The sequence below is a fragment of the Streptomyces sp. bgisy027 genome, assembly GCF_057710365.1.
This window is the reverse complement of sequence record NZ_JBYIVZ010000050.1, coordinates 1-54,883: the sequence shown is the minus strand read 5'-3', so window position 1 is coordinate 54,883 and position 54,883 is coordinate 1. Positions and strand designations below refer to the sequence as shown.

The following is a 54,883-nucleotide window of genomic DNA, read 5'->3' as shown; positions in this document are numbered from 1 at the left end:
CACAAGGTGTGAAGTGTTGGCCCAGACTGTGGGAATGGAGTTCTTCTGCCACCACCGTGACCGGCCCGACTCCCTGCCACTGCGTGAGCAACTGGTGGAGGAGCACTGGTCGTACATGGACCTGTTCGCCGAGCGGCTGATCGCGCGAGGTCCGACCTTCGCCTCGGACGGTGAGACGCCGACCGGCAGCGTGCACATCGTCGACCTGCCCGACCCCGCCGCCGCCCGCGCGTTCGCCCTCGACGAGCCCAACCACCAGGCCGGCGTGTACCGGGACGTGCTGCTGCGCCGGTGGCGCAACATGCTGGGCCGCACCATGTGGGACTTCCCCGGCGGCCGCAGCGGAGGCAACCGGTACCTGGTGCTGGGCCTCGGCCCGGACCGCGCGGCCGACCCGTCCGAACCGCCCGGGAACGACGAACTCATCGCGTACGGACCGCTGCTGTCCGACGACGGCACCGCCTGGCTCGGCACGGCGGCGCTGGTGCGCGCACCGGACGCGGAGACGGCGCGCACCGTACTGAAGACCGACCTGTACGCCGATGTGGAGGTCCACGACTGGGAGTTCGGCGGGCGCCGCTGATTCAGAGCACCGGCGGTCGGAGTGTCGCGGGCGTGGGGCCGTCGGGGCGGACTGTGAAGCCGTACTTCGCCTTCGCCGGGGTGGCGGAGAACGCCACGACGTGGGCCGGCAGCAGATGTTCGAGCAGGACGGTCGACTCGCGGAGCGCGAACTGCATGCCCAGGCAGGCGCGGGGGCCGATGCCGAAGGGGAAGTAGGCGCCGGTGTCGGTGGGGCGGCCGCCGGGAGTGAGGAAGCGCCGAGGGTCGAAGCGCTCGGGGTCCGGCCACAGTTCGGGATCGCGATGGGTGAGATACGGGCAGACCAGGAGGTCGGTGCCCGCCTCGACCCGGTAGCCGTCGAGGGTGTCGTCCTCGGCGGCGTGGCGGGGCATGAGCCATGCGGACGGGTACAGCCGGAGCGTCTCGTGGACCAGCGCCTGGATGGCCTGGCGGCGTTCCCCGGAGTTCTCCTCGCCGGCGGTGAGCGCCTCTTCGCGGGCCGCGGGGTACTGGTCGAGAAGCAGGTACAGCCAGGTCAGGGTGCTGGCCGTGGTCTCGTGCCCGGCCGCGAGCAGCGTCACCAGCTCGTCGCGGATCAGCCGGTCGGTGTACTCGGCCCGCTCGGCGCCGGCTTCCGTCAGCACATGCAGCAGGCCCGGCCCGTCCGGGCCGACCTCCCCGGCGCGGGCGGCCTCGATCGCGCGCCGGGCCACCGCGTCGATCCGGGCGAGATCGGCGGCGACCGCCGCCCGTCCCTCTGCCACGTCCGCGGGCAGCGTCGGCAGGGCCGCCCCCACGGCTTCGACAGCCTCCAGTTCCTGCTGGGTCGCGTCGTCGAGAGGGTGGCCGGTGAGGGAGCGCCAGATGGCGTCCAGGGCGAACCGGTGCATCTCCCGCCCGACGTCCAGGGTCCTGCCGGTGCGGGCGTACTCGGCCCATCGCTCGGCTGCCGTCCGGGCCGCCGCGGTGATCCGCTGCTCGTAGCGGCGCATCCCGGTGCCGGTGAACTGGGACTGGAGCAACCGGCGTTGCCGCTTCCACGCCTCGCCCTCGGCGGACAGGACACCGTCGCCGACCAGCAGCCGGGCGCGGTGGGAGCGCTTGACGTACTGCTCCGGGTGCCGGGCCAGCACGTGCTGGACGGCTTGCGGCTCGGTGACGAGAACAGTGCGGGCCGGCCCGATACGGAACGCCGCGACCCCGCCGACGCGCTCGCGCACCTGCGTCAGCAGCTCGACCAGTTCCCCACTCTGTGAACGCCATCGCGCCACGAGCTCCGGTTCGGCTTCGGGCACCGGCCGGACCGTGCCGGACGGGTGCGGGAGGGAGCCGGGGCCGGCTTCGGTGTCCATGTTCCATCTCCTGGGTGAGCCGCTGGAGCCGGCCGCGACAGCGCGTGCCGACGCCACGGACTGTACGGGAGCCGACTCGCTCGATGGGGGTACGTCCGGGGCGGTCGGTTGTGCGGCCCTGTCAAACGCCGACCGCCGCGCCTTTCTCCGGTGCCTCCGGGGGAGGCTGGCCGATGTCGCCGTCGATCACGCGGCGGGCGAAGTCCCGGGCCTCGTCGAACAACTGGGCGTGGCGCGTGGCATGTTCGGTGCGGAAGTCGTGGTCGTCGAGATCGCTTTCCTCGGCCAGGTCGGTGTCTTCGGTGTCTTCCTCGTCCTCCTCGAACCCGTCGGTTTCGAGGTGGGTGAGGAAGGCGACCAGCTCAGGGCGTGTGGCGGGCGCAGACACGATCTCCTCGCGGACGTGAGTCGGGAAGCCGCAGGAGTAGCGACTGCCGTGGTACTCGTCGACCATGCCGAGGAAGATCGCGTCGAGGCTGGGGAACGACGCCGGGTCGACGACCTCGGCCGGCAGCGGCTTCCTGTCGTCGCGTGCCCTGGGGTTCCAGCAGTCCTGTTCCAGGTCGAGTTCGAGCAGGCGTCGAGCCGCTCCGGACTTGGCCAGGTCGGTCAGGCCGTCGTCCGCGATGACGTTGTCGTGCAGGTCCAGTGCCCAGAGCTGTGGCAGCAGCGCCCAGGCCGCGAGGGCTCGCGCGCCTTGCGTTCCGACGCTGTTGTAGGCCAGCGAGACGCTGTGGAGGCGGGGAGCGGACGCGGGAGAGACCGGTGGCCGCGAGGCTCGCTCGCGTACCACCCGAGGTCGAGACGGGTGACCCCGCGCACCTCCGCGCAGGAGCGTGGGTCCGGCAGGGCCGGGTCGACCGTGCCGTTGCGCGCCGACTGCGGGGAAAGGGAGCGTACGAGCCGCCATGTCGGTTTCGCGTGACCGGCCTTGAGCGCGGCGAGCCAGGACCACGACGCCTCTCGCACCTCATCGGGCCAGGCAGCGAGCCGCTCCTCACAGCGGGACAGCAGATGCTCGGGACAGCCCGCACGCAGCAGAGCGGCACACACCGCACGAAACGCGAGCCTGCTCGGCGGGCCGTCCAGGATCTGCTCGATCTCCGCGTCAAAGTCGATCACGGGCGTAACTTACTGCCAAGCCCTGCCCCGTGCCCCAGGACGAGACCTTCTCGAACCTGCGCAGCCCTGACCCGCGCTCATGCGTCCACGCTTATGCGTCCGCCTCATGCGACCGCGGATCGGACCGCGAAGCCGCTCGCTGGTCCGGGCTCTTCTCGTACACCCCTCCCGGCTCCGTCTCCGCCCTCGGTGTCACCGCGCGACCGCCCGGGTGGCGGATCGCGCACAGGAAGCCGATGCCGAGGGCGATGGCCATGCCGTAGAACACCCATTGGTTGGCCTCGGCGAAGTCCATACGGATCGCGTTCATCGCGTTCCGGGCAGCCGTCGCGGCGGGCCCCGTCCCCGTGGGCGTACTGGAGTCGCCGTTGCCCGTGATGGACTCGGTGATGCTGTGGGCCACGTTGTCGGCGACGTTCGCGGGCAGGCCGCGGGATTCCAGGGTGTTCACGACGTTGTTGTTGGTGGCGTGGGTCAGGATCGTGCCGAAGACCGCCATGCCCACGCTGGCCGCGAAGTTGCGTACGGTCTGGGTGATTCCGGTGACCTCGCCGTAGGAGGGGCCGATGGCCCGGTTCACGGCGTCCGTGGAGGCGGGGGCCAGGATGAAGCCGATGCCCGCGCCGGCCAGAGCGGCGTACGGCCACTGGTCGTGCATCGAGAGGTCGGTGAGCTTGCCGGCCCACAGGGCGAACCCGACGGCGCCCACGATCGTGCCCGTCTTCAACGCCGGGCGCGCACCCTGCTTGTCGAGGATCCGGCCGCCCCACTGCGAGGCGATGGCGAATCCCGCGAAGAAGTACAGCAGGAACAGCGCCGCCTGGTTCGGCGAGGCGCTCAGCGACACCTGGGCGTACACGGAGGCGAAGAAGAACAGCGGCACGAAGGCGAGCATCGAGAAGAAGAGCACCGCCGCGTCCACGGTGAACGCCTTGTCACGGAACACCCGCAGATCGATCAACGGGTGCCGCACGCCTCGTTCGTACCGGACGAACGCGACGAGGATCACCAGGCCGCCCGCGATGCAGCCCCAGGTCGCCGCACTGTCCCAGCCCCACGCCCACGCCTGTTGGAAGCCCAGCACGCACAGGCCCATACCGGCGGCCATCAGCACCGCACCGGGTACGTCGAGGGCGCCGGGGCGCCGCCGGTCCGAGATACGGGCCCAGGCGGTCAGAGCGAGCGCCACGATCGCCACGGGGACGTTGACCCAGAACACCGCGCGCCAGGTCCACCCCGTCAGCCAGCCGCCCAGCAGCGGGCCGAGGGCGGTCAACGCGCCGGACAGCCCGAAGAACAGGGCCAGCGCACGGCCGCGCCGCTCGGGCGGGAACACCGCCACCACCACGGCCAGTGCCGCGGGGAAGAGCAGGGCCGCGCCGAATCCCTGAAGCGCACGGAAGGCGATCAGCCAGGCCTGGGCCGCGTCGCCCTTGGGGACGCAGCCGCACAGCACCGACGAGATGACGAACACCACCGTGCCGACCACTACGACCCGGCGCGGCCCGTACAGGTCCGCGAGCCGGCCGCCCAACGCGAAGAACGCGGCCAGGGACAGCAGATAGGCGTTCACCACCCACTGCATCCCGGGAGCCGACAGTCCCAGTTCGCGGACGATGTCGGGGGCGGCGATCGAGACGATGGTCTGATCGATGAACGTCATCGCCACGGCGAACATCATCGCCGCCAGCGCCACGGTCTGTCGTGGTCCCGACCGGGAAAGGGACGCGGTCCCGCCACGTCCTTGAGACGTGCCACTCACCCGTCCAGTCTGCGGCAGACCGGCCGACGCCGCATCACCAGCGACAGTCGTGGAGGCCGTGACACCCGGCCCGCTGCGGTGCGCGCGGGCTCGTCGCGAACCGACGTACCGTCACTGCCCCGCAGCGAAGGGCTCCCTGGCCGTGAGGTTCCGAACGCGCGTGGTCAACCCGCCCTGCTCGCCGCGGCGTCGAGCACCGGGCCGAGTTCCCGGGACACGGTCGTGAGCGCCCGTACGTCCCGCTCGGCCCGTGCCATCAGGATCGCGCCCTCCAAGGCGCTGATCATCAAGGTGGCGAGCCCCGCGGCCCGTTCCTCGGGTACGCCCATCTCCACCAGGGCGCGGCCCACCGGCCCGGTCCAGGTGGCGAACGCGGCGGCCACCGCCTCCCGGGTCGAATCCGTGGACTCCGCGCAGTCCACCGTGGCCGCCGCCACGGGGCAGCCGCCGCCGAACCCGACGGCCTCGTACTCGTCGGTCCACTGGCGCACCATCTGCGCGAACAGCCCGCTCGGCGTCGGCTCGGGCAGCGCGGCCAGGAGGTGGGCGACCCGGTTTCCGGCGTACCGGCCCGCCCACCCGACGGCCTCGTTGACCAACTGTTCCTTGCCGCCGGGGAAGTAGTGCTGGAGCGAGCCGCGCGGTGCCGAGGCGTGTGCGGCGACCTCGCGCATTCCCGTGGCGGCCACGCCGTCCCGCCGGATGAGCTGGGCCGCGCTGAAGACCATCCGCTCGCGTGGCCCGCGTTCGGACACCGCCATCCCGACCTCCGTCCCCGCTGCATCCGCGCGCTCGAAGCTGCAGGCTCCCATTCTATGACAGTGGTCATATCGACCGGTACTATGACCGCTGTCATAGCGGCGGTGGCCGTGCCGGCGCCCAGGTCTCGACGTGCGAGCGCGCAACGAGCGGACCGCGGGCGTGCGACAGCGGAAACGGAAGCGGAAACGGCGGTGCATCGTGTACGTGGGTTTCATCGGCCTCGGTGTCATGGGACAGCCCATGGCGCTCAACCTCGTCCGTGCGGGCACGCCCCTCGTCGTGTGGAACCGCAGCAGTGACCGCTGCACACCCCTGCGCGCCGCCGGGGCAGAGATCGCCGCGAGCCCCGCCGACGTCTTCGAGCGGGCGGAGACCGTCGTCCTCATGCTGGCCGACGAGACCGCCCTGGACACGGTTCTCGGGCGCGGCACCCCCGACTTCGCCGCCCACCTCGCCGGCCGCACCGTCGTCCACATGGGTACGACCGCGGCCGAGTACTCGGCAGCACTCCAGGACGCCGTACGGTCCGTGGGCGGCCGCTATGTCGAGGCCCCGGTCTCCGGCTCCCGGGTCCCCGCCGAACGGGGCGAACTCGTGGCGATGCTCGCAGGCGACGACGACGCCGTCGCGGCCGTACGCCCGCTGCTCGCGCCCATGTGCCGCGAGACGTTCGAGTGCGGCGGCGTACCGGGCGCCCTGCTGATGAAGTTCTCGGTGAACCTGTTCCTGATCACCCTGGTCACCGGCCTGACCGAGGCGTTCCACTTCGCCGACCGGTACGGGCTCGACCAGCGCCTGCTCCAGGACGTCCTGGACGCCGGGCCCATGGCGAGCGCGGTCTCCCGGACGAAGGCGCCCAAGCTGCTGGGCCGCGACTTCGCCGTCCAGGCGGCGGCCGCCGACGTCCTGAAGAACAACCGGCTGATCGCCGAGGCCGCCCGCAGGGCCGACATGGCGTCCCCGCTGCTCGACGTCTGCCACGCCCTGTTCGGCGAGACCGTCGACCAGGGACACGGCGGCGAGGACATGGTGGCCGTACTCCATGCCCTGGAGACCCGGACCGCGGGCGGTCAGGCACCGGCGATCGACTCCACGGGGGCCGGTTTTCCCACCGGATGACGGCAGGGACCGGTTGCCATGCGGGATGACGGACGATCAGGCAGCAGCTCACGGGGACGCACGCCCCAGCATGTCGAAGAGCGCCACGATCCGCTCCCCGTCGGTGCCCTCAAGCGAGCGCGCCTTCAGGGCAGCAGTCGCCGTTCGTTCGCCACGGCCACCGCGCCCGCGCGGGTGTCCACGCCGAGTTTGTCGTAGATGCGGCGCAGATGGGTCTTGACCGTGGCCTCGCTGATGAACAGGGCGCGGGCGATGTCACGGTTGCCGATGCCGCGGGCGAGCTGGGCCAGGATGTCGCGCTCGCGGTCCGTGAGGGTGGGCCGGGGCCGGCGCAGGCCGGCCATGACGCGGCCGGCGACCGGGGCCGACAGGGCGGTCCGTCCCTCGGCGGCCGCGTGGATCGCGGCGAAGAGCTCGTCGGGGCGCTCGGCCTTGAGCAGATAGCCCGTCGCCCCCGCCTCGACGGCCCGGGTGACGTCGGCGTCCGTGTCGTACGTGGTGAGGACCAGGACATGGGTGCGGGCGCCGGGAGAGGAGGTGAGCCGGCGGGTGGTCTCCACGCCGTCGATGCCCTCGCCCAGTCGCAGGTCCATCAGCACCACGTCCGGCGAGAGCTTCGCGGCCAGCGCGAGCGCCTCCTGACCGGTGCCCGCCTCGCCGACGACCTCGATGTCCGGGGCACTGTCGAGCAGGGCCAGCAGTCCGGCCCGTACGACGGCGTGGTCGTCGCAGACCAGGATGCGCACGGGAGCGCGGTCGGGGCTCATCGGGGCGCCTCCAGGGGGACGGCTGCGGACAGGACGGTGCCCTCGCCGGGCGTGGACTCGACGGTCAGTGTGCCGCCGAGCGCGCGCAGCCGGGCCCGCATGGCGGGCAGCCCGTGCCCGCGTCCGCCGCCGGGGGAGTCGGGCAGGGCGGCGGGATCGAATCCGTGGCCGTCGTCGGCGACGTCCAGGACGACCTCGTCGTCGAGGACGGTGAGGGTCAGGGCGGCGCTGCCTGCGCCGGCGTGCTCGCGGACGTTGGCCAGGGCGCCCTGGGCGACCCGCAGCAGGGCCGAGCGGATCCGGTCGGGCAGCTGGGGGAGCCGGCCGTCGCCGTCGATGTGGACGCGTACGGCCAGGTCGGCGCCGGACTCCCGCGCGGCCAGGGCACGCAGCGCCTCGTCGAGGCCCTCGCCGTCGGCGAGGTCGGCGGGCGCAAGGTCGTGCACGAAGCGCCGGGCCTCGGCGAGGTTGTGCTCGGCGACGGACGCGGCGGTGCGGACATGGACGCGGGCCTTGTCCGGTTCGGTCTCCCACACCCGGTCCGCGGCCTGGAGGAGCATCCGCTGGCTCGACAGGCCCTGGGCGAGCGTGTCGTGGATCTCCATGGAGAGCCGCTGCCGTTCGGCGAGGGTGCCCTCGCGGCGTTCTGAGGCGGCGAGTTCGTGACGGGTGCGGATGAGGTCGTCGATCAGGACGCGCTGGCGTGCGGTGTGCCGTTCCATCTGCAGGAAGACGGCGGTGGCCAGGGCGGCGACGGCGGGCGGCGCCAGGACCAGGTTCGGGTCGAAGCGGCCCGAGAGCTTTACCTGCGCGGCCACGACGAACACGGTCAGGACCGCCACGAGAGCGAGGGCCGCGCGCGGCGGCAGCGTGCGCAGGCCGGTGTAGAACAGGGGCACCGCGCACCAGGCGAAGCTGGGCGCGAGCACGACCAGGACCATCCACACCACGACGGTCAGCGCCAGCCACGCCGTGTGCCGCCGGGTGGGCCGCAGGCCCGAGTCGCCCGCCCTGGGCCCCAGCAGGTGCAGCGCGGCGAGCACCACGGACAGCGCGATGATCCACGGCGTACGGGGTTCCCCGGGGTGACGCAGCAGGAAGCGGGCGAGGGCTCCGCCGAGCAGCAGGAAGAACGCCGCGTCCATCACGGCGCCGAGCCACCTGGTGTCCACGGTGCTCGGCTCGTACGACCGGTTCCCCATCCGGGGCCGCCTCCCTCCCTGCTCGTGGGCGCTGAACTGGGCAAACACCTTCATTGTGGCCCGGTGCGGCCCTGGGTGGGTCAACCGATCGGATGACCCCGGTGTCGTCCGTTCCGCGGTCTTGTGGCAGCCGGAACGTCGACCGTCCGGGGCCGTTTCCGGGCCGAGGGTGGAGAGCGGACGAAGCGGGGCGGCAACCGGCCGCCCCGCCCACCGAAGGAGTCGACCGACCCATGAACCCCGTGCACAAGAAGTTCTCCCGCCGTGCCCGCGTCGCCACCGGCGGTGCCGTGCTCGCCGTCGTCGCCCTGGCGGGCTTCGGCGCGGTGAACGCGAACGCCTCGGCGCCGGCCACGACCTCCGCCACCGCCACGTCCGCCGCCGTCCCGGCCCGGGCCACCACCACCTCCACCCACCTGACGATCGACGCCGCCACCGAGGCCGCGCAGGCCGCGCTCCACGCCGCAGAGAAGGAGAACCAGCGCGTCACGGTCGCCGTCGTCGACCGCAACGGCAACACCATCGTCACCCTGCGCGGCGACGGCGCCGGACCGCAGTCCTACGAGTCCGCCGAGCGCAAGGCGTTCACCGCGGTCTCCTGGAACGCCCCGACGTCCCGGCTGACCGAGCGTCTCCAGCAGACCCCGACCCTCAAGGACATCCCCGGCACCCTGTTCCTGGCGGGCGCCGTGCCCGTCACCGCCGGCAACGCCCCGATCGCCGGCATCGGCGTCGCGGGCGCCCCGTCCGGCGCGCTGGACGAGAAGTTCGCGCAGGCGGGCGCACAGGCGGTCGGTCGCTAGCCACCGGACGCGCGCAGCGAGCGCCTCTCCCGGCGGAGGGGGGCCGAGCACCCATCAGCGCTCGGCCCCCGCTACGGCGTCGCAGCCCGTTCACCCCGAGGCATGTGCGCCGGTACGGGCCCGGCAAACGGTGTCGGTGGGGGCCATTAAGCTCCCGCCCATGAGTGAGGGAGACAGAGGTCCCGGCAGACGGGTTGTCGACGGGCGCTTCGAGTTGGAGGCCCGTCTCGGCGGCGGCGGGATGGGGACCGTCTGGCGGGCCAGGGACCTGGTGCTGCACAGGCTGGTGGCGGTCAAGGAAGTCCGGCCGCCCGACCGGGACCTGGCGGAGTACGACCCCGAGGGCGCGCGGATGCTGCGCGAGCGTGTGCTGCGCGAGGCACGGGCGCTGGCCAGGATCGACCATCCGAACGTCGTCACCATCCACCACATCGTCGACGGCGGCGAAGCCACCTACCCATGGATCGTCATGGAGCTGGTCAGCGGCGGTTCGCTGGCCGACCGGCTGGCGCAGGGGCCGATGCCGCCCGCCGACGCCGCCCGGATCGGCCGGGGTGTGCTGGCCGCGCTGGCCGCCGCCCACGACGCCGGCATCCAGCACCGGGACGTGAAACCTGCCAACGTCCTGCTGCGGTCCGACGGTCGGCCCGTCCTCACCGACTTCGGCATCGCCGCGATCCGCGAGACGACGACCAACCTCACCGCGACCGGCTCCATCATCGGCACGCCCGACTTCATGGCCCCGGAGCGCATATCGGGCCACGAGGGCGGTGCCGCCTCCGACCTGTGGTCGCTGGCGATGATGCTGTACACCGCGCTGGAGGGCCACCACCCGCTGCGCCGCGGCACCCCGCTGGCCACGCTCGCCGCGGTCCTCAGCGACGACGTACCGCCTCCCGTGCGAGGCGGCGCCCTGGGCGGCGTCCTCATGAGCGTGCTCGTAAGGGAGCCCTCCGCACGGCCGTCCGCCGCCGAACTGGACCGCAGGCTCACCGAGTTCGAGTCTGCGCCTGCCGGCCCGGCGCCCGTGCCGGACACGCACACCTCCTATCCGCTGAACCCGCCGACGCCCTCCGCCACCGTCTCCCCCTCGTACCCGGGGACTTCGGGCTCGTCGACCACGTCCGTCCCGTTCGACGCCCCCGCCTCCGCGCCGACGGCCGCCCCCGGCGGATTCGGGCCACCGCTCCACCTCGGGCCCTACGCCACGCCCCAGCCGGTCACCGCGCCGGTGCGGGCGGAAGGCCGCCGCAGCCCCAACCTGCCCGTCCTGCTGGGCGTCTCGGGGACCTCGCTCGCCGGAGTGGTGGCCCTGCTGTGGTGGCTGCTGCCGCTCGGCGGCGGCGCGGGCGACTCAGGGGACTCGGGCGCGCGGAGCCCGTCCACCACCTCGGCGTCGCGGCCGACCTCGTCCACCACGGCCCCCTCGGAAGGGTCGTCCGGCGCCCCGGCCGCGCAACGGTCGCAGGACACGGACTCCGCCGGGGTGCTCACCCCAGCCGGCATCCGCGCCGCCATCAAGGCCCTGGAGAAGGAGACCGGCCGGAACAGGTACGGCGACTTCAGCGTCTACGAGGGCTTCGTGTCCGCCGAGGTCATGGTGGACGGCAGCAACACCAAGTACGACTCCTACACCTACTACCCGGGGCGCGGCGTTCAGAAGGGCATCATCAAGAGCACCCTGTCGGGCGGCGACCAGCCTTTCACGCTCGACAAGTACAACTGGGACGCGGTTCCCGCGCTGTTGGCCGAAGCCGACAAGAAGCTCAACGTCAAGAACCCGGAGATGCGTTACATCCTGGTGAAGTCGGACAACAGCGTCTTCGACACGCCGGCCCACCTGGCCGTCTACCTGTCCGACGAGTACGGAGACTCCGGCTACCTGGAGGCCACCCCGGACGGCAAGGTGACCGACGTGACGCCGGCGGAAGGTTCGTAGCGCGAGTCGCCGTTGGCCGAACTTCGCCTTGTGGCGGTCGCCGACACCCCGGCGAGGTCGTGCAGGTGAGGTCCTGCCAGTGGCGGCGGAAGAGAGTGGGGCCGAACCGGCCGGCTCCCGCCACCTCCCGTGCATGGTCCGAGCTGTCGACGCCGGCGGCGGCGGGAGGCCGTAGTCCGGGCGGCGTCGCCGGATCCAAGCGCTCGTAGCAGCCCTGGACCTCGACGAGGAACTCCTCGGTGCCGCCGTTCACATGCTGCGTCCGCACCACGGCCAGGGCTCCGGCCGGACGCAGCGCGTCGGCGGCCTTCGGTACCCGTACCGCCGGGTCGATCCAGTGGAACGCCGTCGCCGACACGACCGCGTCGTACGGCCCGTCCGGCAGCGGCCAGTCCTCGAACCGGGTCGTCACCACGTCCACATCCGGGTACCCGGCGAGATCGCGGCGGGCGACCGCGGCCATCCGCGCCCCCGCCTCGACAGCGGTGATCCGGCAGCCCCGCCGGGCCGGCGGCACCGTCACCTGGCCGGTGCCGCAGCCCACCTCCAGTACACGGCTGCCGGGGACCGTGCCCGCGAGCTCCGCCAGGTCGTCGTACAACCGGGGTCGGCCGGGCCGGCCCGGTCGTACAGCTCCGCGTCCTCGTCGGACGTCCGGCTCGGACGAGCCCGCCGGTACTCCTCGGGACTGTCGTCGCACCGCGTGCGCGTGGGGGGTGCCGGGCATGAGCAGCAGGTTGGCGACACGAGGTCGCGCTCCCGGCGACGGTGCGCGAAACGGCGGCTCGGCGGTACCCGTGGCCCCACCCTTCCGCGACGTCACTGCGCATCGCACCGCATTCGTACGAGTAGCCGCGCTCTGCCTGGGAACCAGCAGCGGTGGAAGGCACAACTAGTCACCACGGCCACGAGCACAGACAGGCCGAAGAGGGTGTGATGGCGACCGATTCGCGTGACGGCGACAAACCGTCGTCCGAGGAGACGCAGAACTGGCAGGCCACATTCGACGGGGGCGTCGGCGATGTGACCAGAGCCCGCCTGAGTGCGGAGCGATTCCTGATGACGCTGGAGCGGGCGTCGCCACCGGCGACGCCCGAGTACCGGGACGACATCGTGCTGGTCGTCACCGAACTCGCCGCCAACGCCATCCAGTACGCGCCGGGGCCCATAGGGCTGACGCTGCGCAGGGCGTTCGACGGTGTGCACGTGACGCTCAGTGACACGAGCACCACCGAACCGGCGCCGCGCCCCTTCCACCCCGGAACCGGCCGCGGCGGCGGTATCGGCTGGTATCTGATCCAGACCCTGTGCGACGAGGTCACCGTGGTGGTGCGGGCGGACGGCAAGGACGTGCACGCCTTCATGCCCTGGTGAGCCACCCGCCCGCCGAACCGGTCGGCTCACCTGAGCGGCACGAACACGCTGACCGTCTTGCCGCCCTCCCGGCGGCGGTCGATCCGGATCTCGCGGGACAGCCGGATGATCAGCGGCCAGCCGTATCCGCTGCCCTCGTGCGTACGGGGGAGGGCCCCGGGCCCGTAGGCGGCCGAGGGGACGGCGTCGCTGTAGTCGTGCACGCTCAGCCGCACCCCGTCGGCGAGCGGGGACACCTCGAACCCCGCCAGGCCGCCGCCGTGCCGGATCGCGTTGGCGACCAGCTCCGACACGACCAGCAGGAGATCCATGACGGCTGTCTCACCGGCCGTGCCGGCCGCAGGCCGCCAGTGCTCCTCGACGACCGAGCGCACATAACTCCGGGCCGCCGCCGCACTGGTGATCGTGACCGGCCGGGTGCGCGCCTCGGCGCTGTCCCGGTCCGGACGGTGCTCCGCCGGTCTCATGGCCGCTCGTCGGTCGCCTGCGGGATGCGCATCAGATGCCGGGCATCCCGGGCGCGTACCAAGTGGACTGCGGTCGCCGTCACTACACCACTCCTCGCTCGCTGTCGTCCGCGCGTCTCGTCGTCCTCGTCCGCACGTGCGCCTGGGGATCCGCTACCCGGGAGCCTGCGAATCATGGGGCAGAGAAGCGTAGTAGCCACCAACGGCAGACAGGTACTCGGGGTCGAGGGTCTCGCGATCGGTCTCGAAACGCGGCGCCGCCTTGGCCTCCGCGCGGGTACAGCGCACCGTCACCACCCGGGTCTCCTCGGCGATGGTGGAGACCAGGCCGGCCGGGATCAGCAGACTCCTGCCGAACACCCAGGCGCCCGTGTCCACGATCAGATGCCGCAAGGGGGTGTCGTCGGCCTGACGGTCCACATGCCCGATGGTCCCGTCACTGGCCTCGACGGAGTATCCGGTGAGCGTCCGCCCTTCGTGATGACCGCTCTCGGGCGCGTAGGCCCAGATTCTGTCGGTGCTCACATCGCATCCTTCTCGGTGTCGTCGTTCTCTTCGCGGTGGCCCGGGCCGGTCAGGCCACGCTCGCCGGCTCTCTCGCCGCGGCGAGCAGCCGGCGGGCCCGCAGCAGAGCCTGCCCCACTTCCCGCGTCCCGGTCGACACGCACAGCGTGTACGCCAGGTCCTGCACGCGCAGCTCGCGCCGCCGGCCGGCGGCGTCCGGCCCGTCGCCCTGCTGGGCCGTGAGCGCCTCGTACTCCTCGACGAGGCCGCGGAGTATCGCCGGATGGGGTATCAGCACAGGTCATCCTTCCTGGGGGTGGTCGTCGCAGCCGGCTCCGAGCACCTCGTCGCGCACCCGGGCGCAGCACCGGCTGATGAGCCGGGAGACATGCATCTGGGAGATGCCGAGTTCGTCGGCTATGCGGCTCTGCGTCATGTCCTCGAAGAAGCGCAGGTACAGGATCGTGCGTTCGCGTTCGGGCAGGCGCCGCAGCCCTTCCTTCGCCGCCTCCCGGTCGACGACGACGTCGTACGCCCCGTCGCACGCGCCGATCGTGTCGGCGAGGCTGAATCCGTCCTCGCTCGACGACATCTCGGCGTCCAGCGACAGGGTGCTGAAGCTGTCGAGCGCTTCGAGGCCCGTGTTGACCTCGTCCTCGGTGAGCCCGGTGTGAGCGGCGATCTGGGCGACCGACGGGTTGGAGCCGTCCGAGGTGGTGAGGTCGCGGCGCGCCACGCGGACCTTGTTGCGCAGGTCCTGGACGCGACGGGGAACCCGCAGGGCCCACATCCGGTCGCGGAAGTGCCGCTTGATCTCACCCGTGATGGTGGGCACGGCATAACTCTCGAAGGCCCCTCGACCGGGCTCGTACCGGTCAATGGCCTTGACCAGACCGAGCGCCGCGACCTGGCGCAGGTCCTCCAGGGACTCGCCGCGGTTGCGGAAGCGGCCGGCGATGCGATGGGCCATGGGCAGCCAGGCCTTGGTCAGTTCGTCGCGTATCGCCTCGCGCTCGGGCCCGTCGGGCAGGGCGGCGAGGCGGACGAAGTCGGATCCGGTGTCGGGAGCGTCGTTGTGGACGCGTCCCCCGGACACACGGGAGCGGGTGGGGTTGTCGGAAACTTGTGCGGACGTCTCGACCAGCATGGGGGAACAACTCCTGAAGCGGCGTTCTCAGGGGGTCTCCGTGGGAAACGGTGCACGGGGCACGAGGCCCCGGAGCGTTCTCAGTTGTGGCACCGGTGCGCCTCCGGTCCGAAGCACGAAGACCCGCATGCCCCACGACCGAGGGCGCAAACAGGGTGCTCCGGATGACAGGGCCGACCGGTCCCGCGAGGGGGTCGGCCTCCCATTTGGGGGGCTTTCGTGTACGACGTGTCCGGATCGGGTGCATCCGAGGGTGAATTCAGGCCAGAACTCATCCCCGTTCCGTGATCCGCGCCACGGTTCAGGAATGAGCGGCGCGAGCGGGGGCACGCGGGCAACTGACAACAGGTTCCGGTTATTGGGAGGGCGTCATGGCAGCCGTGACGGCGGTGCAGGCAACGGCCACGGCACAGGAGGCGGTCACGACGGACGACGCGGCGCTGCCGCTGATCGAGGATCCGACGAAGGTGAGCCCCAAGGACGCACGGGAGTTGTCGCGTCAGTTCTTCGACCGGCTGGTCATGCTCGAAGAGGGCACGCACGAATTCCAGTACGTCCGCAACACCTTGATCGAGATGAACCTGTCCCTGGTGCGGTACGCGGCATCCCGCTTCCGGACCCGCGGGGACTCCCTCGAAGATGTCGTCCAGGTCGGGACCATCGGCCTGATCAAGGCCATCGACCGCTTCGAGGTGTCCCGGGAGGTCGAGTTCACCACGTTCGCCGTCCCGTACATCGTCGGCGAGATCAAGCGGTTCTTCCGTGACACGAGCTGGGCCGTCCATGTGCCGCGCCGGTTGCAGGAGGCGCGCGCCGAGCTGGCCAAGGCGACCGAGGAACTCAGCTCCCGCCTGGGCCGTATGCCCACCACGCGTGAACTGTCGGAGCTGATGTCGCTGTCGGAGGAAGAGGTCATCGAGGCCCGCAAGGCGTCCAACTGCTACCAGTCCGCCTCCCTCGACGCCGCCGTCACCGCTGACGCCGAGAACGGCGAGTCCGTCCTGGCCGACCTGCTCGGCGAGGAGGACCCCTCGCTGGAACTCGTGGAGGACTTCCACTCGTTGGCGCCCCTGATCGCCGGGCTGGACGACCGTGAGCGCCGGATCATCCACCTGCGCTTCGTCGAGGAACTCACCCAGGCGCAGATCGCCGAGCAGATCGGCGTGTCCCAGATGCACGTCTCGCGGCTCATCAGCCGCATCCTCAAGCAACTGCGCGTCGGCCTGCTGGAGCCCGGGGTCGCCTGAGCGACGGCGCCGCACGCACGACGCCGTCCGAGCCGGACCGCGGCCGATCCGGCCGCGGCCCGGCGCCGTCGTCACGCCGTGTGTCGTCGTCACGCCGTGTCGGCATCGCCCGGGTGCCGGCACGGCGCCGCGAGGGGGATCACCGCGGTCACGCGTTTCCCGCCGGCGGGAAGGTCCGACACCAGCACGGTGCGGGACAGCCGGCACACGATGGGCCAGCCGCGGCCGCCGCACCGGTGCCGGCCGTGGCGGTCGACGGGGTCCAGGGCCACCGGGCGCCGTCGCTCCCGGTCGCTCACGGACAGATACAGGTTCTGGCCGACGACCTCGACGTCGAAGCCGGTGATGCCGCCCCCGTGCAGCATCGCGTTGGTCGTCAGTTCGGACGCCACCAGCAGCGCGTCCGAGAGGGTGTCGGGCGCGCAGCCGGCGCCCCGGGTGGGTGTCTGCTCGGACAGGGTCCGCCGTACGACTCCGCGTGCCTCGGCCGGTGAGGCCGGACTCCACGGCTCGTGCCCGCCACGGCCCGCGTCCACCGGGCTCCTGGCGACACCGGTCCGGTAGATCTCACTCATCCTTTCGCTCCCTGACAAAGGCGGGGAGGCGGAGAACCCGCCGAGCGTCCGTGACGACCCCGACCAGGTCCGAGTCCCTTTTCTCCTCCCCATCGCGTGAGGTTCTCTCCCTGTTCGCGTGACCGCTCTGCCGGTTGCCAAACCGCCCCGTCCGCCCCACGGCGTGAAAAGCGGTCAGAAGCTCGAAGGCATACGGCTCATTCGCACGTGCTCTGTGTGCTGGGGAGGTTCGGGGGTAGGCGGGCGAACGCAATCGACGGGCCGTCCCGGGAGATTCCCTCGCACCGGCGAGGCATCGAATCCGGTCGCCGGGGCACCCGTCACCGTCGCCGAGCCTGTGGAGGTACTTGTGTCCGTTGCCCAGAATCCCTTGTCGATCAAGGTGGAAGTGCCCCGTGAGGACGCCGTTCTGCTGACTGTCGAGGGCGACCTGGACATGGATACGGCGACCGAGTTGCAGCACCACCTGGCCAACCAGCTCCACCACGGCCGCAGGCATTTCCTGCTCGACATCGCCGGTGTCCCCTTCATGGACTCGTCCGGCATGAACATCGTCCTGCGGGCGTATCAGGAAGTGCGGGAGATCCCGGGAGGGGTGTACGTCATCTCCCCGACGCCGGCCGTACGGCGGATCATGGATCTCACCGGTGTCAGCATCACGGTCCCGATTGTGGGGAGCATCGAGGAGGCACTCGCCACCGCGGACGCCGGGCCGAGGGACCGGGAGTCCTAGGCCCCGGCGGCCGCCGCCCGCCGCACGGGGGCGAAGACCGCGTCCCGAAGAGGCAGTTCACCGATCGATACCCGCACTCGCATCCAAAACAGTTGCCGTTTGACAACTATGACCATCAGGCAACAGAGTGAGCGAGTCAAGCGCGGGAGGGGTGTGAAACGTGCCGGTCGGCAACGAGTACGGCCCGCGTCGCCGGGCAGCGGTGCGCACGCGGCACCGCCCCGGCGCCGAACCGGGGCGCGGGAGTGTGTCAGGCGCTCCTGGCGTCGGCGGCCTCTTCGGCCTCGTCGCCTTCGTGGATCTCCGCGGACGCCGCGGCGCAGAACGCCTCCAGCCCCTCCAGCAGCGCCGTGCGCTTCGCTACGGGCATCTGCTCCAGCACCGACTGGATCGCGGCCTCGCGCCGCGCGCGCAGTTCCGCCAGAAAGGACCGTCCGCGCCGGCTCAGATGCAGCCGCAGCTCGCGGCGGCTGGACGTGCTGGGCGCGCGCTCCACGAACCCCACCGCCTGGAGGCGGTCGCACAGCCGGCTGGTCGACGGTGGCGTGGAGCCGAGCGCCTCGGCGAGCATGCGCAGGTTGATGCCGTCGCTGTGCTCCAGGATGAACAGCACGCGGATCTGGGAGGCGGACACCGGCGCCGTGGAGGCACGGCCCCACAGGACCTCCAGCAACTCGGCGGCCTCGGAGGTCACACGCGCCACCTCGTCCGGCCGCGGTTGCGAGTACGGGGAAGTCACGGCTCCACTCTTCCAGGCTTCGCGGGCACTGTCAGCCCACCGGTTCGGGCAATACGTACAGAACACTAGATACGGACAAGAAGGACCGACGGACGGCGTCCGCGAACTGCGGGTCCAACGCCGTCACTGTGACAAGAATGGCGTATCCAACATCGTGAACAGATTCGTGGCAGCCGAGCGGGCGCTTCGCTCCGCGGCCCCGCACCAGTTGGTGGACGCGGTCCGCGAAGCTCTGTGCAACGACTATGCGGCGAAGTCCGTCCAGCTCCTCCTGGCCGACTACGGCCTGGCCACGCTCCAGCCGGTACGTCCGGCCGCGAGCGCGCCCCAGTCCGTGCCGGCGCACACCGGCCCGGCCGGACGGGCCTTCGGTTCCCAGGAACCCTTCGTCGAGAAGCTGACCGACGGCGAGGTGCGCCTGCACCTGCCGGTGACCGTGCGCGGTGACCGGCTCGGCGTCCTGGCCGTCACGATGCCCTCCGCCGACCAGGCCCAGGACTGCCTGGACGAGCTCACCGACGTGGCCCAGGTGCTGGCGCACGAGGTGATCGTCGCCGACCGGGACACCGATCTCTACCTGCGGGCGCGCCGCACCGACCGGCTCACCCTGGCCGCGGAGATGCAGTGGCAGCTCCTGCCCGGCCGGGCCTGCGCCAGCACCGAGTACGCGCTGGGCGCCCAGCTGGAACCCGCGTACTCGATCCACGGCGACAACTTCGACTGGTCCGCGTCCGCCGACCGCCTGGTGTTCTACATCACCAACGGCATGGGCGAGGGCATCGAGGCCGCCCTGCTGACCAACCTGGGCATCAACGCCCTGCGCAACGCCCGCCGCGCGGGACTGTCCATCGCGGACCAGGCCGCCCTCGCCGACCAGGCCGTGTACGCCCAGTACCGCGGGGACGCCTACCTCTCCGTGCTCCTGCTCGACCTCGAACTGAGCACCGGCCGGCTCCAGGTCGTCGACGCCGGCTCCCCGCAGATGCTGCGGCTGCGCGCCCGCGGCGTCGACATCCTCGACCTCGAGGCACAGCTCCCGCTGGGCATGTTCGAGGAGACGGACTACGTCGCCCACGAGCTGGCGATCGAGCCCGGCGACCGGCTCCTGTTCGCCAGCGACGGGGTGTACGACGTCGTCGCGCCCGGCGGCGAGCGGTACGGCGATCGCGCGCTGGCCCGAGCCATGGTGTCGACCAGCCTGCTGCCCGCGGCCGAGGTCCCGCGTGCCGTCCTGAGGGAACTGTCCGGTCACCGCGGCACGCCCGTGGCCGACGACGACGCACTGGTCGTCTGCCTCGACTGGTTCGGGCCGCGACAGCCGTCATGAGCGAAACACCCGGCGCTCCCCGCACGGTCGGGCGGCGCGCACCACGAAGAAGGAGGGAAGCAAGTGCCGGAGCAGCAGACGGCAGAAGGCCCGATCGGCCCGGCGGAGGAGGTGGGGGACTTCCTGCGGCTGCGCCGCGAGCAGATCGCCCAGCGCTGGGCCGACGCGGCGGTGTTCCGCACCGTGTTCACCGTCTCCCGGGACGAGGCCGTGGAGGCCGGCCGGGCCGTGGTCGAGGCGCTGGCCGCGGTGGCCTCCTCGGGGCGCGTGGAGGACTCGGAGGCCGACGGGTTCACCGTCGTCCGCGAGCAGCTGGCACGCACCGCGCACTCACGGGCCCGCGCCGGCGCCACCATCGGGCAGATCTCGAGCGAGATGGACGCGCTGCGCCAGCCCGTCACCGAGCTCCTGCTGGAGGAGCTCAGCGGCAAGTCCGCCGAGCACCGGCAGGAGTGCGCCACGGCGCTGGCCGTGCTGATGGGCACCCTGCGCCTGGTCATGCTGGAGACGACCACGATCTCCGGGCAGGAACTCATCAACCGCCAGCGGCTGGAAATGCTCGAGATCGCCACTCCCGTCATCAAGCTGTGGGAAGGTATCGTCGCCGTGCCGCTGATCGGCACGCTCGACAGCGCCCGCAGCCAAGTGGTGATGGAGACGCTCCTGGACGCCGTGGTCGAGCAGCACGCCCGTTTCGCGATCCTGGACATCACCGGAGTGCCGACCGTCGACTCGCTGGTGGCGCAGCATCTGATGAAGACCGTGGCGGCGGCGCGGCTGATGGGGGCGGAGTGCATAGTCTCCGGCATCCGGCCGGCCATCGCGCAGACCATCGTCCACCTCGGCATCGACCTCAGCTCGGTGCTCACCCGCGCCAGCCTCGCCGACGCCCTGGGCTACGCCCTCCAGCAGCAGGGCGCGCACATCGTGGCGAACCCCGCCGCGGCGGAGCCCCGGTGACCGGCGCCGCCACCTACCCGTACGAAGGCCATGTGCCCGTGCTGCGGCTGGGCAGGGTCCTGCTGGTCACCCTCCAGGGCGACCTGTACGACAGCACGGCCGAGCAGCTGCGCCAGGACATCGGCAGGACCGTGTCCGACAGCGCGATCACCGGCGTGGTCATCGACCTCTCCGGCGTCGAGATCGTCGACTCCTTCATGGGGCGTGTGCTCAGCGACGTCGCCGCCATGACCCGGCTGCTGGCCGCGCAGACCGTGGTGGCGGGGATGCGCCCGGCGGTGGCCATCACCTTGGTCGAACTCGGCCTGACCCTGCCGGGGCTGCGCACCGCCCTGCACACCGAGGAGGCCCTGCGCCTGCTCGGCGCCGAGGTCTCGGCCCTGCCTCGCGACGGGCGTGCACGCCGGGAGAGCCCGTGACCCACAGCACCGGCGGCGTCTCGGCCCGCCTGCCGATCCACTCGGACCTGGACCTGGTCCGGGTGCGCCAGCATGTGCGGCAGATGGCGGCCCGACTCGGGTTCGGTCTGGTGGAACAGACCAAGCTCGTCACCGCGGCCAGTGAGTTGGCGCGCAACGCCCTCGTGCACGGCGGCGGGGGCCGCATGGAGTGCATGGAGGTCACCAGCGGCGGGGTACGGGGGCTGCGGCTCGTCTTCAGCGACGAGGGCCCCGGCATCGCCGACCTGGACCAGGCCCTGTCGGACGGCTACACCTCCGGCGAGGGGCTGGGGATGGGCCTGGGCGGCTCTCGCCGACTGGTCCACGAGTTCTCCGTGGAAAGCCGGCGCGGTGCCGGGACCACCGTGACGGTGACGTCCTGGATCTCCGGGCCGCCCCGCCCGCGCGAGGCGCCCTGATGCCGCGCGTCTGGGAGGTGCCCGTCCACGACTCGACCCGGGTGCGTGACGCCCGCGTGGCGGCCCGCGAGGCGGCCCGCCACGCCGGGCTCGCCGACGACCGGGTCGCCACGGCCGAGCTCGTGGCCACCGAACTCGCCACCAACCTGCTCAAGCACGCCGGTGGCGGACGGGTGCTCCTCGACCTCGTGGGCCCGCCCGTGCCGGCCCATGGCGACGAGCGGATCCTCCTGGTCCAGATCATGGCCATCGATCACGGCCCCGGCATGCCCGACACCGCCGCGGCCCTGCGCGACGGGTACTCGACCGCAGCCTCTCTCGGCGCGGGTCTCGGCACCTGTCTGCGCATCGCGGACGACTTCGGTCTGCACAGCACGCCGGGGCGGGGAACGACGGTGATGGCCAGGATCGCCCCCCACCGCGACCATGACTCCGCCGGCCCGCGCTCGGAGCCGCCTCCGGTGCGGGCCGGCGGAGTCAACATGCCGCTTGCGGGAGGGGAGTTCTCCGGTGACGCGTGGGCCTGCGTCCGCGCGGCCGACCGCGTGACGCTCCTGCTGGCCGACGGCCTCGGCCACGGCCCCCAGGCGGCCCGCGCCTCCTCGGCCGCGGTGGCGGTGCTGCGGTCCGTGCCCCACCTGCCGCCGGCCGAGCTGCTGCGGCGCATGCACACCGTCCTGCGCGACACCAGGGGCGCGGCCGTGGGCGTGGCCCAACTCGACCTCGGTGCCGGAAGGCTGCACTTCGCCGGAGTGGGCAATGTCGGAGCCCGGCTGCGTGACGGCGACCACTGGCAGGGGCTGGTCTCCTGCCCCGGCATCGTCGGCGCCCACCTCCCCGCACGCCTGCCCCAGCACCAGGAGCGCTGGACGCGCGACAGCCTCCTCGTCCTGCACAGCGACGGCCTGCCGAGCCGATGGAGCCCCGGTCCGGCCGTGGAGACACCGTCCTCCCTCGACCCCGCCGTGATCGCCGCCTCGATCGTGCGGGACGCCAGCAGCCCCGCCCGGCCGGTACGCGACGACACCGCCGTCGCCGTGCTCGGCCCACGCCCACCGGACCGCCTCTCATGACCCGCACCTTCAACGTCCGCACCGTCACCGACGCCGCGCAGGTCCGCATAGCCACGGCTCGGCTGGCCACCGCATGCGGGGTGACCACCGTCGAGCGCACCCGCCTGGTGACCGCGCTGACCGCACAATTGCGGCAATGCCTCACCAAGGGAGGCCAGTGGCGGGTGGCCGCCGGAGTGTCCCTGTCGCCCCGCGGGGGCGAATTGCACATCGAGGTGGCCCCCGCCAGGCGCCGCCCGGAGGACCGGCAGCCTCCGTGGCGTGCCAGTGTCCCGTGCGCCGAGGACGCGGACGTATCGGGGACCGACCCCGCCGACGACGACCCGACGGCCCTGGCCGAGGCCCTGTTCGGAGCCGACGAGGACGCCGCCCTGCTGCTGGACCGTCTCGACGAGCAGGAGGCGCTCGTCGCCTTCCACCGGGAGGAACTCCACCAGACCAACCAGGGCGTCCTCGCGCTGCACGCCGAACTGGACGCCGCCGGCCGGGCCCAGCGCGAACTCTTCGACGCCGAACAGAAGGCCCGCCGGGAGGCGGAGAACGCCCGCGGCCGGCTGACCTTCCTGGCCGACGCCAGCGCCGCCCTCACCGCCTCCCTGAACCACGAGGCCATCGTGCGGCTGCTCCCCACCCTGCTCGTCCCGCGCTACGCGGGCACCGTGGACGTGTGGCTCTTCGACGACGTCGACGACGCACTGCGCGGCGGCCCCCGCCCCGCAGCCGCCGTCCTGGCCGCCCGCCGTGGCCGCCCGCAGTACGCCGCCGGCCACCCCGGCAACCTGCCCGGCGTCGACGACCAGCCGCCGTCGGCCCTCGGCTCCGGGCAGCCCCTGCTCTGCATCCCCCTGCTCACCCGCCGGGCTCCCCAGGGTGTCCTCACCCTGTCGCCGCCCGACCAGCGCTGGGACGCCGACGACGCCGTCATGCTCATCGAACTCACCCGACGCGCCAGCATCGCCCTGGAGAACGCCCGCCGCTTCGAGCACAACCGGGACATCGCCGAGACCCTGCAACGCGCCCTGCTCACCGAATTGCCGACGACCGACGGCCTGAGCCTGGCCGCGCGCTACCTCCCCGCCACCCGGGGCCTGAACATCGGCGGTGACTGGTACGACGCCATCCGCCAGCCCGACGGCAGCCTGATCACCGTCGTCGGAGACGTCACCGGGCACGGGCTGCACGCCGCGGTGATGATGAGCCAACTGCGCACCGCCCTGCGGGCCTACGCCGTCGACGGCAGCAGCCCCGGGCGGCTCCTGACCCGGCTGCACGAGTTCCTGCACCGCCTGCGGCTCGACCTGTACGCCACCGCTGTCATCGCCCGCATCAACCCGCGGGGGGACACGCTGACCTGGGCCGCGGCCGGCCATCCGCCGCCCGTGCTGCGCGACCCCGACGGCCGGGTGCGCACGCTCGACGACAAACCCGGCGCGATGCTCGGCATCCCGCTGGAACAGGAGATCGACGACCACACCGTGGCCCTCCCGCCCGGATCCACGCTCGCGCTCTACACCGACGGTCTGGTGGAGCGGCGCGCCCAGGGGATCGACCCCGGCATCCAGCGCCTCGCCGACGCACTCGGCGGGTTCGGCGCCGCCGAGCTCGACGACGACCTTCAGGAGTCGGCCGACCGGCTGCTGAACCCGCTGCTGAGCGACTCCGAACACGACGACGACGTATGCCTGTTGCTGTGCCATGTGCACGACCGCACGCCGCGGCAGCGGGCGCCTCAACCCTGAACGGAGCCCTCACCGTCCGCCTCGTGCACGGCACGCAGCGCCTGTTCGAGCCGCAGACGCCGGTCGGGCGGAACGGCGTCCAGGGCGCCGGCCAGGTGCGCGGACAGCCGCTCGGTGACGTCCGTGAGGAGTCTGCGCCCCTGGTCCGTGACCTCCAGGCGCACCTCCCGCCGGTCACCGGGGCGGACGTGCCGCCGCAGCAGCCCCGCCGCTTCGAGCCGGTCGCACAGCCGGCTGGCGGTCGGCAGCCCGACGCCCAGGTGCTCGGCCAGGGCGGTGACATTGAGCGTGGGCCGACGGACGACGGCCTCCAACGCGCGTACCTGCCGCGGTGGAAGGCGCGGACTCACGTCGTCCACGGCCGAGAACCACAGTGCCACCAAGCTCTTCACCGCCTCGGCGAGCTGCCGGCCGGCGACGTGGGAGGGGCTTTCGGGTTCCTGTTCGCGGCACATGGTCCGTCATCCTTCGAAGACCGCGGTCGTCACCGGCCTGGGCTGCATCAGTGCAGGGGCCTACCCGAAGCTGCGGAGACTACACAACAACAGCGGTACGGGGTGTCCGCCGGAGGCCGTGCGCCGCGCCGAAGGCCGAAGGAGCGGGTTCAGCGGGCGATGGCACGCGGATCCACATGGATCTTGGGACCGGGACCGGCGCCGTCCGGCCGCCCACCCGCCAGGACCGGGCCGACTGAGCTGGACAGCCTCGTACGCAAACGCATCCGCGCGCCTCGTCCAGGCTCACCGTCGCCGCCACGAGCGGCCTCGGATCGACCGCTCCGGACGCGTAGGCGCTGATGGTGGTGTCGAGACCCGGCGAGCCGGACAGGACGCCCACCGCCGTCGCCTCCTTCAGCACCGGCGCGCGGGTGGTCGATCCGACTCGGTTCCGCGGCCGGCCCCGCTCACCGAGAGCCTGCTGATCACGCCGTCCATCGGCTGCTCCGGCCCGGTCCACTGCCTGCGGAAGGAAGGCCGGGTGTATGCCGACTGACGGCGAGAGCGGTCAGCCGCGGGTGACCGCGGTGCGTGCCGACTCGTCGACGTGGAGGGTGAAGACGTCGGAACGGGCGTAGTGGCCGGTCGGGTCGAAGTCGAAGCGCGCGCGGGTGAGGTCGTCCAGGTCGAGTTCGGCGGTCAGGATGCCCTCCCCGTCGCGCAGCGGGCCGGCGAGGATCTCGCCCAGCGGGGAGACGATGACGGACCCGCCGCCGATGAGGACGGTGTCGGGCTCGTCGCCCTGCACGGGATGGAGGTCGGCGGGAAGGGCGTCGCGGCGCAGGTACTGGTTGGCGCTCAGTACGAAGCAGCGGCCCTCCAGGGCGATGTGCCGCATCGTGGCCTGCCAGGCGTCGCGGTCGTCCACGGTCGGCGCGCACCACAGGTCGACGCCCTTGGCGTACATCGCCGTACGGAACAACGGCATGTAGTTCTCCCAGCAGATGGCCGCGCCCAGCCGGCCGGCCCCGGTGTCGACGACCGGGAGGGTGGAGCCGTCGCCCTGGCCCCACAGATAGCGTTCGGCGGCCGTCGGCATCAGCTTGCGGTGCAGGCCCAGATAGCCGTCGGGGCCGAAGAAGAGGGCCACGCAGTAGAGGGTCCCGCCCTGCCGCTCGACCGCGCCGACGACGGCGTGGCAGCCCAGTTCCCGGGTGAGCGCGGCCACGGTGTCGACCTCGGGTCCGGGGACGTCGACGGCGGCGTCGTGGTAGCGGCGGAACAGCTCGCGGCCCGCCGGAGTACGGCGGCCCACGCTGATGTCGAAGTCCAGGCCCTTGGGATAGCCGCCGAGGAACGCCTCGGGCAGGACGACCACGTCCGCCCCGCGGTCGGTGACGGCCTCCCGGACGAGCTCCTCCGCACGGCTCAGTGCGGCCTTCGTGTCGAACAGCGGGGCTGCCGCCTGGACCACGGCGGCGGTCACGGTGGAGCGGGACGTGCCGTCCGCGGCGGTGGAGGGGCTCGTTGAGGTCATGACCTCGACCCTAGGAAGCCGATCGATCATCCAGCAAGCAGAACGCGGTATCCCGTCGGGCCTGTCAGAGACTGGCGAGCAGGTCGTCCAGCGGCGCGGGCACGCGGTCGGCGTCGAGGGCCTCGACGAGGACACGACCGTAATGGATCTTGCGGCCCTTCTTGGTGCCGAGGAAGCGCCGCAGCTGCTGCTGTGCGGGACGTCCCTGCTGGGCGGGCTGGTTCAGGAAGGTCCGCAGGGCACGCAGTTCGCCCTGCGCCCGCACCAGTTCGTGCACCCGGCCCACGCCCAGCGCGCGGATGAGTTCGTCCTCCAGATCCGCCGCGCAGACGAAGAAGCTCGGTCGGCCGGCGTCGGCGTCCGCCAGGCCGCGGGTGTAGTAGCTGCGCTCCCGCTCGTCGCACAGCCCAGTCAGACGCAGGCCCAGGCCCGGCGGGCCCAGGAGGCGGGCGTAGCGGCCGATGCTCATCGCTCCGCCCATCGCCAGGACGCAGATTCCCTCGGCCTCCAGGTCGCGGCCGCGTCGCTCGGCGAGCGCGTTGACAGCCGCGACGTCGCTCGGCCCTTCGAGCAGGACGGCCGCCCGCACCGGCAGCCGCGTGGCCAGCTCGCGCGCGGGGCCGTCGGGGCCACCGGCCGCCCACGCGGTGACCGCTTCGCGGAACGCCCCCATGTCAGCCATGAGACGAGTCTCCGCTCTCTTCCGACCCCCACGCCAGGGAATTTCATCTCCGCCATGTGGTGGATGCATTCGAGGTTGGCCCGCAGAGCACGTCGTGGTACGGCTCGCCGGGGTCGGAGCCGTACGGGTACTGGGAGAAGCCGACGATGTCGAGCTGCTCGTCGGTCACGGTGCCGACGCTGTCGCGCCAGCGGTCGATCGCCGCCCGGAACCGCTCCTGCGCCAGGGTGGCGTCGGGGGTGAAGTCGACCAGCAGCTTCGGATCGTACCGGCGTCCGCACAAGGTTCACTCCCATGCGCCGGCGAAGCAGTGGTGCAGGTGCGCCAGCCACCACGCGATCGTCGTCACCGGGGTCACCTCGGGCTCCGGCGGGCCGCTGCGGTGGAGGATCTCCTCGACCTGCTCGACGCCGACGCTCCAGTCCTCGGCGATCCTGGCCACGGACATGCCGTCGGCATCCTGCCACGCGCCCCATGTCCGGCTCCCCTCGCGGTCACCCATGTCGCTCCGCTCAGCCGCAGGCCAGCGGTCAACTCCTGTGAAGCAGCACGGAGTTGGAGTGGGGGCGGTTCGCAGGAACATGGTGCCGCCTGCGAACCGCCCCCGGCTGCCGTCGGATCCGGAACCCCGGTCAGTGTCTCCGCTCACTCAATTCAGAGGATCCAGCGTCAGATACGCCTGCCGCGGGTCGCCGTCGTGGACGAGCGACTCGTGGTTGCCGACGTCGTCGAAGGCGAACGCGTAGGCCTTGCCGTCCTGCATCTGAGCGTGGATGAGCCGTGCGTAGTGGTTGGTCACCCCGTCCTTGTAGAAGTTCGCCGCGGACGTGTCGGGCTGGTTGGCGTTCGACAGCAGCGTCGAACGGTTCAGACCCGCGCACAGCGTGCGGGAGATCGGGCCGCGGACCAGGTCGTTGGGGGCGTCGAGCAGCTTGTGGCAGCCGAAGATGCTGTCCGCGTCGGGCTTCTGGAAGCTCGTGACGACCGTGCCTGCGCTGTTGGTGAAGTTCATGACGTTGCCCGAGACCCGGCCGAAGTACTTGGTGTTCGGCTGGTCGGTGAACGGGGTGACCGTCAGGGTCGTCGTGGCGTACTTCTGCCAGACCCGGTTGACGTAGTCGTTCATCACCGACGCGGGCAGTGCGCCGGTCTCCAGTCCGTGACCGGGGGACAGGGCCCGCAGCACGGTGCCGTCGGAACGCGTCTGGATCAGGCCGGCCCACCCGCCCGACTGGGAGCGCAGCCCGTTGAGGACCGCGTTGTAGCCGCCGGACTTGAGATGGCCGGTGTTCACGGTGGAGCCGTCCGCGCGCTGCACCCCGACGGCGTACGGCGCGGAGAACATGTCGACCTGGGTGCTGTTGAGCCACAGCCCGGCGTCGTTGAGCGTGTACTCCGACCAGTTGAACAGGATGTCGCGGTTGGGGTCGCTCGGGTTCTGCACGGCCGGCTGCACCAGACCGCCGGTGGTGAGGCGGAAGTCCAGCTTGCGGCCGTAGGAGAAGTAGATCCGCCCCGAGAACTTCGGAATCCGGATCGTCGTCGACTGCCCGGGGGCCGGCCCCTGGATCGACGCGTCCGGAGCGGGGGTCGGCGGGTTGCCGCCGGCCGGCCAGGCGTGGAAGGTGCCGCCCGCGTCGGCCCAGCCCTGCCGGCCCGTCGAGAGCTGGGTGCCGAGGTTGTAGACGTACACCGGCTCGTTGCGGCCGGAACTGTTCGTGATCTTCAGCGGAACGGTGTCGGGCACGGCCGCCTGAGCGGGCACGGGCGCGGCGAGCCCGATCACCCCGCCCAGCAGAGCGGATGCCGCGGCCATCGCCGCAAGGCGCTTCCTGAGTCTCCGTAACACTCTCGACCTCCGTGTCAGTGGGGGGACGGAGCTTGGCTGGTGCTGTCCTGGTGCGGATTCTTGAGAGCGCTCTCAGCGTCGCCCCGAGTCAAGGACATGTCAATGAAGTGGGAGCGGTTGGATGAATTCTGTACGGTGTCGGACCGGGACAAACGGGACCAGGCGCGAGACGCTTCCCCCATGGCGAACTCATCCTCCGGCGACACCACGTACCGCTTCGACGACCTGACGGCCCTCTACATCAACTGCACCCTCAAGCCGTCCCCGCAGCGCAGCCACACCCAGGGCCTGATCGACAAGAGCGCTGCGATCATGATGGAGCGCGGGGTCACCACCTCCGAGATCCGGGCCGTCGACCACGACATCGCCCCCGGCGTGTATCCCGACATGACCGAACACGGCTTCGCGTCCGACGAGTGGCCCGCGCTGTACGAGCAGGTGATGGCGGCGGACATCCTGGTGCTCGCCGGCCCCATCTGGCTCGGCGACAACAGCTCCGTCACCAAGAAGGTCATCGAGCGGCTCTACGCCTGCTCGTCCCTGCTCAACTCCCAGGGGCAGTACGCCTACTACGGCCGTGTCGGCGGCTGCCTGATCACCGGCAACGAGGACGGCGTGAAGCACTGCGCGATGAACGTGCTCTACAGCCTCCAGCACCTCGGCTACACGATCCCACCCCAGGCGGACGCCGGCTGGATCGGCGTGGCCGGCCCCGGCCCGTCGTATCTCGACCCGGGTTCGGGCGGCCCCGAGAACGACTTCACCAACCGCAACACCTCGTTCATGACGTGGAACCTCATGCACATCGCCGCCCTGCTGAAACGCTCCGGAGGCATCCCCGCCCACGGCAACCAGCGCTCGGAGTGGGACGCCGGCTGCCGGCCGGGCGCGGAGAACCCCGAGCACCGCTGAGCCCCGTCACACCGTCCGGCTCTGCTCGTCCGGCGTCACCAGTGCCTGGGTGAGCGGGATCCGCGACAGTGCCAGGACCCCGGCGGCGATCAGAACGACCCCGAAGAGCTGAGGGAGCAGCCACCAGCCGGAGCGGATCTCCTCCTCGTACAGGGTGATGCCGAGGGCGAGGCTCACCAGCGCGTCGCCGAGGGTGAGCGCCGGCTGGGAGGCGACCAGGGGTCCGGCCTGCATCGCGTGTTCCAGCAGGAGCAGCGCGCACACGCCGGTCACGGCGAATCCGTACGTCTGCCAGGCGGCGAAGAAGGCCGCCAGGCCTTGGTCGTCGAGGATGTGCGTGGACGCCTTCATCAGTGCCGCGGTCACGGCATAGCTGATCGCTGTCGCGGTGCCCAGGAACGCTGCCCGGGCACGGCCCTCCGGGCGCCGGAAGGCGGCCAGGGCGAGCGCGGCGACGACTCCGGCGCACACCGCGAGTGCGGGGATCCAGCGATCCAGTGCCACGTGGGTGCGATTGCCCGTGGGGGAGGCGGCGGCGAGCGCGACCCCCAGGCCTGCCACCACCACCGCCACGGCCAGCCAGCCGTTGCGCGCCAGATGGCGGCGCATCAGCAGCGACGCCACGATCAGCGTGAGCGGCAGCTCCAGTACGAACAGCGGCTGCACGATCGTCAGCGGTCCGGTCACCAGCGCCAGTGCCTGGCAGACCGCGGCGGCGATCACCGCGAGTATCCCGGCCAGCCAGACGGGCTGGCGCAGCAGATCGAGAACCAGCCCCGCCCGGAACCCCTGGGACTGCGGCACGGTGAGCGCCGCCTTGCGCTGCAGCACCGTCGCGACGGCATTGCTCGACGCGGCGCAGAGCGCGAACACGACGGAGAGCGTGATGTTCAGCGTGGCCACCTCTGAGATCGGCGACGTGCGTGTGACACCGGCTGAGCATGCCGTGAACGCCCGCCGAAGCCCGGCTCATTGACGGGATATCACTCCAGTGGTTCAGTGGCTCAGTCACTGAACCACTCAGGGCCGGGAGCCGGGATGGAAGCACTGCCGCGCGAGACGACCGTCGATGTCCTGGAGAGGCGGCTGCGCGAGGACATTCTCGCCGGACGTCACCCGGCCGGCAGCATGCTGCCGGCCGAGCGTGAACTGGCCGACAGGTTCGGGGTCAACCGCACCACTCTGAAGCATGCCTTCGGCCGACTGGTGCACTCCGGTCTGCTGGAGACACGGCACGGGGTGGGTACCCGCGTACGGGACTTCCTGCGCCTCGGGGGCGCGGACCTGCTGCCGATGCTGGTGCGGCACAGCCCCGACTGGATCGGCGAGGTCTTCGAAGTGCGGCGCAGCATCGGCGCGTTGATCGCGGAGCGCGCCGCTGCCCGCGCCACCGCCGCCCGGATCGCCGAACTGCGCACCCTGATGACGGCCGTCGGGGAGGCGGACGGCGGCGAGGACGTACAGCTCGCGGACGCCGAGGTGCACCGGGCGCTCGCCCGCGCCACGGGCAACCGGGTCTACGTCCTGCTGACCAACACTCTGTTCAACGCCTACCTGCCCGTGCGCGCAGCGCTCGTCGAACCCTTCCTCGACGCCGGGGCCGCACACGACCGCCTCGCCCCGGTCGTCGAGGCCGTTGCCGCCGGCGACGAGGCGGCGGCACGCGTCGCCGCGGGCGCCTACCTGTCGGCGACGGAACGCATCATGCTCGAAGGCCTGGCTGCCTCCCGCGAACGCCGGGACGGTGCCCGGTGACCTCACGAGGGACGGTGTTCCGGGAGACGATGCCGGGCCGCGCCCGGCTGGGCGACGAGGAGCACGAGCGCGCCGTACGACTGGATCTCGTGGTCCGCGCCGACGCCGTGATGCTTCCGCACCGCACGACACAGGCGCGCGTGACCGGGCGGGTGCGGATCGCCGGGCGGGCGGACGACGCCGACGCCGTGGGGGAGATGGAGATCTCGCCCCTGGCCCGCCGCAGGATCCGCTACCGCATCTCCTTCACCCTGGAGGGCCGGCGCCTGGTGCTGGACGGCTGGAAGTCCGTCTCACCCGCACGACCGCTCGCCTCGCTGACAGTGCTGCCCTACACGCTGTACGAGGACGGTGAACGCGTGGGTGAGGGCACCGTGCGATTCCCCGTCACGACCGGCCTGCTGCCCTTCCTCGGGAGCTTCCGCTTCCCGCGTGCGACCGACGCTGCCGCCGATCGGTACCTGGCGCCGCGCTGGGACGGGGAACCGGGGCGCACGGAGGTCTGGTACACCACCCTCACCGACCCGGCGACCGGCAGCGGAGTCTGGCTTCACCACGAGGTCGTCGCCCCCACCGACGGCTCCGGCGCCTACGCGCACGGCTGGGTCGCCGTCTTCCCGAAGGACGGCCCCGCCGAACACGCGCGCTTCGGCCCCGTACCCTGGACGCAGCAGGCGGAGGGCTACGCCGCCGAGGGCATCCACGCCCGTCCCGGCCGACTCGCAGGCTCCGCAGGCTCGTTCACCTGGTCGCTCACCGAGACACCGCGCGGCGAGCCCGTCCACACCTTTCCCCGCTGGTCCTGGCGCCGCCCCTGGCTGCCGGCCAGCCACATGCTGCCCGCGGCGCGTTGCCGCTACGACGGAACCGTCCGGTACGACGACAACGAACTGCGGCTGGACGACGCCGTCGGCGCGAGCGCCCGCATCTACGGCCACGGCAACGCCCGCCGCTGGGCCTGGCTCCACGCCGACCTGGGCGGCGGCGACATCCTGGAGATCGTGGCCGCGGTGTCCATGCGACGCGGCCTCGACAAGCTGCCGCCCCTGGTGTTCCTGCGCCTGCTGCGCAACGGGCGTACCTGGCCGCGCCGCGCCGAGCAAACCGCCGCCGGCTGGGCGGGATTCGGCCGGTTCCGCGCGGACATCGGCCTGCCCGAGTGGCGGGTGTCCGGCCGCGTGGGCCGGCGCCGCATTCGGGTGACGGTGACCCAGCCGCCCGAGCGGACCCTGGCACTCGACTACACCGACCCCGACGGCTCGCCCGCGGTCTGCCGCAACAGCGAGACCGCCGACGCGGTGGTCACTCTGGAGCGTTGGTGGGGCGCCTGGCGGCAGGAGGCCACATGGCGGCTCTCCGGCACGGCCCACGCGGAGGTCGGCGACCGATGAGCCCCTCGACCTCCCCCGGCCTCACCGCGCTTGCCGAAGCGCTGCTCGCGGACGACGGCGCCACCGAGTGGACGCGAGCCGTGCCCCGGCGGGTCGAGACGCTGCTGGACGCGATGCCGGCCCACACCCGCACGGCGATACGCGGCGCGACCACGGCCATCAACGCCTACGCCATGGTCCGCACCGGCCGCCGGCTTCCCGCGCTCGGCGCCGCGGAACGGGAGCACGTCATGGCGTCACTCGCCTCCCACCGGGCGCTGCTGCCCCTCCTGGACGCGGTGAAGGTGCCCGTCCTGCTGGCCGCCGGCACCGCACGCCTCGCACACGACGGCCCCGCACCCGCCGGGCCCGTCCCCGACGATCCGCCGCTCGACTGCACCCCCGCCGACGACTGGCCCACCTGTTCGACCGCCGACGCCGTCATCGTCGGATCCGGCGCGGGCGGCGCGATGGCCGCCCGGACCCTCGCCCGTACGGGCATGCGCGTCGTCGTGCTGGAAGAGGGGGAGCACCACACCACCGCGTCCTTCGCGCACAGGGCTCCGCTCGACCGCTTCACCGACCTCTACCGGGACGGCGGCGCCACGATCGCCCTCGGCAATCCCCCGCTGGTCATGCCCGTCGGCCGCGCGGTCGGCGGCACCACCGTGGTCAACTCCGGCACCTGCTACCGCACCCCGGACCGTGTCGTCACCCGCTGGCTCGACGACCACGGATTCGACGTCGCCGACGGCTTCGGCGCCCACCTCGACGAGGTCGAACGCACCCTGCGCGTGGCACGCCAGCCCCTGGACGTCCTCGGCAACAACGGACGCCTCGCCCTCGCAGGCGCGAAGGAACTCGGCTGGGCCGCCGCGCCCCTGCGCCGCAACGCCCCCGGCTGCCGAGGCTCCTGCCAGTGCGTCGTCGGCTGCCCGACCGGCGCCAAACAGAGCGTCCAGCTGTCCGTGCTGCCCGAGGCCTGCGCGGCCGGCGCCGCGATCGTGACGGGCGCCCGCGTCCTGCGGATCCTCACCGACCGCGACCGGCCGGGCGGTCCACGGGCCGCCGGAGTCGTCGTGAGCCGCCCCGACGGCAGCCGCCTCGAGATCCTCAGCCCGCTGGTCGTGGTCGCCGCCGGCGCCCTGCAGGCACCGCAACTCCTGCGCCGCTCCGGCCTCGGCGGGCACCCGGCCATCGGACGGAACCTCAGCGTCCACCCCGCGATCAGCGTCGCGGGCCGCTTCAGCAGCCCGGTCACCGGCTGGCAGGGCGTCCTGCAGAGCGTAGGAGTGGAGGAGCTGCACGCCGACGGCATACTGATCGAAGCCACCGCCGCGCCCCCGGGCATGAGCTCGTTCGTCCTGCCGGGCGTCGGACGCGAACTGCGCCGCGAGATCGACGGGACGGAACAACTGGCCACACTCGGCGCGATGATCGCCGACCGGCCCTCCGGCCGCGTCCTCGGCCGCGATCGCACGCTGCTCCGCTACGACCTCGCGCCCCACGACGCCGAGCGCCTGCTGCGCGCTCAACGAGCCATGGGCCGCCTGCTGTTCGCCGCCGGAGCGGAGGAGGTTCTGACCGGTGTGCCGCATGCGCCACGCGCCCGCTCCATGGACGAGCTGGAGGCGATGCCCGCCACGGTGACGGTACGTCAGCTGCATGTGTCCGCGTTCCACCCCACGGGCTCGGTCGCCGCGGGGTCAGACCCCGAGCGGTCACCGGCCGACGCGGAGGGACGTCTGCGGGGCGTGCACGGCGTACTGATCGCCGACGGATCCGTACTGCCGAGCTGTCCCGAGGTGAATCCGCAACTCAGCATCATGGCGGCGGCCTTGGCCGTGGCCAGGCGTTTCGCGGGGGAGGTGTGAGGGAGGGCACCTGGCCGTCTCCCGGCCCGTCGGCTACGACCCGGGCGAGTCGGCCAGTTCGGCGATGACCTGGGCGTGGCACGCCTGCGGGACGCACCAGCAGCCGAGCCTGCGGCCGCGCAGCGCGGGCAGCAGGGCGAGCAGGTCGGGACGGCTCAGCAGGTGGGCGCGGTACTTCTCGACCACCTCTTCCCGGGTGCCGTCCCGTCCGGGCCGGAAGGGACTGGCGAGCGGAGAGCCCGCGAGGTTCCAGCCACCGCGGTGCATCGCGCGGCCGACATGGACGACGTCCGCGTAGTCGGGGTCGTCGCGATGCCCCTTCATGTTGACGACCGTGGTGGGGCTCATGCCGTTCATCGGTGAACGTGGTGAACGTGCGGTGCCGGTACCGGGCACCGGCTGTCGTCCGGACACCGAAAAGCTATGCCGCCCCACCGGGTGCGCCCAGTGTCGGAAACGACGCGTCCGATATCGTTTCCGACATGGATGTGGCGGTGCTGGCGTACGACGGCGTGTTCGACTCCGGGCTCTCCGCCCTCCTCGACGTCCTCGACGGGGCGAACGCGATGCGCGCGGAACTGCCGAAGCCGCCGCCCCTCTGGAAGGTCTCCACCATCGGCTTCCGGCGCCGGATCCGCACCGGAGCAGGGCACCTGGTCGAGACGCTCCCGGTGGGCACCGCGAAGGACGCGGACCTGCTGCTGGTGCCCGCACTGGCCGAGCGGCGGCCCGACGCCCTGATCGCCCGCGTCTCCGGCCCGGACGCCGAGCCCGTACGAAGGCTGGTGGCCGCGACGCGTGCCCGCCGTACGCCCGTCGCGTCCGCCTGCACGGGCACGTTCCTGCTGGCCGAGTCGGGGATCCTCGACGGGCGCACGGCCACGACGAGCTGGTGGCTCGCACCGTACTTCCGCAAGCGTTACCCCGCGGTCACGGTCGACGAGAGCCGCATGGTCACCACGTCCGAAGGGGTGACCACGGCCGGGGCGGCGTTCGGACACGTCGACCTCGCGCTCGCGATCGTAAGGATGAGCAGCCCGGCCCTCGCGGACCTGGTCGCGCGTTACCTCGTCGTCGACGAGCGCCCGTCGCAGGCGGCGTACACGATCTCCGCGGCACTCGCGCAGAGCGATCCGACGCTGGCCGCCTTCGAGCGCTGGGCGCGGGTGCACCTGGACCGGCCGATCTCGATCGCCGACGCGGCACGGGCCGTCGGCGTCAGCGAACGCACGCTCCAGCGCGCCGTGCGCCGCACGCTCGGCACCTCACCCGTCCGCTTCGTCCAGGACCTGCGCGTCGAGCAGGCCTCCCACCTGCTGCGCACCACGGATCTGTCCCTGGAGGTCATCGCCCGCAAGGTCGGCTACGAGCACCCCAACACCCTGCGCATCCTGCTCCGCGAGCGCACCGGGGCGACGGCCGGCTCGCTACGGGGCCGATGAACCGAGTGGACGGCGGCCGTGGCCCGACGGCCGGTCAGAAGGCGCCGGCCGAGCCGTTGAAGTAGTGCCCCTTGGCCAGGTCCTCGAGCAGGTCGGGCCGGGTCGGGCGCCAGTCCAGCGACTCCCGTGTCAGAGTGCTCGACGCCGGTGCGTCGAGGCCGAGGAAGGCGCCCAGCCAGCCGAAGTGCTCGGCGGCGGCTTCCGGGGCCACGGACGTGACCGGCACATCGAGGTGACGGCCTATCACCTCGGCGACGTCACGGATGGCGACGCCCTCCTCGGCGGCGCCGTGCAGCACGGCACCGGCGGGAGCCTTCTCCACCGCGAGGCGGAACAGCCGTGCGGCGTCCAGGCGGTGGACGGCCGCCCAGCGGTTGGCGCCGTCGCCGATGTAGCCGGAGACGCCCTGGGCACGGGCGATGCCCACCAGCGTCGCCATGAACCCGTTGTCCCCTTCGCCGTGGCAGGTCGGAGCGAGGCGCACCACGGACGAGCGCACTCCGCGTGAGGCGAGCGCCAGAGCCGCGGTGGAGGTGGCCGCGCGCAGAGATGTGGGCGAGCCGTCGATCGTGGGCAGGTCCCGCTCGGTCGACACCTGACCCGGCTTCAGACCGGCCAGCCCGGAGGCGAGGACGAAGGGGCGGTCGCTGCCGGCCAGTGCGTCGCCGAAGGTGTCGACGGCGCGGCGGTCCGCTTCGGCGGCGCCCTTGTAGTCGCCGGTGAAGGCGACGTCGTGCTTGAAGGCGAGGTGGACCACGCCGTCCGAGGCGGCGGCGGTCGTGCCCAGGAGGTCGAGGTCGTCCACGGTGCCGCGGACCACCTCGGCTCCGGCGGCGGTGAGTGCCTCGGCGGAGGCGGTGGAGCGCGCGAGCCCGAGGACCTGGTGCCCCGCGTCGACGAGTTCGGGAACGAGGGCGGATCCGATCCAGCCGGAAGCGCCGGTGACGAAGATGCGCATGGGAAAGCCCCTCAACGGTTGATGTCAGTGACTGTCATCGACGCTACCACTCGATGTCAGTGACTGTCATCGATGTCGGGCGCCTGATGTCAGCTACTGTCATCGCGTAGGATCCGCGCATGGGCAGATGGGAGCCGAACGCGCGCGAACGCCTGGCGAAAGCGGCGTTGGAGCTCTACAGCGAGCGGGGCTACGAGCAGACGACGGTGGCGGAGATCGCCAAACGGGCGGGCCTCACGGAGCGGACCTACTTCCGGCACTACGCCGACAAGCGCGAGGTGCTGTTCGACGGCTCCGGGGCACTGCAGGAACTGTTCGTCAACGCCGTCGCCGAGGCCCCCGAGTCCGCGGCGCCGCTCGACGCGGTGGCGGCCGGCCTGGAGGCCGTCGGCACGGTGTTCGTCGACCGCCGCGAGCACTCCCGGCGGCGTCGGGCCGTCATCGTGGCGAACGCGGAACTCCAGGAGCGCGAACTCATCAAACTCTCCTCGCTGTCGGCCGCGCTCGCCGACGCCCTGCGCCGACGCGGCGTCGGCGAGCCGGCCGCGAGCCTGACCGCCGAGGCCGGTGTCGCCGTGTTCAAGGTCGGCTTCGAGAGATGGACCGCGGCCCCCGAGGACCGGACCCTGGCGCGGGCGATGCGCGAGTCCCTGGCGGAGCTCAAGGCCGTGACCGCGGGCGGCTAGGGCCTGATGCGGAAGTGGCCTCGCGCGGCAGGCGCCACTTCCGCACCAGGCCCTGGACGGACGTGGGCGCGGTCAGGGCTTGCGGTCGCCGTCCTCGTGCACGCCGGGCGGTGACGTCGGCGTTCCGAGGCGGCGCCTGAGGAACGGGTCCTGGGACAGGACGGCGCCCACGCTGAGGCCCACGGCGACGGCGACACACACCACGATCAGCCAGGACAGCAGAACGAACACCGAACCCGCGGGGCCGTAGTCGGCCAGCGCCCGGTTCAGGGCACGCGGCATGTAGAAGTGCGCGGTCACGGACAGGGCGCTGACCGCGACCGCCGTGATGACGGCACCCGGCAGGAGGGGCGGCCAGCGGACCGCGCCGCCCAGCAACAGATGCTGGGTCCACCACCACAGGGCCATCTGGATGACGAGGACGACCGGAGCGCCCAACGCCGCTCCCTGGCCGAACCCGGTGTGCAGCAGCCCCTGCACGACCAGCGCGCCGAGCCACAGGACGATCCACGCCAGCCACCGCCACGGAGCGACCTTCGCCTCGCCTCGGGACAGCAGCCAGGCCCGTCTGCACAGCCGCTGCACCGCGCGGCTCACCGCCGTGGCCGACAGCAGCACCATCAGCCCGCCCACCAAGCCGGTCGCCTGGCGCAGATCGTCGTTCGGAGGCTGAAGCGCCTGCTCCAACTGGGCCCTCGACTGCCCCGTCAGGCCGAACACGGCCTTCACCGACGCGACGACCTGGTCCTGCATGCCCTCCGGCGCGTACGCGCCCAGCACGAACAGCAAGGGGACGGCGGTGAGAAAACACTGCGCCGCGATGCGGGTGGCGGAGTCGAAGATGTTCACCGACACCAGGCGGTCGACGAGTCCCGTGACCACCGGAAAGCGGGTTTCCAGGCGTGCGTGGAAGGCTTTGAGCCGTGCCGTCAGATGCTGGTTGCGGTCACGCCACCACGACGCACGCAGCAGGGACGGGATCCTTCGTCGGGGGCCGCCTTCGCGCTCTTCGCCCTCGGGCCGGTTCGACGGCGCGTCGGAGCCGGACTCCGCGCCCGTACCCCCGGCGCTCATCAGACACCGGTGCGGGGGGAACCGGGGCAGGGCGCCGGGGCCCCCGCCGCCGACGGCACGCCTGCCGAAGTCTCCATCGAGCCGTTCCTTCCCACCTCAAGAGTGCGCGCGGGGTCAGGCCCCCTCGGGACGGTCGCCCTGCGTGGCCGAGGCGCGGTCGGGTGGTGGCTGGGCCGGCTTCCCCGGCGCGGGTACGGCCCGGCCCGGCGGCAGTATCTGCACGGTCACGAAAGACACGACGGCCGACAGCAGCACCACGGGAGTCATCGCGGCGCTCCCCATGATCAGGACGACCAGCAGTGCGCTGCTCACCGGCAGCCGCAGCGCCGCGGCGGACGCGGCCGCCATGCCCGCCGCCATGCCGGGTACGACGCCCAACCCGGGGAGCGGCGCGAGCAGCACGCCAGCCGCCGCGCCGAGGAAGAGCGCGGGAAAGATGGGGCCACCGCGCAGACTGCCCAGGCACAGGGAGTACGCGGTCGCCTTGAACAGCAGTACGGCGATCAGCGCACCTACGCCCCAGGAGTGCGGGTCCTGGGCCAACTGGCCCAGCGCGGTCTGGCCGGACGACGCGACATCCACCGGTGTCCGGTCGGTGACCAGCGTGTACACCGCCGCGCACGCCCCGGCAGCCAGCGCGCAGACCGTCGTACGGGCGATCGTCCGCTGCGAGACGAACACCGCGGTCAGACGCCCGGTGTTCATGATCAGGTGCAGGGCGAAGCCGATCGCGACGGCCATCACCACGGACCAGAGCACGTCCCCGGCGTCCACCCGGGGCGTCGGCACACCCAGGTCCACCGACAGACTCCCCGTCGACAGACCGGTCCAGCGGCCGAACCCGGTGAACACGAGCGAGCCGATCCCGCTGGCCAGCAGGGCAGGCAGCATGACGGCGAACAGCTGCGGGCCGCCCACTCCGGCCACCTCGATGAGGATCACCGCACCGATCAGCGGATTGCCGAAGATCGCGGGCAGGGCCGAGGCGGCTCCGGCCGCAGCGAGCAGCGGGGTGCTCTGCTGCGTCACCGGGGCACGGGCCAGCTGCGCGAAGAGCAGGGCGAGGCCACTGCCGAGGGCGATCAAGGGGGCCTCGGGGCCGAGCGTGGCGCCGAGCGGCAGGCTGGCGAAGGCCGCGAGAACGACCCCCGGGAGGGCGGACGGGCCCTGCTTGGGAGCGTGCAGACCACCGGCCGGGACATGGCCGCCGGCTCCCGGCAGATACCTGACCACGAGACCGACGGCGACGCCGGCCACCGCCAGCAGCGGCAGCGGCCACCACCAGGGCGGCGTGTCCCACCCCAGCTCGGAGGGCAGGTCGTCCCACAGCGCGCCCTCCAGTTCGTGGACCGCGGCCAGGAACCAGAACGCGATCAGAGAGACCGGGATGCCGATCAGCGCGCAGAAGACGAGCGCCTTCTGATAGGCCGGTCTCCGCAGCAGTTCACGCAACAGGTCGGCCTCTTCCGGCTGTGTACCGGCGGCCGGCGCAGCCGCAGACCCCGCATCAGGCACGACCCCGTTCCTCCCGTGTCCGTCGCCGTCCGAGGAACAGCGTCCTGAGTCATTGCAGCACCGGGCCCTGCCCCCTGCATGTCCGCACAGCTCCGTCCGGCCCCTTCCGCGGCGCGAGCCGATTGAGCGCGTACGGTTATTGGCGGCGCATGCATGTAGAGCGCGTATGCATCTGAGCTCCCGGGTACCCAAGAAGCACATCCACCCGTGCGACCGCACGCGAAAGGGGCTGCGAGGCATGCAGATCGATCTGAAGGGGCGCACCGCGCTGGTCACCGGATCCACCCAGGGCATCGGCGCGGCGATCGCCGCCGGCCTCGCCCGCGCGGGTGCCCGCGTGGGCGTGAACGGCCGCAGTCCCGAGCGGGTGGAGCAGAGCGTCGCCGAACTGGCCAAGCAGGTGCCGGGCGCCGAGTGGGTCCCCGTGGCCGCGGACGTGACCACGCAGGAGGGCACGGACCAGGTCGCCGGGATGCTCCCGGACGTCGACATCCTCGTGAACAACCTCGGCGTCTTCGGCGCCGCCGACCCGCTGGAGATCACCGACGAGGAGTGGCGCCGCTACTTCGAGGTGAACGTGCTCTCCGCCGTACGGCTGACTCGGCTGTACCTTCCCGGCATGACCGAGCGGGGCTGGGGCCGGGTTCAGTACATCGCGAGCGACTCGGCGATCGTCACCCCGGCCGAGATGATCCACTACGGCATGTCCAAGACCGCACTCCTCGCGGTCAGCCGGGGCTTCGCCAAGCAGGCCGCCGGCACGGGCGTGACGGTGAACTCGGTCATCGCCGGGCCCACCCACACGGGCGGCGTCGAGGACTTCGTCCACGAACTGGTGGACCGCAACCTGCCCTGGGACGAGGCCCAGCGCGTCTTCATGCGCAAGCACCGCCCGCAGAGCCTGCTGCAACGCCTGATCGAACCGGAGGAGATCGCGAACATGGTGGTCTACGTCAGCTCCGACCAGGCCTCGGCCACCACGGGCGGCGCGCTGCGCGTGGACGGCGGATACGTCGACTCGATCCTGCCGTGACCTCGGCGATGCTCAGGCCGGGCCGCCACCGGTGAACCCGTGGACGGTCACCGGTGAACCCGTGGACGGTCACGACTCCGCGAGCCGATTGGGCCGGAGCAGCAGCAGGGCGATGTCGTCGATGGGCTGGTTGGAGCGGCGGGTGCGCCGGACGAGGCCGTCCGCGAGCTGGTGCAGCGGGAGGTCGCCCGCCTCGCCGAGGTGGCGGGCCAGGTCGGCGATGGTCCGGGTGATGTCGGTGCCGGGGTCCTCGACGAGGCCGTCGGTGTAGAGCGCGAGGAGTGTCTCCGGGACCAGGGGCAGCGTGCTGACCGGGTACGAGGGAGCGCCCGCTCCGACGCCGAGCGGGGGACCCGGACTGATGTCGACGACCTCGGCCTTGTGGTCGGCGTGCCGCAGCAGCGGGGGCGGATGCCCCGCGCTGGCGAGGGACACCTCCTGGCGGGCCAGGTCGAGGTGGGCGTAGAGGCAGGAGACGAAACGGCTGGCGTTGAGGTCGGCGAGGTCGCGGTCGGTGTGGATGAGGACCTCGTCGGGAGCGGCTCCGGCGGTGGCGTGGGAGTGGACGGCCATGCGGACCTGGCCCATCAGGGCGGCCGCCATCATGTCGTGGCCCTGGACGTCTCCGATGACCGCAGCGGCGGTGGTGTCGGTCAGGCGGATCAGGTCGTAGAAGTCGCCGCCGATGTTCATGCCCTGCCCGGCCGGGAAGTAGCGGGCGGCGACTTCGAGTCCGGTGACGCTGGGCAGCGCCTGGGGCAGCAGCGTCTGCTGAAGGGCGAGCGCGAGGCCGTGCTTGGCGTCGTACAGGCGTGCCCGGTCCAGGGCCTGGGCGATGAGCCCGGCGAGCGGCGTGAGGATGGAGCGCTCGGCCCCCGGGAAGGTGTGCGGATGGTTGTAGGCGATGAGAAGACAGCCGATGGGACGCCCGGAGCTGAGGAGCGGCAGGAACGCCCACGCCTGTTTGTCGCTGATCTGCGGCGCCTTGGGATAGAGATGCGCCAGTTCGCCGCGGTCGGCGAAGAACGACGCGGCGCCGGTCGCCAGCGCGTGCCCGGCAGGTGTGAGGTCGGCGTCCGTGGGCATGCCGTCGAACTGGTCGATGACCCTCGGCTCGTAGCCGCGGTACCCGATGATCCGGATACGGCCGGCATCGGCGGTGGACATGATCATGCCGTGGGCGCCGAAGCCAGGCAGGATCTGGTCGCCGACCAGATCGACGACGTCCTGGACACCGACGGTCTCCGTCAGTGCGGCGGCCAGGCCCATCAGGAGATGGATACGGCTGTCCGGCGGAGCGCCGGTGGAGGCCGGGCGGGTGCCGATGGGCCTGGACGAATGGTCGGGCGTGACCAGGATGCTGGTCCCGGTGTCGTCCGTGTGGAGCCGCAGGTCGAGCCACTGGTCCGGCGGGCGCAGCACGGTCAGACCGAGAGGCTCACGACTGCTCATCGCGATCCGGTACGCGTCCATGTACGCGATGTTGTCGAGCCACGGAAGCGACATCCACGGCTCTGCTCCCAGCAGCTGCTCCAGGGGGCTGCCCAGCAGAGTCGCGGCGGCCGTGTTGACGTAGGTGATCCGCCCGGCGAGATCGAGCGAGAGGGTGCCGACGGGGAGGCGTTCGACGAGGGTGGCCGCCTCGTGCGCGGACTGCGAGCTCGTGTCCTGGTGGTGGGGCCGGACGAAACGAGGACGGTCGGGAATGTCGGGTGCGGAGGAGGCCGAGTTCAGCACCCGGGCGACCCGCCGCGCGGCGGAGGCCATACGTCCGCGCTCACGCGGGCTCAGACGGGGCGAACGGTCGGGGGCCCACAGCAGCAGCATCGTGCCCCGGCAGTGCCTGAGGCCCCTGAGCGGGACGAGCGCGAACGCGATCTCATAGGGGAGGCTCGCGGCGACGCGCGGGTAGCAGCGCGCCAACTCCTCCAGGGAACTCACCCAGACGATACGCTCGTTGCGTACCGAGTCCTGGGCGGGGCCATGGGCGGCATAAGCGGTGCGCCACCAGGGCGCGAACGCGTCGACCGGGATCCCGCACAGCGCGATCAGGCCCAGCACTTCCTCGGCCGGGTCCAGTACGTAGACGCCCCCGTACCTGGCACCGGTGCGCTGCACAGCCGCAGCCAAGGCCTCACAGAGCGGATCAGCATCACCTGGCGACTCACGGGCCCCGGTCATGCGGCGCAAACCCTAACGCCCATATCAAGAACGCTAAGCCCGCGCGGAGGGTGAGGCATGTGGATCAGATGCGGAACGCCGCCGTGCAGCGACTGAGGCAGACGTCCTGCGCGCCGAGGTTTCGAGGGCACAGGAGCCCCCGCACCCTGGACGCCTTCTGTAATGATCCGGTCACCTTGCGAAGTCGGCGGTGTCAGGTGAGGGGAAGCGTATGGACTCGGGCAGGCCTCGGTTCCTCGGCAGGTGCGGAGTCGTGGTGACGGGTGCCGCGGCGCCGTTCGTCCAGGGCAACCAGGGCTGGGCCGACACCACCCTCTGCACCACGGGCGAGTCCTGTTCGATGTGCATGAGCGCGATGGCGTGGGCGAACCTGCGGCGCGTCGTCTGGGCCAGCTCGATCGACGACATCCGCGGCACCGGGATCATCCAGATCGACCTGACGGCACGCCTGGTGGCCGACGCGGCGAGCTCCTTCTGCACCCCGCAGCTGCTCCTGGGCGGCGTCCTCGCGAACCACACCAGCCGCCTCTTCCGGGAGGCCCGGCGGCTGCGCGAAAACCTGCCGGACGCGCCGGGGGCGACGTACGGGTAGGCGCCGCCCTCGCTCCGTACGGATAGTTATGCTCGGGCACTGTGAGTGACCAGCGCGGCGGGCGGGCGGACGAGCATCGGGAACCGGGGACGGCGCTGCACCTCGCCCTTGTCCTGCTGGTGGCGGCGTCCGGGGCGGTGGAAGCCATCTCCTTCACCGCGCTGGCGCACGTCTTCGCCGGAGTCATGACGAGCAATCTCGCCCTGCTCGGGATGGCCATCGGCCGCGGACAGGCGACCGGCGTGACCGCGGCGGTGCTGGCGCTGACCGGGTTCGCCCTGGGCGCGGCCGTGACCGCCCGGCTCACCCGTCGCAGTGCGGACGCGGGAAGGGGCTGGCCCGCGCCGGTGATGTTCTGCCTGGTCGGCGAGGCGGTCGTACTGGCCGCGGGCGCCGTGAGCTGGGCCGCCCTGGACGGAGCGCCGGGGCAGACCGCGCGGGACGCCTTGCAGTTCGGTGCCGCCGCGACGATGGGCGTCCAGTCGGCGGCCATGGTGGCGGCCGGTCGAGCCGCGTCACCGACCACCTATCTGACCGGGACGCTCGCCACCTACATCGTGCGGGGCGTGGGAGCGGGCCGCCCGGATCGCTGGGTGCCCGCTCAGCTGGCCGCGCTGATGGTGGGGGCGGGGATTTCCATGCTGCTGCTCCGGGAGGCCCGGGGGTGGGCCGGCGTGCTGCCCGTGGTGCTGGTGGTGTGCGCCATCTCGACGGCCGCCGCGCCGGTGATCCGCAGGCGCCGTGTCCCGGGCGGCAGTTGAGTGCCGAGTGAGTACCGCTGAGCTCCGCAGCAGGCAGGGGGCGCTTCGCCGACCCGCCGGCCGGGCGAGCGTGCCGGTCGGACAGTGGGTCGGCGCGACCGGAAACCAGGTGCGGGCTGTCCACACGGTGGTGTGTCATCGGTGGCATGACGATCGCGTTGGGCAAGCCGGGAGTCGACGGGTTGAGCGAGACCGTGGGTGTGCTGCGGGAGTGGCAGTACGACGGGGCGCCCATACAACTGCATCCGGGAGACCTGGGCTGGTTCTGGCGGTTCGGTCCCGGCGCGACGGCCGATGCGGTCCGGACCTGGAGCCGGGGCGGAAACATTCTCGCCGTCGGGCTCCTGGACGGCCCCGACCTGCTGCGGCTGACGCTCGCACCGGACGCTCACCACGACGAGGAGCTGGCGCGGCAACTGGCCACGGACGTGTCCTTGCAGGAACGCGGAGTTCTCAGGGAGGGCAAGGCCTGCATAGAGGCCCCCATGGCCGCGCTCGTCCAGGAGCTCCTGGACGAGGACGGCTGGGACGTCGACGAACCGTGGACGCCGCTGCGTCGTGACCTCGCCGAGCCGGTGGAGGACCCGGGCGTGCGGATCGAGGTGATCGGGCCGGAGCAGGCGCACGTGCGGGCGGCCGTACAGCGGGCGTCGTTCAGCACCTCGACGTTCACGGACGAGCGCTGGCACGCGATGGCGGGCGGACTGCCGTACGCCGACGCCCGGTGTCTCGTCGCGTACGGCGACCGGGGCGACGCGGTGGCGGCGGTGACGGTCTGGTCGGCCGGTCCGGGCAGGCCCGGCCTGCTGGAACCCATGGGCGTGGCTCAGGAACATCGAGGTCGCGGCCACGGCAGGGCGATCACCCTCGCCGCGGCGGCCGCGCTGAAGGAGTTGGGCTCGTCGAGCGCGATCGTGTGCACGCCGAGCTCCAACGTCGGCGCCGTAGCCACGTACAGGTCGGCCGGCTTCGAACCGCGCCCCGAGGTCCGCGACCGCCGCCGGGACGCGTAGCGGCCACGGATCAGTCGTGGAGAGCGGCGGACCTCTTCAGCAGGAAGCGTCCGCTCGCGCCCGTGCACAGCAGACCCGCCACCATGCGGACGAGGCTGAGGGCCGGGCCGGAGGTCCAGTCGACGCGGGCGGCGCGGGCGGCCAGGACGACGGTCATGGTGGCCGCGGTGCCGGGCAGGGCGAGCAGGGCCGGGCTGGTGCGCGAACAGGTCGTCCCCGGCGAGGGCGCCCGGGACGCCGATGCCGAGGGCGAGAGCCCACACGCCGAGTGCCTGTGCGTCGAGGCGGTCGGTGCGCCAGGGGACGAAGCCGGCCCAGGTGGCGGCGGAACGAGGTGCGGGCGTGCCCGTGCGCGGGTGTTCGCAAGGGTGAAGGACCCACCACCATCCGGACGCCGTCCGCGTGGCGCGCGCAGCAGCCGTGGCGCCCGTGGTGTGCCCTGAGGTGACAGGACGACTCACCCGTGAAGGAGACACACGGCATGCTCGGACAGTCGCAGGCCTTCAGCGGCTTCTCGGTCGACGACCTCGACGAGGCCCGCCGGTTCTACGGGGAGACTCTCGGCCTCCAGGTCGAGGAGACCGGCGAGGGCGAGATGCGCATGCTGACCCTCAGGCTCGGCGGCGGCACGCAGGTCTTCGTCTACCCCAAGCCGACGCACACCCCCGCGACCTTCACGATCCTCAACTTCCCGGTCGAGGACATCGAGGCCGCCGTGGACGAATTGCAGCGGCGCGGCGTGTCCCTGACGCGCTACCCCGGATTCGAGCACGACGAGAAGGGCATCGTCCGGGTCGGCAACGGCGGCCCCGCGGCGATCGCCTGGTTCACCGACCCGGCCGGAAACGTCCTCTCCGTACTCCAGGAACACTGACCGGCCACCCGCTGCCTCTCCCACCCTCGTGGGCGGTGACATGGGTGGACGCACGCGAGAGGCTGCCCGGGACCGGGACGCCGGTGGCGTCCGCCTGCCGTGCGGCCCGTCAGGCGACGGGACCGTGACCCACTGGGCCGAACCGCCCACCCTGCCGGGCGGGAAGACGCACGGCGGCCTCGGGAAGGACGTGGAGCCGGCGCTCCGGAACGCCTGGAGCGCCCGTCCTCTCACCTGACCCGGCCCGCACCCACGGGTGATTGACGGCCGGGACGACGGATAACGGCACCCGCTCGCCGGAACAAGAAGGGGTAGGACCCCTTGGTGAGAGGGAGGTAGGCATGGCCGCATCCCACGGCTCCGTCGTGATCGGTTTCCAGTCCAGGCACATCCGGAGCGATGAGGCGACCGCCCCCCGCGAGGCAGCGCGATGACCCCGGACGTCCAGAGCCCGGTCATTGAGCAGCCGCGCCAGTTCTACGACGGCGGTGTCGACGCCGCCGCGGGGCAACCGGAGGTTCCGCCCGACCCCGACGCGGATCCCCGCATCGAACTCGTCCGGCATGTCCTCGGCGGCCAGGAGGAGTTCGCGATGCGGCGCCGCATCGCCTACCGTGACCGCCACCTCGGCGAGCTGCTGGTGCCCCGGGTGACCGCCACCTTCCGCACCGACCTGACCTCTGTCCCCGCCTTCTTCACCTGGCTCGTGCCCAAGACCGGGGACCATCTGCCGGCCACGCTGCTGCACGACGGCCTGATCCACCCGCCCGGCGACCCGACGTACACCTCGACCGAGGGCCACGTGGTGCTGCGCGTGGCGGCCGACCGGGTGCTGCGGGACGCCATGGCGGATGCCGGGACCGCGCTCGTGAGGCGCTGGCTGGTCTGGTCGGCCGTGGCGACGGTGACGATGCTCGACGGCGGGGGAACGGGCTGGACGAAGGGACGCGCTTGGTACAACCGCCTGGTCGCGGCCCTGACCGTCGTACTGATCCTGGCACTCGGCGTCCTGGCGACCCTCGACCTCTTCGACATCGGGATCCCCTTCAACCCGACACAGCTCTGGATGGGCGACCGGACATGGTTCGTCGAGATCGTCAACGGGCTGTCGGCCGCGATTGCGATCCCGCTGCTGCTCGCGCGGTTGTTGTGGGGCAGGAACCTCTGGATCGCCGGCGCCGTCGTGGGGGTCGGCCTGTCGGTGCTGCTGCACGTCACGGTCGCGGTGCTCGCCATCACCGGGCTGTACCAGGTCGTCGAGCGCTTCACGCGGAGCGTGCCTCGTGCGGCGGGCGCAGTGGCGTGTGTCGGGATGGTGGCGGCGCTGGTGTGGTTCGTGGTCGCGATGACCGTCACGCGGTGATGGACCGGGCCCTGTGGCCGGCCCGGGAAGTTCGTACGAGGGCGTGTCAGTGCCGCACCCGCGTCGCCCCGGCGGCCACCGAACTCCTTGTGCTGCAGCGGCAGATGGAGATGCGCGATCCTCGGCCGCTGGCTGCTCGCCGGGGTGTTGCCGAAGAACAGGGACGGCACGAAGAGGAGCCCCCGTCAGCGGGTGGCGCTGTCGACACCCCTGGGACCGCGGAAGATCCGAGGTCCTACGACAGGTGGAACACGCGTCCGAGGGCGTCGGACAGGGCGGACGCCGCCCCCGTCGCCCCCGCCGCGGCCGGCGGGGACAGTCGGGCACCCAGATAGCCGTCCGGGCGGATGAGGAAGGCCGTCGGAGCATCGACGCCGTACAGCCGCGCGAACTGCGCCGCGCCGTCCCGGAAGACAGGCAGGCGCCGACCGTCCGGGTCGGTCGGTCGGCGGACGGCTTGCGGTGTGACCTCGTCCCGGCTGACGACGAACGCGGTCAGCTGGTCACCGACCAGCCGGTGCCCGGTTGCGGCGGCCTCCCGGCAGGAGGCGAGCGCGTCGGACGAGTCGGCGTACAGCACCAGCACGTGCCCGCGCTCACGCAACAGGTCGTACAGACGCAGGGGCGCGACGGCCACGCCCGCGAGGAGACCGGTGCAGTCGGGCGCACGCTCACCTGCCTGCGGGCCCGGTGATCCCGCGTCGCCGGGCGCCGCCGGGGGAGTGTCGCCGGCCGCGACCAGGGGACTGCCGGGGTAGGCCACGAGCAACTGAGCCTCGCGCGACATCACCGTCGTCATGTCGTCCGGCGTCGCGCGGATGCCCTCGGTGGCGTGCTTGACCGTACGTCCCACCACCTCCTCGCCGATGGGGCGACGCTCGGCGTCATAGCTGTCGAGCAGCCGGGGATGGGCGCCGCCCTCCAGCGCGAGTGCCAGCTTCCAGGCGAGGTTGTAGGCGTCCTGGATGCCGGTGTTCATGCCCTGGGCACCGGTCGGCGGATGGATGTGCGCGGCGTCCCCCGCGACGAAGACACGGCCGACGGAGTACCGGTCGACCAGGCGATGACTGATGCGGAAGACCGACGACCAGCGCATGGCGGACGCTGTCGTGGGCTGCGGGGACAGCCGGTCGAGGACTGCCTGGATGTGCCCGAGCCCGGGCGCCCGCCCGCCTTCCAGCCCGTGGGCGACCGAGTCCTGCGATGCGCCTTCGGCATGGGCCGAGAGCTCCGGCGGCACGAGCATCGACATGCGGTACCGGCGATCCCCGGGCAGCGGGATACAGACCAGGAGATCGTCGATGCGGCCGTCCTCGTCGTGGTGCGTGGCGCGTACGCCGTAGCCCTGCGGGAGGCTCCAGTCCACCTCCACGTCGGCGAGCATGTACTCCTCCGGGAACGCACCCCCCTCGAAGGCGAGCCCGAGCCCCTTGCGGACGGTGCTGTGCGCCCCGTCGCAGCCGATCAGGAAACGTGACCGCACCTCCTGCTCGGCACCGGAGGCCGTGACGATCCGGCTGACCACTGCGCCCTCGTCCTGCGTGAACCCCACCAGTTCGGTGCCCCGCTCGATCCGCGCACCGAAGCGAGCGAGCTGCTCCTCGATGATCCGCTCCGTCTCGTACTGGGGCAGAGCGGCGAAGACGTACGGCACCTCGGGCGGCAGCCGCACCTCGAAGCGAGCCTGCTCGACGCCGCCGTCGTACAGCACCTGCCCGCGCATCGGCACGGCGACCTCGAGAGCGGCGCGGACCATGCCCATCCGGTCCCAGATCTCCAAGGTCCGCGGTTGTACGCCAACGGCCTTGGCGTACGGCAGCCGGGCCGGAAGCCGGTCGATGACACGGCAGGCGACCCCTTGCCGCCGTAGTTCCGCCGCAGCGGTCAGCCCGACGGGTCCCGCACCCACGATCAGTACGTCCGTGTCCACCACCGGCGTCTCCCGCCACAGGCCCCCCTTCTGGCCGGCCTCCATCGTCCACCGCGGGGAACGGGACAGCGACTCCGGGGGCCGGGAGGGAAAGCCGGGCCCGGGTGGTGCGTCAGGGCACCCGTACACGCCGCTGGTAGGCGCAGGCGTCACAGCATCCAGGTCCGGGTGCCGAACGACGCGCACGCCCGTGAAGCCACGAGAGCTGCGGCGTGCAGCGCCTGCACGAAGCCCTCCGCGGAGAGCTGTCGCCCGGCGGCGAGGTGATGGGTCAGCGCCCCGTGCAGGATGTCCCCGGCGCCGAGTGTGTCCGCGACCGGCACGACGGGCACCTCGACCGTCCCGCTGCCGCCAGGACCTGCCCACTCGATGGGCTGTCCTCCCTGGGTGACCGCGGTCCAGCGGACTCCCTGCTGCCGGAGAAAGCCCAAGGTGTCGGCGGGGGTACGGGTCCCTGGCGGGTGGAAGTCGGCGGAGCAGACCGCTACGTCGATCCAGGGCAGCAGGTTCCGCGTGCCCGGCTTCCAGCTTCCGGCGTCCAGCACGGTCACACGGCCGGCGGCGCGCGCGGCTCGGGCGGTGGCCGTGGCCAGTTCCGTGTGGTGGCCGTCGCACTGGACGATGTCGCAGGCTGCCACCAGCGCGTCGAGGTCGTCGGGTGGCGCGAGCCGGTGTGCGGTGGCGTTGGTCGAGGCGACGGCGCGCTGTCCGGTGGAGGCGGTGACCATGATGGAGGAGACGGCGGGCGGATCGGTCGCGTGAACCGCCAGGTCCGACACGGCCACACCCGCCCGGTCCAGATCCGCCGTCACCGCGAGCGCCAACGGGTGGGAGCCGATCGCGGTGAGCAGCCTGGCCGCGCCACCCAGATGGGCAAAGGTCACGGCTGCGTTCGCCGCGGGGCCGCCGGCGGCCACGGTCTGGTCACGCGCGGTGAGCTTCTCGTCGGGACCGGGGACACGATCGACGAGCTGGATGACATCCACAGTGCAGAGGCCGACGAACAGCCCTGCAGGCCGCCTGCCCGTTCCCGACTCCATCCAGGTGCACCTCCGCTCGGCCCGGCGCTCGGGGGTCATTGCCCGGACCTGAGCGGATCACAGGGCCGGCCTCTTCAACCGTGCCCACCGCTGCCCGGGTCCACCCTTCCGCACACGCAGCCGACGAGTCCGGTCAGGAGCCCGCTGGAGACCGGTCAGGAATCGAGAAGCCCCCGTAGGCGGGCCCCGCCTAGCGTGAAGGACATGGAATCCACCGCATCCACCGCATCCACCGCATCCACCAACTCCCTCGCGTCCGTCACCATCGAGGTCGCCGACCTCGAAGCCGCGCGCCGCTTCTACGCCGCCTTCGGAGTGGACCGGCACATCCGTCTGCGGGAGTCCGAGGCGCACTCCACCGGATTCCGCGGCTTCACACTGGCCCTCACCGTGTCCGGACCGGCCACCGTCGACGCCTTCCTGGGCGCCGCAGTGAACGCCGGCGCCACCGTACTGAAGCCCGCCGCGAAGTCGCTCTGGGGCTACGGCGGCGTCGTACAGGCACCCGACGGGACGATCTGCAAGGTCGCGACCACGGCGAAGAAGGACACCGGCCCGGCGACCCGCGAGATCGACGAGGTCGTCCTGCTGCTGGGCGTCGAGGACGTGAAGGCCAGCAGGCAGTACTACGTGAGCCGCGGCCTGACCGTGGCCCGGAGCTTCGGCGGCAAGTACGCCGAGTTCGCGGCCGACGGGGCCGACCCCGTCAAGCTTGCGCTCTACAAGCGCCGCGGCCTGGCCAAGGACCTGGGCGTCCCCACCGACGGCACGGGTTCGCACCGTGTCGTCCTGGGCAGCACGGCCGGCGCGTTCTCCGACCCGGACGGTTTCGCCTGGGAGGCCGCCACCCGCCTCGACACCGCCTCGCCCGGGGAGTCGGCCGCTTCCTGAGGGCCGGCACCCTGCGCCGCTCGGACCTGCGGGTCAGAAATCCGTGGGCAACCCGCTCACCTCGGCGATGCCGCGCAGCTCCTCCGTCTGCCTGTGCCGTTCCCGGATGTAGTCGGCGATCTCGCCGAGACGGTCGGGGTCGGAGGCCGTGGTCGCGTCGGTGACGATCCGGACCGGACCGCTGTCATCGACGTCGATCTCGACCACCTCGTTGTCCAGGCGGCCGGTCACGGCCGTGGCGATGACGAGAGCGGCCTCGTCACGGACCTCCTGCGGCAGTTCGTCGCCGTCCGAATCGAGCGCGAAGTCGAGGGTGGAGAGGCGTTCCTCGTCGATCGCCTTGAGGACCGGTTCCACCACTCGCAGCAGGAGCCGGTAGTCCTCTGTGTCCATCCGGATACGCAGGAGGTCCAGGTACACCTCCACGGGCTGGCCGTCGCCTTGCGGAACCTCGTATTCGCTCATCCATCCCGTGTTCCCCACCGGACGCGCCTCAGACGTGTTGCCAGCGAGCCGCTGCGAAGGAGAACAGACCGAACAGCACCAACCCGGCCGCGACGCAGACCAGCAACGACGGGCCGAGCGGGGTGTCGGCGAAGGTACGCAGCGTGTCGTCGAGGCCCTTCGCCCGATCGGGTTCGTAGTCCACGGCCGCGCGCACGGCGAAGACGCCGAGCGCCGCGAACACCAGCCCTCGGGCGGCACCGCCGACCACGCCGGTGACATCCACCAGCCGCCGCGTCCGGCGACTCATCCGCCCGAGCTGGAGGTCGTCGTGGTACTTGCGCATGACCGCCCGTGCGCCGATCCAGACGCCGCCCACGACTATGCCGGCCCCGGCCGCGCCGACCAGCCACTGACCTGCGGGTATCTCCAGGGCCCTGGCGGTGGCGTCACGGGACTGCTGGTCGCTGGAACCGCCGCCGTGGTCCGGGCTCGCGGCGAACGACAGCACGGAGTAGGCGACGAAGACGTAGACCGCGAAGCGGCCCGCCGCGAGCAGCCGCTTGCGCGCGCTGCGGCCCTCCTTCCCGAGCGAGCCGAAGAGCGCCTCCGCCAGCCGCCACAGGGCCATTCCGACGAGCCCGATACCCAGCGCCCACAGCAGTACGGCGCCGAACGGCTTCTGCGCCAGTTCCTCCACGGCGCCTCCCCGGTCGGCCTGCTTGCTGGTGTCGCCGAAGGCGACCTGCAGCGCCAGCGCGCCGACGAGCAGATAGATCACGCCCCGAGCGGTGAGGCCCGCCCGTGCCGCCCCTTCGGTGACCGAACCTCGCGCCGCCTGCCGGGCCCGAAAACGCCCGGTCCACGCCCACGCACTCGCGTCCATAGAGACCTCCCGGCAATCCGGATGCCCCGACCCGGCGGCGACACACGCGGACCACCACAGGTCATCGCTCCCGGTCCGGGTTCCGCGCGGGGCAGAACTCACCGGCGCGCATTCCGCGAACGCCGCCGGTACGGAGAGGGAGCCCAACGCAGCCGTACTCCGGTGACGCGGGCGATGGCACGAAGATGCGGCCCTGTATTGCCGATGAACCAGACCGCACGATCCGCGTGCGACCACACATAGGCCGGAACGCCGTCGTCGAGGAGGGATGTCAGCCGTGGCTCTTCGAGTTCCTCGGCCGCGAACTCGTAGAGCGCGGGGAGACGCGGGGCGATGAGCCCGTAGTCGAGCATGCGGGCGAGGGCATGCTCGGCGAAGACGACTTCTTCCACGGAGCCGGCGATCGGGTAGTTCTTCGGAAACGACCGAGCGAGGTCCAGGAACCACTTGACGCTTCGATGCCGAGGGTCCACCAGCCGGGGGCCGGGGAAGGCCAGCGGCCCCAGTGCGAGTCGCGGATCCGCCAACATCGCATGGGTGTAGACAACGCGAAGAAGCGCGACGTTCATCATGAATCGCTCTGCTTTGAGTTCCTGTGCAGCCAGGTCCTCATACTTCAGATATCCGGCGACAACGCTGGCGTTGTGCGCCCGGTACCAACGGGCCGGCGACGGCTCACGAATGAAGTCGATCCAGCACCGCACGCTATGGCTGCTGGGGACTCCCGAGGAACTGCCGGTCAAGAGCCCGGCCTCGATCTTGTCCCGCAACAGGACTTCATTCACACTGCGCCACCACGCACTGCCGGCCGGATCCGAGGACGCCGGCTCCAGCACTCCCCGAGCGGCCGACCAGCGCATGAAGCTCAACTCGGCATGCCCGTACCGTCGGAAACGTCCTGACGTCGCGTCATAGAAATCCGCCGCCAGCGCAAGCCGTCCAGCCGTGTCGTCCCGTACCACCCCGACCCGCTCCTCCGCACGAGCGGCGGCGTCAGCCACGGTGACTCAATCGGATCGGCGTCATGGGAGAACCTCATGAACTGAGGACTGGACCCTCGGAAAATTCCGCATACGGCGACAACAACACTCATGATTACGGTACCGCGGCGAATGCCGATCCGAACAAGATCGACGCCAATGCATCTGCTCCCTGGCCCGACCCCAGGTCTGTTCTCGGGATGCCGTCTGCCGGATGAACAGGCAGCCGTGGTCCCAGAACACCTTGTCCATGCGCGCCGCCGCGACCACCGCCTGGCTGCCCACGAGCCAGATCTGTCCCAGGGCCAAGTTCCAGGGCGCCCAGTCCACGGGGTCACCGTGTTTCCCCGCGCGGTTTCCCGGCACGGTTTCCCCGCACGGCGGAGAGCCAGTTGGCTCCGGGTGGACTCGGCAACCATGGCCGAGCATGCCTCAGTGGGAGACTGCTCCGGGAAGCGCGGGAGATGCCGACAGCAGCCGTCCCGCCGGAACAGTAGGGCCGCCAGGACGTCCACGGCCTTGCTGACAATCACCGTTGCGGCACCACCTGCATCCCCGGCATCGTCAATGCCGTCCTGGCCTTGCGGCTCGCCGCGTCAGCATGAGACCGGCGGGTCTTCGAGCATCGACAAGGACACCGCGACCACGGCGCAGGGTGTGTGTCGTCC

Annotated in this window: 54 protein-coding genes and 3 pseudogenes; 26 read left to right on the top strand and 31 right to left on the bottom strand. The window is 71.9% G+C overall.

Annotated elements, in window-relative coordinates:
• Positions 1-34: 34 nt before the first annotated feature.
• On the top strand, positions 35-583 hold the full coding sequence (locus AC3ETA_RS37310; protein WP_432197346.1) for a YciI family protein: 549 nt from the start codon (positions 35-37) through the stop codon (positions 581-583).
• Position 584: 1 nt separating this feature from the next.
• Here the strand turns inward: AC3ETA_RS37310 and AC3ETA_RS37305 are convergent, their stop codons facing one another.
• The 4 genes from AC3ETA_RS37305 to AC3ETA_RS37290 form a co-directional block, all read right to left on the bottom strand.
• A complete protein-coding gene (locus AC3ETA_RS37305; protein WP_432197326.1) occupies positions 585-1,916 on the bottom strand; it encodes a cytochrome P450 in 1,332 nt (443 codons plus the stop codon).
• 121 nt (positions 1,917-2,037) lie between these two features.
• On the bottom strand, positions 2,038-2,709 hold the full coding sequence (locus AC3ETA_RS37300; RefSeq protein ID WP_432197325.1) for a hypothetical protein: 672 nt from the start codon (positions 2,707-2,709) through the stop codon (positions 2,038-2,040).
• A gap of 420 nt (positions 2,710-3,129) precedes the next feature.
• Positions 3,130-4,719 carry an MFS transporter gene (locus AC3ETA_RS37295; protein ID WP_432197345.1) on the bottom strand — a complete coding sequence of 530 codons (1,590 nt, stop codon included), beginning with the start codon at positions 4,717-4,719 and terminating at the stop codon, positions 3,130-3,132.
• A gap of 245 nt (positions 4,720-4,964) precedes the next feature.
• Positions 4,965-5,561 carry a TetR/AcrR family transcriptional regulator gene (locus AC3ETA_RS37290; protein ID WP_432197324.1) on the bottom strand — a complete coding sequence of 199 codons (597 nt, stop codon included), beginning with the start codon at positions 5,559-5,561 and terminating at the stop codon, positions 4,965-4,967.
• Positions 5,562-5,760: 199 nt separating this feature from the next.
• Between AC3ETA_RS37290 and AC3ETA_RS37285 the strand changes: the two genes are divergently transcribed.
• Complete coding sequence (locus AC3ETA_RS37285) at positions 5,761-6,681, top strand: NAD(P)-dependent oxidoreductase (RefSeq protein ID WP_432197323.1); 921 nt, start codon at positions 5,761-5,763, stop codon at positions 6,679-6,681.
• Between the two features lie 125 nt (positions 6,682-6,806).
• On the opposite strand, the gene AC3ETA_RS37280 is transcribed toward AC3ETA_RS37285, so the two are convergent.
• Positions 6,807-7,448, bottom strand: a complete 642-nt coding sequence (locus AC3ETA_RS37280) for a response regulator (protein WP_432197322.1) — start codon at positions 7,446-7,448, stop codon at positions 6,807-6,809.
• On the bottom strand, positions 7,445-8,650 hold the full coding sequence (locus tag AC3ETA_RS37275; RefSeq protein WP_432197321.1) for a sensor histidine kinase: 1,206 nt from the start codon (positions 8,648-8,650) through the stop codon (positions 7,445-7,447). Before AC3ETA_RS37275 ends, AC3ETA_RS37280 begins: the two co-directional genes overlap by 4 nt.
• Before the next feature lie 233 nt (positions 8,651-8,883).
• Here AC3ETA_RS37275 and AC3ETA_RS37270 point away from each other — a divergent pair, with 233 nt between their 5' ends.
• On the top strand, positions 8,884-9,453 hold the full coding sequence (locus AC3ETA_RS37270; RefSeq protein ID WP_432197320.1) for a GlcG/HbpS family heme-binding protein: 570 nt from the start codon (positions 8,884-8,886) through the stop codon (positions 9,451-9,453).
• 160 nt (positions 9,454-9,613) lie between these two features.
• Entirely contained in the window at positions 9,614-11,392 is a 1,779-nt protein-coding gene (locus AC3ETA_RS37265; RefSeq protein ID WP_432197319.1) for a serine/threonine-protein kinase, read from the top strand.
• Positions 11,393-11,444: 52 nt separating this feature from the next.
• On the opposite strand, the pseudogene AC3ETA_RS37260 reads toward AC3ETA_RS37265, so the two are convergent.
• A pseudogene (locus AC3ETA_RS37260) lies at positions 11,445-12,139 on the bottom strand (class I SAM-dependent methyltransferase); the annotation flags it as partial.
• Between the two features lie 189 nt (positions 12,140-12,328).
• On the opposite strand from AC3ETA_RS37260, the gene AC3ETA_RS37255 reads away from it, so the two are divergent.
• Positions 12,329-12,766, top strand: a complete 438-nt coding sequence (locus AC3ETA_RS37255) for an ATP-binding protein (protein WP_432197318.1) — start codon at positions 12,329-12,331, stop codon at positions 12,764-12,766.
• A 26-nt stretch (positions 12,767-12,792) separates the two neighbouring features.
• On the opposite strand, the gene AC3ETA_RS37250 is transcribed toward AC3ETA_RS37255, so the two are convergent.
• The 4 genes from AC3ETA_RS37250 to AC3ETA_RS37235 form a co-directional block, all read right to left on the bottom strand.
• Positions 12,793-13,233 carry an ATP-binding protein gene (locus AC3ETA_RS37250; RefSeq protein WP_432197317.1) on the bottom strand — a complete coding sequence of 147 codons (441 nt, stop codon included), beginning with the start codon at positions 13,231-13,233 and terminating at the stop codon, positions 12,793-12,795.
• A gap of 153 nt (positions 13,234-13,386) precedes the next feature.
• A complete protein-coding gene (locus AC3ETA_RS37245) occupies positions 13,387-13,758 on the bottom strand; it encodes a PRC-barrel domain containing protein (RefSeq protein WP_432197316.1) in 372 nt (123 codons plus the stop codon).
• 49 nt (positions 13,759-13,807) lie between these two features.
• Positions 13,808-14,035: a DUF5133 domain-containing protein gene (locus AC3ETA_RS37240; RefSeq protein WP_432197315.1), complete on the bottom strand. Its 228-nt coding sequence runs from the start codon at positions 14,033-14,035 to the stop codon at positions 13,808-13,810.
• 3 nt (positions 14,036-14,038) lie between these two features.
• Positions 14,039-14,884, bottom strand: a complete 846-nt coding sequence (locus AC3ETA_RS37235) for a SigB/SigF/SigG family RNA polymerase sigma factor (protein WP_432197314.1) — start codon at positions 14,882-14,884, stop codon at positions 14,039-14,041.
• A gap of 371 nt (positions 14,885-15,255) precedes the next feature.
• Between AC3ETA_RS37235 and AC3ETA_RS37230 the strand changes: the two genes are divergently transcribed.
• A complete protein-coding gene (locus tag AC3ETA_RS37230; RefSeq protein ID WP_432197313.1) occupies positions 15,256-16,131 on the top strand; it encodes an RNA polymerase sigma factor SigF in 876 nt (291 codons plus the stop codon).
• A gap of 89 nt (positions 16,132-16,220) precedes the next feature.
• Here the strand turns inward: AC3ETA_RS37230 and AC3ETA_RS37225 are convergent, their stop codons facing one another.
• Positions 16,221-16,706, bottom strand: coding sequence for an ATP-binding protein (locus AC3ETA_RS37225; RefSeq protein WP_432197312.1), 486 nt, complete (start codon positions 16,704-16,706; stop codon positions 16,221-16,223).
• A 349-nt stretch (positions 16,707-17,055) separates the two neighbouring features.
• Here AC3ETA_RS37225 and AC3ETA_RS37220 point away from each other — a divergent pair, with 349 nt between their 5' ends.
• Positions 17,056-17,439: an STAS domain-containing protein gene (locus tag AC3ETA_RS37220; protein ID WP_432197311.1), complete on the top strand. Its 384-nt coding sequence runs from the start codon at positions 17,056-17,058 to the stop codon at positions 17,437-17,439.
• A gap of 250 nt (positions 17,440-17,689) precedes the next feature.
• On the opposite strand, the gene AC3ETA_RS37215 is transcribed toward AC3ETA_RS37220, so the two are convergent.
• Positions 17,690-18,133, bottom strand: coding sequence for a MarR family transcriptional regulator (locus AC3ETA_RS37215; protein ID WP_432197310.1), 444 nt, complete (start codon positions 18,131-18,133; stop codon positions 17,690-17,692).
• A 199-nt stretch (positions 18,134-18,332) separates the two neighbouring features.
• Here AC3ETA_RS37215 and AC3ETA_RS37210 point away from each other — a divergent pair, with 199 nt between their 5' ends.
• From AC3ETA_RS37210 to AC3ETA_RS37185, 6 genes are all read left to right on the top strand, one after another.
• Complete coding sequence (locus tag AC3ETA_RS37210) at positions 18,333-19,505, top strand: PP2C family protein-serine/threonine phosphatase (RefSeq protein WP_432197309.1); 1,173 nt, start codon at positions 18,333-18,335, stop codon at positions 19,503-19,505.
• A 63-nt stretch (positions 19,506-19,568) separates the two neighbouring features.
• Positions 19,569-20,465, top strand: a complete 897-nt coding sequence (locus AC3ETA_RS37205; protein ID WP_432197308.1) for an STAS domain-containing protein — start codon at positions 19,569-19,571, stop codon at positions 20,463-20,465.
• Positions 20,462-20,884: an STAS domain-containing protein gene (locus tag AC3ETA_RS37200; protein WP_432197307.1), complete on the top strand. Its 423-nt coding sequence runs from the start codon at positions 20,462-20,464 to the stop codon at positions 20,882-20,884. Before AC3ETA_RS37205 ends, AC3ETA_RS37200 begins: the two co-directional genes overlap by 4 nt.
• Positions 20,881-21,324: an anti-sigma regulatory factor gene (locus AC3ETA_RS37195; protein ID WP_432197306.1), complete on the top strand. Its 444-nt coding sequence runs from the start codon at positions 20,881-20,883 to the stop codon at positions 21,322-21,324. Before AC3ETA_RS37200 ends, AC3ETA_RS37195 begins: the two co-directional genes overlap by 4 nt.
• Positions 21,324-22,397, top strand: coding sequence for a SpoIIE family protein phosphatase (locus AC3ETA_RS37190; protein ID WP_432197305.1), 1,074 nt, complete (start codon positions 21,324-21,326; stop codon positions 22,395-22,397). Before AC3ETA_RS37195 ends, AC3ETA_RS37190 begins: the two co-directional genes overlap by 1 nt.
• Positions 22,394-24,136, top strand: a complete 1,743-nt coding sequence (locus AC3ETA_RS37185) for a PP2C family protein-serine/threonine phosphatase (RefSeq protein ID WP_432197304.1) — start codon at positions 22,394-22,396, stop codon at positions 24,134-24,136. The genes AC3ETA_RS37190 and AC3ETA_RS37185 overlap by 4 nt, the downstream gene beginning before the upstream one ends.
• On the opposite strand, the gene AC3ETA_RS37180 is transcribed toward AC3ETA_RS37185, so the two are convergent.
• The 6 genes and pseudogenes from AC3ETA_RS37180 to AC3ETA_RS37155 all read right to left on the bottom strand — a co-directional run bounded on the left by AC3ETA_RS37180 (position 24,127) and on the right by AC3ETA_RS37155 (position 28,608).
• The gene (locus AC3ETA_RS37180) at positions 24,127-24,591 is read right to left on the bottom strand and encodes a MarR family winged helix-turn-helix transcriptional regulator (protein WP_432197303.1); all 465 of its coding nucleotides are present in this window, start codon (positions 24,589-24,591) and stop codon (positions 24,127-24,129) included. The two genes, AC3ETA_RS37185 and AC3ETA_RS37180, sit on opposite strands and share 10 nt — an antisense overlap.
• Positions 24,592-24,740: 149 nt before the next feature.
• A pseudogene (locus AC3ETA_RS37175) lies at positions 24,741-25,037 on the bottom strand (hypothetical protein); the annotation flags it as partial.
• 104 nt (positions 25,038-25,141) lie between these two features.
• Complete coding sequence (locus AC3ETA_RS37170; protein WP_432197302.1) at positions 25,142-26,110, bottom strand: nitrilase-related carbon-nitrogen hydrolase; 969 nt, start codon at positions 26,108-26,110, stop codon at positions 25,142-25,144.
• Positions 26,111-26,174: 64 nt separating this feature from the next.
• A complete protein-coding gene (locus AC3ETA_RS37165; protein ID WP_432197301.1) occupies positions 26,175-26,792 on the bottom strand; it encodes a TOPRIM nucleotidyl transferase/hydrolase domain-containing protein in 618 nt (205 codons plus the stop codon).
• Positions 26,793-26,836: 44 nt separating this feature from the next.
• Positions 26,837-27,261 (bottom strand): annotated as a pseudogene (locus tag AC3ETA_RS37160) (DinB family protein); the annotation flags it as partial.
• Positions 27,262-27,441: 180 nt separating this feature from the next.
• Positions 27,442-28,608, bottom strand: a complete 1,167-nt coding sequence (locus tag AC3ETA_RS37155; protein ID WP_432197300.1) for a glycoside hydrolase family 64 protein — start codon at positions 28,606-28,608, stop codon at positions 27,442-27,444.
• Positions 28,609-28,821: 213 nt separating this feature from the next.
• On the opposite strand from AC3ETA_RS37155, the gene AC3ETA_RS37150 reads away from it, so the two are divergent.
• Positions 28,822-29,553 carry a flavodoxin family protein gene (locus AC3ETA_RS37150; protein ID WP_432197299.1) on the top strand — a complete coding sequence of 244 codons (732 nt, stop codon included), beginning with the start codon at positions 28,822-28,824 and terminating at the stop codon, positions 29,551-29,553.
• Between the two features lie 6 nt (positions 29,554-29,559).
• On the opposite strand, the gene AC3ETA_RS37145 is transcribed toward AC3ETA_RS37150, so the two are convergent.
• On the bottom strand, positions 29,560-30,456 hold the full coding sequence (locus AC3ETA_RS37145) for a DMT family transporter (protein WP_432197298.1): 897 nt from the start codon (positions 30,454-30,456) through the stop codon (positions 29,560-29,562).
• Positions 30,457-30,591: 135 nt separating this feature from the next.
• Between AC3ETA_RS37145 and AC3ETA_RS37140 the strand changes: the two genes are divergently transcribed.
• From AC3ETA_RS37140 to AC3ETA_RS37130, 3 genes are read left to right on the top strand one after another with little or no spacing between them, the layout of a single operon-like run.
• On the top strand, positions 30,592-31,308 hold the full coding sequence (locus AC3ETA_RS37140; protein WP_432197297.1) for a FadR/GntR family transcriptional regulator: 717 nt from the start codon (positions 30,592-30,594) through the stop codon (positions 31,306-31,308).
• Entirely contained in the window at positions 31,305-32,699 is a 1,395-nt protein-coding gene (locus AC3ETA_RS37135) for a tocopherol cyclase family protein (RefSeq protein WP_432197296.1), read from the top strand. Before AC3ETA_RS37140 ends, AC3ETA_RS37135 begins: the two co-directional genes overlap by 4 nt.
• The gene (locus AC3ETA_RS37130) at positions 32,696-34,552 is read left to right on the top strand and encodes a GMC family oxidoreductase (RefSeq protein ID WP_432197295.1); all 1,857 of its coding nucleotides are present in this window, start codon (positions 32,696-32,698) and stop codon (positions 34,550-34,552) included. The genes AC3ETA_RS37135 and AC3ETA_RS37130 overlap by 4 nt, the downstream gene beginning before the upstream one ends.
• A gap of 33 nt (positions 34,553-34,585) precedes the next feature.
• Here the strand turns inward: AC3ETA_RS37130 and AC3ETA_RS37125 are convergent, their stop codons facing one another.
• Positions 34,586-34,900, bottom strand: coding sequence for a DUF4326 domain-containing protein (locus AC3ETA_RS37125; RefSeq protein ID WP_432197294.1), 315 nt, complete (start codon positions 34,898-34,900; stop codon positions 34,586-34,588).
• Positions 34,901-35,034: 134 nt separating this feature from the next.
• Here AC3ETA_RS37125 and AC3ETA_RS37120 point away from each other — a divergent pair, with 134 nt between their 5' ends.
• Positions 35,035-35,994, top strand: coding sequence for a GlxA family transcriptional regulator (locus tag AC3ETA_RS37120; RefSeq protein WP_432197293.1), 960 nt, complete (start codon positions 35,035-35,037; stop codon positions 35,992-35,994).
• Positions 35,995-36,028: 34 nt separating this feature from the next.
• Here AC3ETA_RS37120 and AC3ETA_RS37115 read toward each other — a convergent pair whose 3' ends face one another.
• A complete protein-coding gene (locus AC3ETA_RS37115) occupies positions 36,029-36,952 on the bottom strand; it encodes an SDR family oxidoreductase (protein ID WP_432197292.1) in 924 nt (307 codons plus the stop codon).
• Between the two features lie 119 nt (positions 36,953-37,071).
• Here AC3ETA_RS37115 and AC3ETA_RS37110 point away from each other — a divergent pair, with 119 nt between their 5' ends.
• Positions 37,072-37,638 (top strand): TetR/AcrR family transcriptional regulator, encoded by a 567-nt coding sequence (locus tag AC3ETA_RS37110; protein WP_432197291.1) that lies wholly within the window; start codon positions 37,072-37,074, stop codon positions 37,636-37,638.
• Positions 37,639-37,710: 72 nt separating this feature from the next.
• On the opposite strand, the gene AC3ETA_RS37105 is transcribed toward AC3ETA_RS37110, so the two are convergent.
• On the bottom strand, positions 37,711-38,712 hold the full coding sequence (locus AC3ETA_RS37105; RefSeq protein WP_432197290.1) for a YhjD/YihY/BrkB family envelope integrity protein: 1,002 nt from the start codon (positions 38,710-38,712) through the stop codon (positions 37,711-37,713).
• A gap of 114 nt (positions 38,713-38,826) precedes the next feature.
• Positions 38,827-40,227 (bottom strand): chloride channel protein, encoded by a 1,401-nt coding sequence (locus AC3ETA_RS37100; protein ID WP_432197289.1) that lies wholly within the window; start codon positions 40,225-40,227, stop codon positions 38,827-38,829.
• Positions 40,228-40,465: 238 nt separating this feature from the next.
• Here AC3ETA_RS37100 and AC3ETA_RS37095 point away from each other — a divergent pair, with 238 nt between their 5' ends.
• A complete protein-coding gene (locus tag AC3ETA_RS37095; RefSeq protein WP_432197288.1) occupies positions 40,466-41,260 on the top strand; it encodes an SDR family NAD(P)-dependent oxidoreductase in 795 nt (264 codons plus the stop codon).
• A gap of 69 nt (positions 41,261-41,329) precedes the next feature.
• Here the strand turns inward: AC3ETA_RS37095 and AC3ETA_RS37090 are convergent, their stop codons facing one another.
• Positions 41,330-43,441, bottom strand: a complete 2,112-nt coding sequence (locus tag AC3ETA_RS37090) for a SpoIIE family protein phosphatase (RefSeq protein ID WP_432197287.1) — start codon at positions 43,439-43,441, stop codon at positions 41,330-41,332.
• A gap of 211 nt (positions 43,442-43,652) precedes the next feature.
• Here AC3ETA_RS37090 and AC3ETA_RS37085 point away from each other — a divergent pair, with 211 nt between their 5' ends.
• From AC3ETA_RS37085 to AC3ETA_RS37075, 3 genes are all read left to right on the top strand, one after another.
• Positions 43,653-44,033, top strand: coding sequence for a cytidine/deoxycytidylate deaminase family protein (locus AC3ETA_RS37085; RefSeq protein WP_432197286.1), 381 nt, complete (start codon positions 43,653-43,655; stop codon positions 44,031-44,033).
• 41 nt (positions 44,034-44,074) lie between these two features.
• Positions 44,075-44,794, top strand: coding sequence for a YoaK family protein (locus AC3ETA_RS37080; RefSeq protein ID WP_432197285.1), 720 nt, complete (start codon positions 44,075-44,077; stop codon positions 44,792-44,794).
• A 146-nt stretch (positions 44,795-44,940) separates the two neighbouring features.
• Positions 44,941-45,807: a GNAT family N-acetyltransferase gene (locus AC3ETA_RS37075; protein ID WP_432197284.1), complete on the top strand. Its 867-nt coding sequence runs from the start codon at positions 44,941-44,943 to the stop codon at positions 45,805-45,807.
• A gap of 10 nt (positions 45,808-45,817) precedes the next feature.
• On the opposite strand, the gene AC3ETA_RS37070 is transcribed toward AC3ETA_RS37075, so the two are convergent.
• Complete coding sequence (locus AC3ETA_RS37070; RefSeq protein ID WP_432197283.1) at positions 45,818-45,964, bottom strand: hypothetical protein; 147 nt, start codon at positions 45,962-45,964, stop codon at positions 45,818-45,820.
• A gap of 324 nt (positions 45,965-46,288) precedes the next feature.
• Between AC3ETA_RS37070 and AC3ETA_RS37065 the strand changes: the two genes are divergently transcribed.
• Both AC3ETA_RS37065 and AC3ETA_RS37060 read left to right on the top strand, forming a co-directional pair.
• Positions 46,289-46,681 (top strand): VOC family protein, encoded by a 393-nt coding sequence (locus tag AC3ETA_RS37065; protein WP_432197282.1) that lies wholly within the window; start codon positions 46,289-46,291, stop codon positions 46,679-46,681.
• Positions 46,682-47,111: 430 nt separating this feature from the next.
• Positions 47,112-48,044, top strand: a complete 933-nt coding sequence (locus AC3ETA_RS37060) for a DUF1353 domain-containing protein (RefSeq protein ID WP_432197281.1) — start codon at positions 47,112-47,114, stop codon at positions 48,042-48,044.
• A gap of 235 nt (positions 48,045-48,279) precedes the next feature.
• Here the strand turns inward: AC3ETA_RS37060 and AC3ETA_RS37055 are convergent, their stop codons facing one another.
• Positions 48,280-50,019 carry an FAD-dependent monooxygenase gene (locus AC3ETA_RS37055; RefSeq protein ID WP_432197280.1) on the bottom strand — a complete coding sequence of 580 codons (1,740 nt, stop codon included), beginning with the start codon at positions 50,017-50,019 and terminating at the stop codon, positions 48,280-48,282.
• 104 nt (positions 50,020-50,123) lie between these two features.
• The gene (locus tag AC3ETA_RS37050) at positions 50,124-51,014 is read right to left on the bottom strand and encodes a PfkB family carbohydrate kinase (RefSeq protein ID WP_432197279.1); all 891 of its coding nucleotides are present in this window, start codon (positions 51,012-51,014) and stop codon (positions 50,124-50,126) included.
• Between the two features lie 204 nt (positions 51,015-51,218).
• On the opposite strand from AC3ETA_RS37050, the gene AC3ETA_RS37045 reads away from it, so the two are divergent.
• Positions 51,219-51,905 carry a glyoxalase gene (locus tag AC3ETA_RS37045; RefSeq protein WP_432197278.1) on the top strand — a complete coding sequence of 229 codons (687 nt, stop codon included), beginning with the start codon at positions 51,219-51,221 and terminating at the stop codon, positions 51,903-51,905.
• A gap of 33 nt (positions 51,906-51,938) precedes the next feature.
• On the opposite strand, the gene AC3ETA_RS37040 is transcribed toward AC3ETA_RS37045, so the two are convergent.
• The 3 genes from AC3ETA_RS37040 to AC3ETA_RS37030 form a co-directional block, all read right to left on the bottom strand.
• The gene (locus AC3ETA_RS37040) at positions 51,939-52,370 is read right to left on the bottom strand and encodes a hypothetical protein (RefSeq protein ID WP_432197277.1); all 432 of its coding nucleotides are present in this window, start codon (positions 52,368-52,370) and stop codon (positions 51,939-51,941) included.
• Between the two features lie 28 nt (positions 52,371-52,398).
• Positions 52,399-53,235: a DUF1206 domain-containing protein gene (locus tag AC3ETA_RS37035; protein WP_432197276.1), complete on the bottom strand. Its 837-nt coding sequence runs from the start codon at positions 53,233-53,235 to the stop codon at positions 52,399-52,401.
• Positions 53,236-53,333: 98 nt separating this feature from the next.
• Entirely contained in the window at positions 53,334-54,236 is a 903-nt protein-coding gene (locus AC3ETA_RS37030; protein ID WP_432197275.1) for a hypothetical protein, read from the bottom strand.
• Positions 54,237-54,883 lie beyond the last annotated feature (647 nt).

What these genes read in the sequence shown, in the direction of transcription:
- AC3ETA_RS37310 (WP_432197346.1), top strand. Translation starts at nt 35, where the DNA reads ATGGAGTTCTTCTGCCACCACCGTGACCGGCCCGACTCCCTGCCACTG.
- AC3ETA_RS37305 (WP_432197326.1), bottom strand. Translation starts at nt 1,916, where the DNA reads ATGGACACCGAAGCCGGCCCCGGCTCCCTCCCGCACCCGTCCGGCACG.
- AC3ETA_RS37295 (WP_432197345.1), bottom strand. Translation starts at nt 4,719, where the DNA reads ATGATGTTCGCCGTGGCGATGACGTTCATCGATCAGACCATCGTCTCG.
- AC3ETA_RS37290 (WP_432197324.1), bottom strand. Translation starts at nt 5,561, where the DNA reads ATGGCGGTGTCCGAACGCGGGCCACGCGAGCGGATGGTCTTCAGCGCG.
- AC3ETA_RS37280 (WP_432197322.1), bottom strand. Translation starts at nt 7,448, where the DNA reads ATGAGCCCCGACCGCGCTCCCGTGCGCATCCTGGTCTGCGACGACCAC.
- AC3ETA_RS37275 (WP_432197321.1), bottom strand. Translation starts at nt 8,650, where the DNA reads ATGGGGAACCGGTCGTACGAGCCGAGCACCGTGGACACCAGGTGGCTC.
- AC3ETA_RS37270 (WP_432197320.1), top strand. Translation starts at nt 8,884, where the DNA reads ATGAACCCCGTGCACAAGAAGTTCTCCCGCCGTGCCCGCGTCGCCACC.
- AC3ETA_RS37265 (WP_432197319.1), top strand. Translation starts at nt 9,614, where the DNA reads ATGAGTGAGGGAGACAGAGGTCCCGGCAGACGGGTTGTCGACGGGCGC.
- AC3ETA_RS37255 (WP_432197318.1), top strand. Translation starts at nt 12,329, where the DNA reads ATGGCGACCGATTCGCGTGACGGCGACAAACCGTCGTCCGAGGAGACG.
- AC3ETA_RS37250 (WP_432197317.1), bottom strand. Translation starts at nt 13,233, where the DNA reads ATGAGACCGGCGGAGCACCGTCCGGACCGGGACAGCGCCGAGGCGCGC.
- AC3ETA_RS37235 (WP_432197314.1), bottom strand. Translation starts at nt 14,884, where the DNA reads ATGCTGGTCGAGACGTCCGCACAAGTTTCCGACAACCCCACCCGCTCC.
- AC3ETA_RS37230 (WP_432197313.1), top strand. Translation starts at nt 15,256, where the DNA reads ATGGCAGCCGTGACGGCGGTGCAGGCAACGGCCACGGCACAGGAGGCG.
- AC3ETA_RS37225 (WP_432197312.1), bottom strand. Translation starts at nt 16,706, where the DNA reads ATGAGTGAGATCTACCGGACCGGTGTCGCCAGGAGCCCGGTGGACGCG.
- AC3ETA_RS37190 (WP_432197305.1), top strand. Translation starts at nt 21,324, where the DNA reads ATGCCGCGCGTCTGGGAGGTGCCCGTCCACGACTCGACCCGGGTGCGT.
- AC3ETA_RS37185 (WP_432197304.1), top strand. Translation starts at nt 22,394, where the DNA reads ATGACCCGCACCTTCAACGTCCGCACCGTCACCGACGCCGCGCAGGTC.
- AC3ETA_RS37180 (WP_432197303.1), bottom strand. Translation starts at nt 24,591, where the DNA reads ATGTGCCGCGAACAGGAACCCGAAAGCCCCTCCCACGTCGCCGGCCGG.
- AC3ETA_RS37170 (WP_432197302.1), bottom strand. Translation starts at nt 26,110, where the DNA reads ATGACCTCAACGAGCCCCTCCACCGCCGCGGACGGCACGTCCCGCTCC.
- AC3ETA_RS37165 (WP_432197301.1), bottom strand. Translation starts at nt 26,792, where the DNA reads ATGGCTGACATGGGGGCGTTCCGCGAAGCGGTCACCGCGTGGGCGGCC.
- AC3ETA_RS37155 (WP_432197300.1), bottom strand. Translation starts at nt 28,608, where the DNA reads ATGGCCGCGGCATCCGCTCTGCTGGGCGGGGTGATCGGGCTCGCCGCG.
- AC3ETA_RS37150 (WP_432197299.1), top strand. Translation starts at nt 28,822, where the DNA reads ATGGCGAACTCATCCTCCGGCGACACCACGTACCGCTTCGACGACCTG.
- AC3ETA_RS37140 (WP_432197297.1), top strand. Translation starts at nt 30,592, where the DNA reads ATGGAAGCACTGCCGCGCGAGACGACCGTCGATGTCCTGGAGAGGCGG.
- AC3ETA_RS37130 (WP_432197295.1), top strand. Translation starts at nt 32,696, where the DNA reads ATGAGCCCCTCGACCTCCCCCGGCCTCACCGCGCTTGCCGAAGCGCTG.
- AC3ETA_RS37125 (WP_432197294.1), bottom strand. Translation starts at nt 34,900, where the DNA reads ATGAGCCCCACCACGGTCGTCAACATGAAGGGGCATCGCGACGACCCC.
- AC3ETA_RS37120 (WP_432197293.1), top strand. Translation starts at nt 35,035, where the DNA reads ATGGATGTGGCGGTGCTGGCGTACGACGGCGTGTTCGACTCCGGGCTC.
- AC3ETA_RS37115 (WP_432197292.1), bottom strand. Translation starts at nt 36,952, where the DNA reads ATGCGCATCTTCGTCACCGGCGCTTCCGGCTGGATCGGATCCGCCCTC.
- AC3ETA_RS37110 (WP_432197291.1), top strand. Translation starts at nt 37,072, where the DNA reads ATGGGCAGATGGGAGCCGAACGCGCGCGAACGCCTGGCGAAAGCGGCG.
- AC3ETA_RS37105 (WP_432197290.1), bottom strand. Translation starts at nt 38,712, where the DNA reads ATGAGCGCCGGGGGTACGGGCGCGGAGTCCGGCTCCGACGCGCCGTCG.
- AC3ETA_RS37095 (WP_432197288.1), top strand. Translation starts at nt 40,466, where the DNA reads ATGCAGATCGATCTGAAGGGGCGCACCGCGCTGGTCACCGGATCCACC.
- AC3ETA_RS37090 (WP_432197287.1), bottom strand. Translation starts at nt 43,441, where the DNA reads ATGACCGGGGCCCGTGAGTCGCCAGGTGATGCTGATCCGCTCTGTGAG.
- AC3ETA_RS37085 (WP_432197286.1), top strand. Translation starts at nt 43,653, where the DNA reads ATGGACTCGGGCAGGCCTCGGTTCCTCGGCAGGTGCGGAGTCGTGGTG.
- AC3ETA_RS37075 (WP_432197284.1), top strand. Translation starts at nt 44,941, where the DNA reads ATGACGATCGCGTTGGGCAAGCCGGGAGTCGACGGGTTGAGCGAGACC.
- AC3ETA_RS37070 (WP_432197283.1), bottom strand. Translation starts at nt 45,964, where the DNA reads ATGACCGTCGTCCTGGCCGCCCGCGCCGCCCGCGTCGACTGGACCTCC.
- AC3ETA_RS37065 (WP_432197282.1), top strand. Translation starts at nt 46,289, where the DNA reads ATGCTCGGACAGTCGCAGGCCTTCAGCGGCTTCTCGGTCGACGACCTC.
- AC3ETA_RS37060 (WP_432197281.1), top strand. Translation starts at nt 47,112, where the DNA reads ATGACCCCGGACGTCCAGAGCCCGGTCATTGAGCAGCCGCGCCAGTTC.
- AC3ETA_RS37055 (WP_432197280.1), bottom strand. Translation starts at nt 50,019, where the DNA reads ATGGAGGCCGGCCAGAAGGGGGGCCTGTGGCGGGAGACGCCGGTGGTG.
- AC3ETA_RS37050 (WP_432197279.1), bottom strand. Translation starts at nt 51,014, where the DNA reads ATGGAGTCGGGAACGGGCAGGCGGCCTGCAGGGCTGTTCGTCGGCCTC.
- AC3ETA_RS37045 (WP_432197278.1), top strand. Translation starts at nt 51,219, where the DNA reads ATGGAATCCACCGCATCCACCGCATCCACCGCATCCACCAACTCCCTC.
- AC3ETA_RS37040 (WP_432197277.1), bottom strand. Translation starts at nt 52,370, where the DNA reads ATGAGCGAATACGAGGTTCCGCAAGGCGACGGCCAGCCCGTGGAGGTG.
- AC3ETA_RS37035 (WP_432197276.1), bottom strand. Translation starts at nt 53,235, where the DNA reads ATGGACGCGAGTGCGTGGGCGTGGACCGGGCGTTTTCGGGCCCGGCAG.